Raw genomic sequence first — 57,671 nt, forward strand, 5'->3', positions numbered from 1 at the left:
CCTAAGGAAAGCAATGCGCAAGCATGGCCGGCCCAAATCGATTATCACAGACAGGCTGCGTTCATATGGGGCGGCATTGAAAGAACTGGGGATTGTGGACAGTCAGGAAACCGGGCGCTGGTTGAACAATCGCGCCGAGAATTCGCTTTTGCCCTTCCGACGACGAGAACGGGCGATGCTTCGCTTCAGGCGCATGCGAAGTTTGCAGAAATTCGCTGCCGTCCATGCGTCATTCTATAACTCGTTCAATTCGGAACGTAGCCTCACGTCAAGATCGAATTTCAAGCTGAACCGCGCCGCCGCCCTGGCCGAATGGCGGGGTCTTTGTGTGGAATAAGGGGCAGCAACGCTGTCCATACGTAGACGAGTTCGAATTGGTCTGGCAGCACCAACGCGACTGAACGTACTGGAGAAATAACCATGGCAAGTCTCGTAACTCGCATTGGCGTTCATGTACTCGCCCTGTTCTTGTGGCTCTCATCGCCAGCTGCGGCACAGGCCCCCATTGCCGGCAATTATGGCATTGGTGCCGGCTTGGGCCAGACCTCCGCCATTCTTCCGCCGCCGGGAACGCGCGTGATCGAAAATGGGTGGATTGCCTACAGTATCGACAGGTTCGTTGACGATGAAGGTAAGGACATAGGGGCTCCGGGTGGTGACGTGCACGCTGCGCGCCTAGCGTTTCGCTACGTCTTCCCAGGGATCGAAATTCTGGGCGCGGATTATTCCGCCGGCCTTGTCTTGAGTTATCGGGATCAGGTCCTGCGACCGGCCCCCGGATCCGGAACCGCCTACCAGCAAGGTGATTCCGTCATCACTCCAATCGCGCTTGGGTGGCACATGGGCGCCTGGCACACGCAAGTCTCGTATTCGATCTGGGTCCCCACCGGCAAGTTCGAAGACGGCGGCCAGACCAACACTGGCAAGGGGCTCTGGAGCCAGATGTTCTACGTCGGGACGACCTGGCGGCAGGAAGCCGACCTGCCCTGGGCGGCAACCTTGCAGGCCCGGTACGAGACTTTCGGCGAGCAGAAGGACACGGACATTCGGCCCGGCGATGTCTTTTCGCTCGAAGCCGCTGTTGGAAAGGAAGTGGTCCCTGGTTTGAGCCTTGGGGTTCTGGCGGCGACGTCTTTCCAGGTGTCGCAGCAATCCGGCACTCCGGGCGGAAACCCCGAAAAGTACCGGATCAACGTCGCCGGCGGCGAGATCGTCTGGAAACCCAGCTCCCTCCCCGGAGCGCAGGTTGCCCTGCGAGTGGGCAAGGACTTTGACAATCGCAACACCACCGAAGGTGTGGCGAGCCTGTTGTCTCTGGCCTACGCTTTCTGACCCCAACGATCCGTTCCGTGCCCTGCGGTCCAAGACGCATCGGGAGCCACTCGCGACCCTATAGCATCGCACCCAACATGCCGATGATGGTTGCAGACGACAGGATGACAACGATGACTGCAAGCGTCTCCCGCCGCCTCGCGCGCTCAATCAGTTCAGCTGGCGACTCGTGATGCTCTTGCCCGCTTAATTCTTCACTGTGATTGATCATCGAACGTCCATTCCCGGGTATGTTGCTGCCTGGGGAATGAGGTGATGCTGAGAGTGCTCAGGCGGGATGTTCAAAACAGTTCGTTACGGTTTCGAACCGATACTCATTCTGGTGAATCGCCGTGATGCACAAGTCGCCTGGAGCGGTTCACTGCGTGAACCCAGCATGGTCGCACGGATGCATGAGCCAACAGGTACCCTCGACATACAAGACCAGAAATTGGCTCGCCTAGGTCGCCAATATATCCCATGACCATTCAAGTTTTTTTTGGGGGGGGGGCCATGGCAAGACAGAAAACTTTGAGTAAGGTGAACTTGCCAACAGGGGAGAATCGAGATGAAGTTGATTATGGCCAGTGTCCTGGCACTAAGCGCGAGCGTTGCTCATGCCCAGGATGCCGCAGATCTGGTTTTGAAGAACGCTTTCGTCCTGACAATGGACAAGGAAAATCCCGAGGCTCAAGCCGTTGCCGTGCGGGGCAATCAGATCGTGTATGTCGGCGACGTGAACGGCGTGGAAAGCTTTACCGGCGAGAACACCGAAGTTCTTGACCTGACCGGCAAGATGGTGCTCCCCGGCTATGTCAGCGCCCACGACCATGTTCTTGGCTCCGCGTGGTCGACACTAGGCGTCGATCTGAATGCGGCAAAAGACAAAGAAGAAACACTGCAGATGCTGCGGGACTACGTGGCGGAAAACCCGGATCTGCCGATCGTTGTCGGCCAAGGATACAATGCAACCCTTATGGGGGGGGCGCCGACTGCCGCCGAGTTGGATGAAATCATCCCCGACAAGATCGCGATTATCATCGACTTCACCATTCACGACGCTTGGCTGAACACCAAGGCGCTCGAAGCCGGAAACATCACCAAAGATACGCCGGACCCGGTGCCGGGGGTTACTTACTGGATCAGGGATGACGACGGGAACCCATTGGGCGTCGGCAAGGAAGGATCGTGGTTTCCTGTCTATACGAAGGTCGCTTGGGATCCCGAGCGAATGATCGAGGAAAGCCGCGAAAAACTTCAGCCGCAAGTGGTCGCAGGCGGCACAACAACAGCACTGATTCCTGGTGTTGTCACTCCGAATTTCACAAACGCACCTGGCATGTTCGATGATTTGGAGATTTCCATGAAGGTGCTTGAAAAAGCGCTCGCCGACGGTGATTTGCCAGTGCGAACGTTTGTTCAACCGGCCTACAAGGACGCGACAGCCGATCCGGTTGAATTTGCGGCGCGGGCACGTGCAATGGCCGACAAGTACAACGGTGACTTGTTTCGCGTACATGGCATCAAGTTACACCCCGAAGGGACATGGAGTGCCGGCGCGGTTCTGATGCTGGAGCCGTTCGAGGGAACAGACAATATAGGCATCTCGGCGGTGAAACCGGATCAGATGAAAGAGGTCGTCAAGGCAGCAAACGACCAAGGTCTAGATGTTTTTGCCCATGTTGAAGGGTCGGGCACTGTGCGTGGGATGATTGACGCGATCCTTGCGTCGCGCGACTCCGGCAACGCGGACGAGCGCAATGCGCTGCATCACTATCAGATCGTTCATCCTGATGACCAGCAACGCATGATCGACAACAGCATTCCGGTAAACATCACTCCGATTTTTTCGGTGGATTGGGCTGGGCAGGATCAGGACTTTCTCAGCATGTTGGGTGACACGCGGACGAACGAGCGTGTTTCTCAATACAGGCCACTGGCCGATGCCGGGGTCAGCGTCAGCCTTGCAGGAGATTACCCATCCGCGCCGATGTCGACCAACAGTATGCTCTATCAGATCTATACTGCGGTTACGTTCAAGAACCCCCTGGACCCCGCGAACTCTAAGAAGTTCCCAAATGGTGCTGCCCCGCTGGATCTGATGCAGGCGATTGAGGCCGTAACAATCAATCCTGCTTGGCAATTGAGAATGGAAGACAAGCTGGGCTCCCTAGAGGTGGGGAAATTGGCCGATATTGTGATTCTGGACCGAAATATTTTGGAGTTGGATAATCCCGAAGAACTGCTGACGACCAAGGTTCAGGCAACGATCATGGATGGCCAATTCCGTCATCGTGACGGACTGTGAGTGGGCTGCCAGAGGCAATGTCAGAGCAACTTGGCTTGCGACGGGGTAGGGCTGAGTAGCGTCCCGGCATGACGAAACGCGACCCGTTCAAGTTTTTCTGAACCTCACCTGAGATCATCCGTCTCGGGGTCATGATGTATGTGCGCTTCCAGCTGTCGCTGCGCGACGTGGAGGATCTTCTGCACGAACGCGGCGTCGACATCAACCACGAGGCCGTGCGATTTTGGTGGCATAGGTTCGGGCCGGTGTTCGCTTCGGAGATCCGGCGGAAACGCGCTGAGCGATTGCGGTCAGGGCCGCAATTGCGATGGCACCTGGACGAAATGTTTGTGAGGCACTGTCAAAGAAAACCGGCTTGAGGCGGGTAGATCGGTTTTGTAGCGTCGCGACATGACCAGAAGATCGCCGTTTCGCTATTTCAAAACCAGTCAGGAAATCATCCGCTTGGCTGTAATGCTGTATGTCCGTTTCCCACTTTCGCTTCGCAATGTGGAGGATCTTCTGCATGAGCGGGGTGTCGATGTGAGCCACGAAGCGGTTCGATATTGGTGGCATCGATTTGGTCCGATGTTCGCTTCTGAAATCCGAAAGCGGCGCATTTCCGGCATGAAGTCGAGCCAGTGGCGTTGGCATCTGGATGAGATGTTCGTGAAGATCAATGGCGAACGGCACTACCTTTGGCGGGCTGTCGATCACGAAGGTGAGGTGCTTGAAAGCTTTGTCACAAAGGCCCGCGACAAGAAAGCTGCATTGAAATTCCTAAGGAAAGCAATGCGCAAGCATGGCCGGCCCAAATCGATTATCACAGACAGGCTGCGTTCATATGGGGCGGCATTGAAAGAACTGGGGATTGTGGACAGTCAGGAAACCGGGCGCTGGTTGAACAATCGCGCCGAGAATTCGCTTTTGCCCTTCCGACGACGAGAACGGGCGATGCTTCGCTTCAGGCGCATGCGAAGTTTGCAGAAATTCGCTGCCGTCCATGCGTCATTCTATAACTCGTTCAATTCGGAACGTAGCCTCACGTCAAGATCGAATTTCAAGCTGAACCGCGCCGCCGCCCTGGCCGAATGGCGGGGTCTTTGTGTGGAATAAGGGGCAGCAACGCTGTCCATACGTAGACGAGTTCGAATTGGTCTGGCAGCACCGCCACTTGCCCTCGCGAAAGCGTTCTCCCGACTCGGCTGCGGCCGGATTTTTCCCTTGTTTTCGAGCGTTATGCGGGACGGGCTGAGCACTAGCAGTAGCGCCAGGTGGCCCGAAAGCGGTCTCTAAGGGGCGATTTTCTCCGGACCTCATGACTTCGCCGTTTTGGTGATTAGCTTGCAAGGCGCTGAAAAACCACGTCTTTGCGACGTAACTGGCCAAACACTTCGAGGCTACGATCCCTTCGTGTTCCGCCAGTTCGGCGATGGTCGCGAACTTCCCTGATTCCAGCATGCGCTTCCAGCGGAACGCACGGGCCAGCGCCTTGACGAGGGTGCTGTCTGTCCGTCGCGGTTGCGTTGCACCCTCGGGTAACTGCATCTCTTTGCGCCCGCCACGCTTCACGATCCTGAATGGGACGTGGAGTGTAATCGTCTCGGGGGTCGGAGCCCCGCAGGTCATGCGGTCGCCTCGATGCCGCCAGCCAGCATTTCGCAGGCCAGATCGCCGAGACCGTCGACGCGTATGGCATCTCGGCCGGACAGATGCTCAGGCGCACGTCTCAATCACTTTCAAGTCAGGCACTCTGGGTCAAAGCGGACTTATCCCCTTGATGCGCCAAAGTGCACAAGGGCAGCCGATCATTTTGATCTCACCCGAATTCCCTGAAGAAGCTGCGTCTAAGCTGCTGGCAGCTGACATTCGAATGGTATTGCTTTCTGACTTCCTGGATGATCTGGAAACTGATGAGCCGTGTATTTTGGCCGAGCACCGTCGCGACGGGCCAGAACTCGTCATCTATCACGACAGCGGCAAGGTCGAATGGCGAGGCAGATCGATTGTTTTCACCCATCAGACGTTCCCGGCGTTCTTGCGCATGGTCAAGCGGTTGAAGACAAACGATCCGATAGCACCCGGACCGGTGGTTGAAGATACGACCGGTCGGGCCGCGTCAGACCTGGTGCGCGAAATGAGAGCAAAAGTGACCAGCGCCGGGTTCTCCGACAACGAGGCCAAGTCTTTCATCAAGACCCACCATGCTCGTGGATACTCAGTCACTGTGCCTCTGGACAAAATCGCCTTTGAATAGCCAGAGGCAGCCATTTCACATCTGTCGTTTTTGTTGAGCCTCGTTGTAGGGTCAGACAAAGCAAAGATTTCAATCAGGTGTTGTGATGGAAGCCCGTACCAAGAGTGTTGAAGACTGGTTCTCGATGATCCGCGAGGGTTTGCTGACGCTCCCGCGGTTTCAGCGGTTTGAAGCGTGGCGGCCAAACCAGATCGAAGGCGTCCTGGAAAACATGCTGCGGGTGCCTTTGCTGCCGATTGGGGCGTTGCTGATCCTCGAAGTCGGCGACAAAGAGTTGTTCCATTCACGGCCGATTTCGGGGGCGCCCGAGCCTAAGGGCATGCCTCAGATGAATCTGCTCGACGGGCAACAGCGGATGACCGCGGTCTGGCGATCCCTCACGGACGACTACGACGAATTCACAGTCTTCGTCTCGCTGGAGAACGATGAGCAGCCAGAAATAGAAATCGTGAAGCGCTATCTGAACAAGAGCGGAAAGCGCATGCCGCTTTGGGCGGACAATCCTCCGGAATGCCTTGAGCGTCATTTGTTCCCTGTATCGATCTTGTGCCCCGGGTCGAAAGGGGAGCAGGCCATGGACGAATGGACAGAACGTGCGGAGACGTCCAAGTCCACCGACAAGGCCATTATGCGCTTGCGGCAGCGCATGGCGTCCTATCCCATTCCATTTCTGTCCTTGCCCGTGACAACGGAGCAGGAAACCGCCCTCGACGTCTTCATCAAAATGAACACCTCCGCTTCCCCGTTGAAGGATTTCGACATTGTTGTCGCTCAGCTGGAAGGCGCGGTGGGAGACTCGTTGCACGACATGATCGGCGAGCTTCATGAAGAAGTCCCGGCCGCAGGTGACTATGGCAAAATCGAGGATACGGCGCTGGCAATCGGCGCATTGCTCAATGGCAAACCGCCGCTGAAGCGGACTTATCTGGATCCAGAATTTGGGAGCGAGTTGGCGGCAGTCTGGGACCAAGTGGTTCTGGGTATGAAGCGTGGGGTGGCGTTCCTGCGCGACGAGGCAATCTTCAATGAAAAGCTCCTGCCAACCGAAGTCATTGTCTATCTGACGTCTGCCCTATGGGCCAATGTCCCGATTGACGGTGTGGATCAGGAAGGGCGCGCACGCACATTGATCCGCAAGGCAATCTGGCGGGCCAGTTTCACTGACAGGTACCTCAAAACAGCGACCACGCGAGCTTTTGCAGACTACAAGGCGATCCTCGCCGAGATTACAGATCCTACAACAGATGCGCAGGCAGACCTTTTCGATGAGGCACAGAACCCCTTGCCGCAACCTGCAGAGCTCATTCGGGGCGGCTGGCCGAGCCGGAAAGATCGTCTTGGGCGGGCAATCATGGCCGTATCACTTTATGGCGGCGGGTATGACTTTGCAGATGGTGCAAAGGCGACTGCTGAGAATGTACGCTTCCGCGAGTATCATCACGTCTATCCACGCGCTCTTCTGCAGGACAATTTTCCAGACCATGAAGTCAATTCGGCGCTGAATTGTTCCCTGATATCCTGGAAGACAAACCGGAAAATCGCGGCAAAGACACCAAAACAGTATCTCGAAGAACGGGCTCAGGATGCAAATGCCACCGAAGATCAGGTACGGCATCGATTGGAAAGCCACCTCGTCCCCTACGACGATTTGGTGTCGGGAGACTTCAAGAGCTTCGTCGAAGCGCGGGCCGAGCGGGTCCATGCTGCGATGGTGAAACTGGCAGACGGCTCGTTGCCTTGACCTGTTCGTTCTGACCTCAACCGAAGTGAAGGTTTCCCAGAACCTCCCATAAACTTCCCAGACCGTTCCCACCAATCGAAGCCCGGCAATCGGCACTCTCGGAGCATCAGAAACGATGACCGAGGCACACCGATATGCAAGTCGAGCTTGAACCGAAACACGTCCACATCATCACCTCAGAGGCCGCAGCGATGGCGCGGCACTTGCAACGCAAACTGGGCTTGCCCGTTTGTGAGCAGGAAGACTTGGCCCAGGATCTGCTGGTCGATCTCTTGCGTCGCTTGCCCGCCTATGATCCGGCCAAAGGCAGCCTGGGTGCATTTTCAGGCCTGATCCTCCGGAATCAAGCGTCACGCATCGCAATGAAAATCGTGCGGGAACGCCGTGCGGCAGGTGGCTTTACAGTTTCCCTTGATGCGCCGGTCGCGGAGGACGATCCCCGCCCTTTGGTTGAGGCTATTTCTGACACTCAGGGTCTCGCTGCTTGGCACGGCCAACACCTGTCGCAAGCCGAGAAGCAACAAGGCCGTATCTCGCTCGAGACTGCACTGGCGCAGTTGCCTCCTCCAAACATAACAGGCACGGCTTCCGTGTCAGTGGCGGGAAGCTACTTGCATGCTCATAGACCGCCAGCTAACTATTTGGTAAAAGCGGCTTTTGGTCTTTCGGATCCTTCGCGAGCGCCCAATGCAGCCAGCAAAGACATTTGAAGAGCGCAGATCTCGACGGGCAGCCTATTGTGAACACAAAAACCGGTACAAATAGATCTCTACGAATAGAGGACTTGGGGCCCGAAGTTGATCGCCTTCGATTGGACGAGCTTCGGCAGGCTTGGGGGTACGCGGCTGATGATCCCTTACTTGCCATTGGAAAATTAAAGGGCCGAGAAATATCGAATGGCAAGAAGATCTTTTTCCTTGAGCATCTAGAACACCCTCGTTCCGCAACTGGCTTTGTGTATCCTGAAGATGTCTCTGGCCGTCCAGCGAGCGCTTTCGTGCCGCCTCCCGAGGTCTCCCGGCTTGAACTAGATGTAAGTGGCGCGAAAGAAGAGATTTGGGCTATTGCAGAGCTCGAGCTTTCCTCAAATCGCGAGCGCGAAAAGCATAAAAATCCCCACAAGTGCGACGTTAGAAGAGGTTCGCTTCGGTTGCTTCGGAAGCTTCCGGAAGACTGGGTTCCGGCTATCATCGGTGATGAGAGCCCTCGGCTTATTAGCGCCGCCGCAATGTCCGTGATTGAAGCCGAGATCAAAACTGAAAGAGAAAAACTTCAAGAAGAACTTGGAGTGCTTCAAAATGAGACCGCCGAAGCCGGTGGAGCTCTTAACGGGCTCCGACACGCGGTCGCGGGCGAAGAGCGGAAGCTCATGACGTTACAAGCAAAAAGTGAAAGAGAGATTGCCTTGATGGAAACGCGCGTCCGCCGCCTCAACGATCTCCTCGACCAGAAGGGACGTCGACTTGTTGCTCTTGGCCTAATTGACGAAGATGACCTAGCCGTGCTTTTGCCTTCTTCCGGAAAGCATTCCGAACAACCAGGACACAGCTTCCAGTCCGATTTCGGCGGCGATTTCGAACGATTGGCGCCCTTCATTCAGGCGAGGCTGTATGCACGCGGAATGTTGTTTAGCCAAGCACAGCTTCGCGACGTGCTTGCTTTAGTAAGAACGCACGATCTTTTTGTGCTTGCCGGTGACTCTGGGTCAGGAAAAACAAGCCTCATTAAAGCGACGGTGGAGTCGCTGGGCGGCCGCTGCACTATCGTCCCGGTCAAGCCGAACTGGACGGGTCCGGAAGACTTGCTCGGCTACTTTAATCCGATTGAACGCAGCTACCAGTCGACGCCGTTCCTAAAGGCTCTACAGCTTGCTGCAAGTGAGCCGCACATTCTGCACTTTATTGTTCTGGATGAGATGAACCTTGCGCGAGTAGAGCATTATTTCGCCGATTTTCTCAGCCTTCTTGAGAACCGAGAAACTGTTCCGGACATCACGCTCTACACCTCTGACGAGGAACGGCATACCGTCGTTTCCCACGGCCTGTTCCTTGCAATTGAAGAGGAAGTCCGGAAGCGTGTCGGCCTCCCCGAAACTGCCACGCTCGAAGATCTACTCAAAAATGAAGAAGCAAATCGTCTTCTGCACCGCCTCGGTGGCTTCGAGGATGCGGAGTCGATTTTAGAGCATCATGCGCGTTTGCGGCGAGCGATGGCTGCGCAGATTCGTACACCAACCTCCCTTGCAATGCCGCCAAACGTACGAATTGTTGGCGCAATAAACATTGACGAGACAACCTATTTTTTATCTCCGAAGGTGTTGGACCGGATCCACGTGGTTCGTTTTCGCAACCCGGTTCTCCAAGACTGGTCAGCGATTGACGCCGAAGTGGAAGAGTCCGACCTTGATCTCGCGCTTCCCTTGTACCTTCCTCCGAGTGAAATTGGGTCCAGAACCGATTATCCGCGCTTTGATCCAAGCGATCCTAATACCGAATTTCTTGTGAGGTTGGCCCGGGAATACCTAGATCCGCTGGGAATCGAGTTCGGGTTCAGGGCTATACGTCAAAGCTTGCATTACATAGACCGCGCAAGAGATGTTGGTGTGGAGCCGCCAGAGGCGCTCAACAACGTTTTACTGCATAAGGTTCTCCCAAAGCTCGTGGTAGACACTACCCGCCAGGGACCAAGTGGGACGAAACGGGCAGAGCTTCTGTCTGATCTGCGCGACGCCGTTGCGGAAGCGATGACAGAACTCGATCTTTCCTCCGTTCCCGAGAGTTGCGTTGTTGAACTCGATCGAGTGATCGCCGGCGTTGACGGTAATAATGGGATCGCTAACTACTGGTTGCGCTGATGCCTTTGGTCGAGCTTCGATACCTGGACGTTCGATGGAAGGCGTCAGGAACCGCAAAATCAGTCACAGTTGCACCGCGATCCATCCCGATCGAGATTGAACTCGACGGAACAATGCGTGCCGAGACAGAGATCTTTCATGATCTCTATCCGGTGCTAGGGATGCGATTGGATGACGCATTAGCTGAGCACACACCCGTATTCGTCACCGCAGGTGAAGATAATGTTAGAATGCAGCCTGTTTCAGACTCTGAGGGGCACACATGGTGGGTGGAAGCTGGTCCTTGGCACGAGCGCAGCAAGAGGCATCTATGCGAACTACACCGGACAATCGGTAAGTTCGAAATCCAGGTTGGAGATCAAAGACTCATCCTTAACAACGTCGCTGCAGGTCTTGGCAGAGTCGAACTAGAGGATTTCTTAAGAGATTTTCAAAATGACCTTTACTGGCTTTTACTTGGCTTTGGTTCTGGTAAAGCAGTTTTGGGTGGCCGACCTGTTCCTGGCGGAAGCAAGGGGGAGATCGGACACGACCAACGACCACATGGCGCTGATTTATTGCTCGCTGATGCGCTTGAGCGGTTTTCTGAAGCTGTCGAAAGAGTTCTGCATCGACCTTCGCACGACCTCCATGAGGTTCATGGTCTGCAGGTTCTCGCCAAGCTGAGACCGAACCAGATGTCGTTCCGGCAGTATGTCCGGAATCCTTCAGTAAACAGGCTTCAGGGCCGTCAGGCAGAAGTCACGGTCGATATCGCCGAAAACCGCTATATTCGGCACATGGTTCAAGTGGCGGCAAAGCTTTCCGAGAAGTTGGCGCTTGCAACAACACGGCAGGTGCAGGCCCTTGAAGAGAGAGCAGCGAGCGAAATTGAGCGTTGTAAAGAGTATCGGGCGACACAGTATCGAATGGTTGAGAGTAGCGTGTTCGACCGGCAACTCGCAGAGGCGCAGGAAACCTTAGAGAGGATCAGAGGCCTGTCCGAATGGACTTCTGAGCAATTTCCTGCCGATGCAAGACACATAGAAATCTCGATAGGAAAACAATTTGGAGAAGGGGGTAACACTTTCTTTTGCAACAAGCCTGACGGGAAGCCGACAAAAGATCCTTCCCGTGGCATAAAGTATTGGGTCATCAAGTTGCCCGACGCTTTAGCGTCCGCAGTTACCGCCGCTCGCCCATTGCGACCCACCTATGAGATTGATGCCATCATGAGCGTGCAGGCGATTGGTCCAGAGGATCAAGGCCGCTTGCTCGAACTTCACCAAGTAATTGCTGTGGAGCCGCGATCCGAGGCAATTGGAAGAAAACTGCGAAAGAGGGCGCGCCTTGCAGCAAGTGACTGGCTTGCACCGCTCTCGCGTGAAGAGCGCCTTGAACTTCAGCAGGAGGCGCGGACTGCTGAGTTGCGGGCGAACACCTATTCGGAGCGTGCTGCTGCCGGAAATTCGGCGGCCTCTGCATTGGATCGCTCTTGGAAACGACTTAGCCGCCAAAATCGAGACTGGGGCAGAATGGGGGTTCGGTCGGATCCACAGATGCCCTTTGGAATGCGTTTTAGTCAGACACCAGTGTACTCTGCATGCCTTGCTGCGTTTCGAAAGGTTAGCGAACTAGCGGATCGGGCGGGTTTCGGCGAAGATACCTTAGATGCTGTTGATAGGATTGGAATCCTCCATGCGAGCGCACTCTACGAACATTGGTGTCTGATCAAAATCTTACTGGTGTTGATTGAAGAGTTTCGCTTTGTGCCTCAGGCTGGGTGGCAGGAGTTGCTTATTCGGGGCGTAACAGGCAATCGGGAAACAATATCCATTGAGTTGGCGCATGAATCGTTTGATCTCTGCGCCAAGCTCGATATTCAGCCAGTCCTACCTAATGGGCGAACTCCAGACTTCAGACTGCGCTTCAAGCGGGACGCTTGGTTTAGTAGAAGCCTCGACAGAACCTCTATCTTTTCGCGCGCAAGCGCGCCCTCAGACTGGGACGGTCAGACTGCGTTGGTCATGGACGCTAAGTTTCGAAATTCTTGGAAGGTTGGTGAGCTCGGAGATGTGCTCCTGACCTTGGTTGAGGCCAAACGCTACGGTGGCGATCGCGATCGCGTATTTGTTCTTCAGCCGGCGGGTCGAACAGTGGAATCGCCTAACAGTCCGTTGGATTGGGGGAAGGACTGTGATTACGGCCAAACGGCGAACGTAGACCACATGAGGGGACATGTCCGACTTGCGCCTGGTGCGCAAGCAAGTCGGTCAACGAACAACTTGAAGCGCTTGATTGCGCTTCATTTGCAGGCATATTTTCCCGCGCCTGGAAGCACGCCGACAGAGCTTTCGGATACAGACTACAGCATATGTGTTCGTTGCGGAACTAAGCATATTGCTGAAAAAACTCAATGGCTTAAGACCAAGTCTGGCTACACGTACTGGGCGATGAGCTGCCCGTCGTGCGAAATGGTTTCTACACGTACCCATTGCTATGATTGCAGGACAACGCTGTTCAAGAACGGATACCAGCTGACGTATCATCAGACTTTGGCCGATCAGATCACGAATGTGTTTTGCCCGTCTTGTGGAGCGTTCTTCGAGGAAGAGCATAGCCATCAAGTTCAAACAGTATGAAAATGGAGAAGGTTCGACGTCAGTCCCGTTCCCTCCGCCACTTGCACGTTGCAAACCCGAAAACAGGTCCCTCGCGGGGCCTTTTTCTTTATGTGCCAAAGGGGTTTGCAGGGACCATCCGCCCTTCGGAGACTGGCCAGCTGCGCGAGATCGGTCTCCGAACGCCCACCGTCTCTTTCCACCCGCCCTGCGCTCTCCGCGAGACGGATTCAAAACCCCCATATATCTCAATGGACTGATCGGAGCGCGCTGCGCCCGTGTTTCGCTGGTTCCGGCTTGTCTCAAGGCAGATGGCGACGCGACACGGGCGGCGTGGTCTTTGGTATGTCTTGGGAGCTTTGCGCGAAGTTCCTGGGGAGTAGTAGAGATCGAAAAGATCAGGGGGCAACCGGCGTGGAGGGGGCTCGCGCGGGATCAGGGCAGACTATCGGGTGAGACTTCACCAGGTTCTAGGGAGATCACCAGCCTTCGCCGTGGATCTGTTTCCTCGGCATTCCCCTGAAGCCATGCAAGGATGTGCTGCGAGTCCTCTACCGAAACCGTTGCATCGCGGGAGATGCGGAACCCTGCCATGCGTTCAAGATCGCGCGGTCCCAGCATCGATCTTTCCAAGTACGTCCGGATCGAAAAGACCGGCATGGGATCTGGAAAGAATGACTTGGCCGCAGCATTCACCCGAACAGGCGTTCATCCGTATGACCTGCGACTGCCCTAGTCCACGTATCCCGACCGCTTACTGTGCTACTCATGGACAACAGTGATAGGAAAGCAATTACACAGACTTTCTGTGCCGGTTGATTTCTAGCCGACACTCCACGAGATTCGGTTTCCGTTGATCTCGACGGTCTTGCTTGTGCCGGAGAGATCGAGCTTTGAACCTAGAAGATACCATCATCATTGAATTCCAAATGCGGTAAATCATTGGCTCAACGTATGACCGACTCTCTTTCCGACTACATCTCCAGAGATCTTCGAAAAGTCGATGGCTGGTTGACGGCTTTTGACGCCCGGCTAATCGTGGAGATACTGAATTGGCAATTGGCCAACGGAGTCGTCGGGTGTCTGGGCGAAATTGGGGTTCACCATGGCAAGCTTCTGATTTTGCTTCAATTGGCTGCTCGGGCCGATGAATCCGTGTTCGGCGTGGACCTCTTCGAGAACCAGTCAGAGAATGTCGACCGATCCGGGCGCGGAGACCGAGATGCGCTGATGCGCAACGCCGACCGCTTCGGGTCGGGGTCCGAAGCTCTCGTCATCATGAAGCGCAACTCTCTGAAGCTAGAATGGCCCGAGATCGAAAAAGCTACGCAGTCGGACTGCAGATTTTTCAGTGTGGATGGTGGCCACACGACAGAAATAACAAAGAATGACCTGATGATCGCCGATCAGAGCCTGGCAAGCGAGGGCGTGATTTGCCTCGATGACTATTTCAACAAGTCGTTCCCGGAAGTGTCGATCGGTCTCTGCCAGTTCATGAGCGACGCAAATCTGGCTCCGTTCGGGATATCGGAAAACAAGGTCTTTCTGTGCCGCCCGGAGTTGCAGAAGGCATATTCCGATTGCCTGCGAGGGGCCGTTCGCGAAGCCGAGCACGCCTCGGATGTGGATTTTTTCGGGTATGCAACACCGGTTCTGCAGAAGCCGAGAGTGGCCTACGAACGCATCAAGACGTCCAGGCTTGCGCGACAGCTTCAAGACACGGAACTCGGTGAGTCGCTCAAGCCATTGGTGAGGAGATTGTTTGCACGGTCCTGAGGCGTGTGAACCCTGTGGACACTGGTGATATCAGTGCGAACCAGTGTTGGATCCAAGAAGCTCTTTTTTGTCACCAGTTTTGTAACAAAATCAATTAACTGGATGCGTTTGCCCTTCCGTTGGTGGAGCGGCCGAAGCAATGGGACTCCCGGGTGACGGCGCGGATCAAGGCAGCCTTCGTGGTCAAAGCGGGCGAATCTCGCCGGCGCAGCCAGATGGCGTTATGCTTGGGCTGTCGGCACTGTAGAAAAGTGACCCGTCTTACCACCGCCATTTCTGATCCGCCGAAATGATACGGCGGACACACAGGCTATTGCAATGAAACCCTGTTTGCATCCGGCAGAAACCGCTTCTCTAGATTTGGCATTTATCAAATTTTAGCGAATAATACGACACATCGAAATTCACAGAACGTTGCTATAAACCGGCATGTATCTTTTTGATTTCGATTTTGATGGCGGAAGTCGTTTGGACGCGCTGAAGGCTCTTCAGCGCTACTATCCCGATTACTCAGGCAAAAGGCGGGCGCTGAAAGCGCTGAATGCCATCAACCAACTCAGCATAAGGGTCCCGGCCGGCAGCATCCCAAAGATTGCCCGGATCACGCCCTTGATTCCGCGGGCTGAGGCCACGGGCACCCGTGCCTATCTTCTTCACAAGGTGTATCAAAATGACCGCGCCTACATTTTCGATCAGGATCGGGAGGGCCAAACCGTCGACGTTATCAAAGTCGCGTTGAGCGCTGGCGCGGCGGCGGGCCTGAAGCGAGAGGCCGAAACGCTCAGAACATTGTACGGGCGAACCGAATTCACCATTCCGGAAGTGAAGGCGTATAGAATCTGGGAAGACGGTTGCCTCATTCGGATGAGCGCAGTTTCATCCGACCAGGTCGCTCACGACAAACGCAGGCCATTGCCGGAAGCGGTGTTTGACGCTGTTGCGATACTTCGTGTTTCGAATGCGCCAAGATCGCTCCAGGCTTGCCAGATTGATGGCTGGCAGGAAGCGCGTCGTCGCATCCGCACAACCTCTATTGAGCGTGTCGCAATGGATATCCGTTGTGAGGATGAGTTTGAAGTTTCTGCGGCGCACCGGGATCTCGGTTCGGAAAATGTCTTCAGCCGCCCTGACGCTCGGGGAGTAGCGGATTTCACCCTTATCGATTGGGAGTTCTTTTCAGATACTGCGCCGGCCATGACGGATCGCGTCAGCCAATGGCTCGGCTGCCGTCATCGGGACATCAAGGGCTGGCGCGGACCGGACAGGAATGCGCTTGCAGAAGAGTTCCTTGCCGATTTTCATAACACTCCGGGTGGTCAGACGGCCGCCATTCTCGCACTGCTCCACCTTGCTGAACTGGGTATCGATCTGGCTTGTTACCTTACCGGAGAGAAAAAATAATCGTCTGCGACAACATAGTTTTCGAGCTGCAATCTGTCGGCGGCGTTTCGAAATACTGGTCGGAAACGATTAAGCGCCTAGACAATTCCCTTGATGCTCTGAGCTTTCTCGAAGGCCCCTGTGTAGAGCAGAATATCTTTCGTGCCGAATTGAGTTTGCGGAGTCCGGTTTTCCCAGATCGGGGTTGGTTGTTGCGGCGGAGACTTTTTTCTTCTCGAGTTCAAGCTGATGTTTTTCATTCCAGCTACTACCGTATCTCTCATCAAACTAAGGCCAATATTGTAACTATTCACGACTTCATGAACGAACTCTTCCCGACTGGACCGCGTGATGTTCTTTTGGCGAGATTGAAGCGGCGGGCCTGTCGAAATGCCAAGATGATCGTGGCTGTATCGGAAAGAACCAGGCAGGACCTTCTGAAGCATTATCCGTTTGTCGATCCTGGACGGGTCAAGGTGATATATAATGGCGTTGACGGTTCCTTTTATCCAGATCCCCGCAAGCACCCGTTTGGCATTGACGGGAGGTCATTAACGCCGCGGGGTTATTTTCTGTATGTCGGTGGTCGCGGATACTGCAAAAATTTCCCTCTCGTACTCAGGTTTCTGGCGGAATCTCGTCGGCAGGGCCTAGAATTGCCGTTGATCACAGTGGGCGGTGGACCGCTTACCGAAAGCGAATGGACCTTTGCGCGGGAGTTGGGGATACAGGAAAGCGCAATCCATCAGTACTATCACCTTCCCACTTCCGAACTGCGTGTTCTGTATTCCAACTGCATGGCGTTGTTGATCCCGTCGATCTACGAGGGCTTTGGCTTGCCTGCCGCGGAAGGTGCGAGATGCGGTGCGCTTGTCCTTTCGGCCCGCGGATCCGCGCTGGACGAAATTGTCGGCGAAACGGAATTTGCCTTTGATCTTCGCCGCGAGGAGGAGGCGTCTCGTCTCCTGTCGCTTGGTCTGGAATCTCAATACGGTGAGTCGGAACGCGTACGCATGCAAGAGCGCTCGAACAAATTCAATTGGGATTCGTCGTCCGAAAGATTGATTGAAGTCTACAATGAGATCTGAGGGACATAACAAAGGTGAACGTTTACCTATCACGGTCGTCATACTGACCAAAAACGAAGAGAAAACTGTTTGTGATGCTATCGCGTCCGTGCTGGATGACTTCGCTGAGGTCGTCGTGCTTGATAGCTTTAGCACGGACCGAACGGAGGAATGTGCGCGGTCGGCGGGCGCCAATGTGGTCAAGAATGAGTTCAAAGGCTATGCCAGCCAACGCAACTTCGCGCTACGTGAAATGCCGAGGGCGACGGATTGGGTATTCTTCCTGGACGCCGATGAAAGAATATCGAAAGAGCTTACTGCTGAACTCAGACGTGATTTCCTGCGGCTCTCGGAAACGTGCCGTTTGTTGTACGTGCGCCGCAAGGACATGTTCGAGGGCCGGTGGATCAAGCGCAGTTCAGGATATCCGACATGGTTCGGGCGACTCTGCCACGCACCATCTGTGACGGTCCGACGGGAAATCAACGAAGAGTTTCATTGCCAGGGAGCAACCGAGCGCTTGAAGGAACATCTGCTCCACTTTCCGTTCCAGCGGGGCCTCAGTCATTGGCTCGAAAGGCACAATTCTTATTCCTCCCTCGAAGCGGCCACCAAGGTAGAGGGCGAGAAAGCTGACGTCCGGCTACTTTTCACCGGCGACCCCGGATTGCGTCGCAGAGGCCTGAAGCAAATCTACATGCGCTTGCCGTTCCGGCCACTTGTAGGGTTTCTGTATCTCTATGTCTTCAAAGGCGGCTTTCTGGATGGGCGTCCGGGCTTACGATACGCTTTGCTCAGAGCGTTCTACGAACTGATGATCTCAATAAAGCTCGACGAGATACGCGCGGCCAAAATTCGTGATGTTTCCATCAAAAAGGATCGTCGCTGATGGCCTGGGCAAAGTATATTGTCGTGATCGGACCGGACGGCAGCGGAAAGACGAGTGTGGCCGACATGTTGGCCCAGTCCCTGAGAGACGAGGGGCGACATGTAGCCCGGAAAAACTTCTCTTTCGGCTTCATGCCCCCGGTTTCGGCGCTCTTGGGGCGTCGCAAGCTGAAAGAATTTCGCGAAGGCGAACCCAACTCGGGCATGGTGAAACCTTTGGGGCGCGCGCACGCCATGTTTCTGGCGTGCTGGTACGGCATTGATCACCTTCTGGGGTATCTTGGCCCACAATGCTGGCGGAAGAATGCAGTCGTAGTTTTTGCACGCTCGTATCACGATTTTCTGTATCAACGCGCGTACCTGAAACTGCCACCAGTGCTGCCTCGTTTCTTCCTCGCACTGGGGCCCAAGCCCGATCTTGTCGCGACCCCTATGCGCGACCCGCAATCCATTCATGATCAAAAGCCGGAACTAACGGCCACTGAGATCACTGAGCAATACGAACGGATTTTGCAGCGGTTTCAACGATACAGCTATTTCGCGGCAATTGATGCGTCCGAGGGCACTGAAGCGACTGTGAAAAGCATCCGTCAAAGAGCTCACCTGTGAAGCTTCAGGAAGCAGCCCTGTCGATCGTCGAACAGATGTTTGCCTCGGCCTTCACATTCTTTGCCATCGTGTTTGCAGCCCGATTGCTGGCGTCTGACTCCCTGTCGCTCTATACGGCGTATTTCAGCCTCAACCAGTCCTTTTCCTTTTTCCTGATGGGGATGGTGCTGTTTCCGATCGCGTCATCGAGCGGCTCTGATGCGGGTCGCCAACTGGGGACATCGGTCGTTCTGCTCGGTTTCTTGTTGGTGTGCTTCGCGCTTGTCGCTCCAATGGCCATGCGCATGTTTGAAAGCTTCGAGGGGCGCATAAACTTTCAGACCACGGCTCTGGCCGTTATTTTCTTCATCTCGCAATGTTTTTTCGAAAGCGCGCGCTGGCTCACTATTCGGCTTCACGGCGCAAGGGTGACGCTCACAGGGACGATTGCGCGTTTTGTTTTGTTTTTCGGCACACTCTTTCTATTGGGTTCCGGGCGGCTTGATGGGCCCGTGTTCACCCTTGCGCAGGTTGCTGCCAACTTTTTCGCCGTGTCGATTTATGCATTCGTTTTGTGGCCGTCGCTTTGCAAGATCGAACTTTGTTTGCCGGGCAGATATTATTCGTTTCACTTCGCAACTCTTGGCAATTCCAGCGCCAACTTTGCTACAAACTTCGCAGCGGTAGTACTCATTGACCGTGCATGGGGCGCTGGCGGACTGGCAGCCTTTCAGGCAATGCGCTCAGTGACCAATCCGGTCGGGTTGCTCAGCCAGGTGATCGACAATCACATCAGCGCCAAACTCTCACAAACCGGTCGCAACTTTAACTTTGGTGCAAGCCATGTCGGCTTTGCTGCCACGGCAGTGCTTCTGGCCACAATGGTGGCAACGCTGATCGGTCCTTGGGCGACAGAACTGATACTGGGTGAAGACTTCGTGCCATGGTGGCCCCTCTTTCCCACGATGCTTTTTGCCTCGCTCGCACATGCGGCGACGCGGCCGGTTCTCGGCCGTTGGCGGATAGCGGGCAATGTGTGGGCTCTGAATGTCTATTCCTTGTTGGTATTGTTCGGCGTCCTGCCCATGATGCTGATGCTTGGAGCGATAGGGGAAACGCGCATTCTTGTTCTTGTTTTTGCAGCGCAGCCCTTCGTTTGCTTTGTCGTGCTGTATTTCAACAGCCGGTTTGGCTCTTTCAAGGACGAGTGAACAGTGGCCGCTTCCATTCCCACCGCATCTGATGCGCTGATTGCCGCACTAAAGGCATTGAACGCCGCAAACCTCCCCTTCGTTGTGCTGCGAAACCATGAAGGGCTTCCCCACCATTGGAGCAACGACGTAGACATTCTGGTTGAACCAGTCGCGTTGGAGGAAGCGCACAAGACAGTTCTTGATGCCGTTCAGAAAAACTCAGCCAACCGTCCTATAGACGTAATGCGGCGCCTGAACTTTCGCGCAACCCGGCTTTCCTGCGCTGATCGCGTCCTTCAGGTCGACCTTTACTCGCTGCTCAGCAAGGCTTGGGTGACTTACGCCGATACCATGCGAATACTGGAGGCGCGCCAATCTGCGAATTCGCTTTTCGCTGTACCGGAGCCGACGCATGAAGCTTTGCTGATCGCCGCAAAGGAACTGTTCTCGTACAGGGAAATCCGAAAGCGCTATCATGCACAACTGGCCGGGTTTGATGCTGCGAAAGCCGAAGCTGCCGCAGAATCTGTTTTCGGTCCGTATGTCAGTTCAAGCGGGCTGAGCCTCCTTATCGAAGCGTTGAAAGATCCGACAGTTAGGGGCTACCCGGGCTTGCGATTAGGGCGGCAAATGGACGTGGTCTCAGCTGTCCGTTGGGCCGCGTTGCGCAGGAATGGTTGGATCGCTCAAGCTTCGATCAAAGGCACGGTGCGCAGTTAGACCCGCGGATTATTAATCCTCGGCTGAGTGTTTTGATGGGGAAGCGGGGCGGGTGGTGCTGTGAAGGAGGTCCAATTAAACATTCATCTGGAATTTGCCTCCGACACCGATGCCATGTCTTATAGATGAACCTTTGCAACTTCACAGTGAAAGCGCGAATTGCTTCGTTTGGTTTCAGCCACGTTCTGTGTTTTCTATCCGCTACTGATTGTTTCAGTAAATAGTCCGCTTTTATCTGATGCTTTCATTTCTGCAAACCAAGCATTCAGGCACATTCTGGTATGGTCGATGGCAGTTTGCGCCGTGGTCGAACGTCGCGCAACCCTGTCCAACCGGCGCATCGCCGCTTGCGTAAAAATTTCCGCGCTGGCGTCGGTGATAGCCGTCTTGCTTTGGGTTGGGAAAACCGGGCTCGGTGCGCAAAAGTCGATAGCAAGCCTCTACAACGCATTTGAACCCGTTGTTGTGATCCTGTGCGCGTCGGGTCTTTCCCTGACGATGGTTCGGCGCTCGCATGCGGCTTTGTTCGTAAGATCGCTGGTTGTTTGGCTGCTCGTCTTTGCGGCCATACACGTCATGAGCGGCTTTGATCTTAACACCAGCGTGTACGGGCGCCTCCGTTGGACATTTGGGTTCGTTCATCCTGGAAAAGTGGCGCAATTGGTCATGTTGGTGGTGCTATTTCATGTATTTAGTGAGGGGCGCGATAAATCTTTGCGGAGTTCTGCATATTTGTTTTTTGTAATGATCTCTGCTGGCTTGGCTGTCTTTATGACAAGTACCCGTGCAATGTTTGTGGTTTACTTCATCACGCTTGTGTATCTGATTAGTGAGGGCGTAAGGTCAGATCAAAAAGCCCCTCTGGCATGGGCTTGGGGGGCGGGACTTGTTGGCGTTGCCGCATATCTTTTTGTTGGTATTGACGAGGCATCGCGTCATTTTCTCCTAAGTGGAAGGATTGCGTGGCTGCTTCAAAGTGTCGATCTGAATTTCGGGGGGAGGGGGCTGGCGCCATTTTTTTTGGGTGTTTTTGACGACCCGGTCGGCAACTTGAGCAATGTTTCTAGTTATTCAGGAAGCGATATCATTTCATTTAGGGTTGATAGTGGTTATTTGGAAGTTGTTACAAGTAGTGGATTTTTGGTTCTGGCGCTACTTTCCGTAGTACTTTTGATTATGGTGCAAGCGTCAACGAAGCGAGATCTGAGAAGTGCAGCCCTTGTAGCCATTCTTGGATTTTTTCTGGCCGGAGAATCTGGATTCTTCGCCGTCGGGAATTCGTTTGGCCTAATGGTCGTCACTCTGGCGATGGTGGCAATGCGATCACCCAGGCATCGATTCTAGCAACAGTCAGGGTCTGATTGCGCCGATAGTCGTGACGGCATTGCGGGTTCAGATTCTACTTGGAAACATGTCGATTGAGACCTGCCTGTGAAAAAGCGTCGGACCACACACTGAGTTTGATTGGTTGGGCTTCGACTACGGGCTCCAAGTCCCTACTGTCGTATGCCAGCGCTTTTCCGTCCATGAGTGGCCGCGCCTTGTCCCGGACGAGACCGCATTGATCGAGGAGAATATGGTGCTGATGGTGGAACCGGGGAGCTATGTCCCGGGCCTCGGTGGTATCCGCACCGAGTTCATTCTGCGGGTCACCAGATCAGGAGCGGAGGCGCTGGCGACCTTCTAGTGCCTGTCCTGCGTGGTGGAACCGGCTGGCAAGCGGGTTTTGTCGGTTCTGCGGGCCGGACCGGTCCCGCTAGACCGCGCCCCAGACAACCATGCCCCCCCAGACAACCAACCCGACGCCGGCGGCTTTCGCAACCCGGTCGCCCAACGGCGTCAGTTTCTCCACCGCCACGAAAAGCGCGAGGCCGACGATCCAGTAGAGGTTCATGATCCCGCCCGCGAACAGGAGCGCCATAAGCGCCGAGCAGCAGCCGAGGCAGTAGGCGCCATGGTGCAGCCCCATGTGAAAGGCGCCGCCGATCCCGTCGCGTCGGTGCTCGGACAGGAACCTTGCCGGCGACTGGCATTGCCGCAGGCAGGACGCTTTCAGCGGCAGGAACTGGTAAATGCCGGCTGCGATCAGGAGCAATCCGCCGGGCCAGGTGTCGATCAGGACCATCATGGTGGCGGAGACACGGCCGGTCGCCTCCAGCCCCCATTGCGCGGCGGTGGCGAGCACGCTGAACATGGCCCATATCGCAAGATAGCCTGCGAGGAATGCCGTGGACCGGCCCGCGACCCGACCTGGACCGGCATGGCGCAGAAGCGCAACATGGAGCAGGACGGTCGGCGCGACGCTCGGGACCATCATGGCCGCCATCATGACCCACCACATCAGGAAGACGAGGACCGCGTAGCCCGTGCTCCACGCGCCCGCCGCTTGCGGTCCCGGCATGTCGCGCATGTCGCGCATCGCGGTCATTTCGAGAGCTGACATGCGCATGCCCACGCCGTAGACCGTGTAGAGGCCGGCGAGCAGAACAAGCGTGCCGAGCAGGGCCGCGACGAGCCGCCGGTCGCGCCGCAAGAGCCGCTCGGCTACGTCCTGTCCCGTCACCGGCGGTGATACGCTCCGGTCAAGCGGCTTCGAGGACGCCGGCATTGTTCATGTGGATCTCGACCAGATGGGCGTGGCTGTCCGTGTTGCCCGTCAGCGATATCTCGCCTTGGGTCGTCGTCGTGCCTTTCGCCACTTCGGCAATCCGGTATTCGAACCCGTGGGGGAGGTCGATCCGTGCCCGATGCTCGGCGCCCGTGACCGGGTTGACGAGCGGTCCGGCGGTCGTCTCGAAAATGTCGCCGGCCTTCACATGGCCCTTGCGGGCGGCAATATCGACATCGACCGCAACAGGGCGGTAGAGCGTGTCGAGTTTCGTTGGGGACATGGCGGCATAGACCCACCAGAAGGTGGCCATCTCCTCTGTGTCCCCTCCGGTAAAAATGCTCTGGAGCGCGGCGCGCTGCGCCTTGCTGGCCTTCTCGTCGATGATGATCTGCATCGTGCCATTGCCCTCATGCACCGCACCGGGCCACTTGTAGAGCACGGCCGACGTGATGCCGGACAGATCGACATCGCCATAGTGCCCCTTGCTGATGACGAAGCCGACCGCCGCTTCGCATGTGCCTTTGGTCGGAAGCGACATGAACTGGCACGGGCACCCCGTGTCACAGTTGCAGTTCGCCAACTCGTAGCCATGAATTTCCCAAGGTGTCATCTCGCATCCCCCACAGTGCAAATGATCAGAGGATGATACCACATATTCGTCAAAATATGCGGTGATGTATGCGTCCGTATTTTCAGTTGCCGGTCAGTATCTTGACGCTACATGCTGTAAATGCAGGTCAGAATACTTGTCGTTTTAAGTTGGACGAGGCGCCGCGATTGTGAGGTTGCCGAAACCGAGCCTATTCCTTTACTCGCAAATGCACGCGAAGTCCGGGGCGCAGATAGCCTTCGGGGTTCGGAAACTCGACGATCACCGATCCTTCGCCGGTCTCGAGATTCATGTCGAAACCGACTGACACCGCATAACCGAGTTCCGAATAGGCGCCGCCGTTCGGGCCGATCATCTCGAACTCCAGCTTGCGGGCCTCCTCCAGCGTGTAGCCGCCTTCCTGAATGCGCCGGACAACCTCCTCGGGGCGGATCGGGATGCGCACATGGATCGGGTCGAGTTGCACGATATTGGCAATCGCGCCGGACAGGGCGGCGCTGTAATTCCCGCCGACAACGACCTTGGGCGCGGAAATGAGCCCGTCCGCAGGTGCATAGATGGAGTGGCGCTGCAATTCCTCCCTCGCGATGGCAAGCTCTGCCTCGGCGACCTTGAGGTCGAGCTCGAACACCTCGACATTGAACTCCGCATCCCCCAGCGCGGCTATCGACACGGCCTCCCGCCGTTCCAGCTCCTGCTGGCGCTCCAGATCCGACCGGCCCTCCGTAAGAATGGCCTCGGCGCGGGCGAGCTTGACTTCAGCCAACTGGACCTCGAGCGCGGCGGCGGAAGCATCCATTTCGACGAGCAGGTCGCCTTCCGACACAAACTCCCCTTCTGAAAAGTGGAGCGCCGAAATGTGGCCATCGACAGATGTCGTGACTTCCCAGGCATTGGCGGCGAAAGTCACGCCGGGGAGAAGGCGCTGGAGTTCTTGTGCATTGGCGGATGTCACCATGAGAGTGGCAAAAGCGACTGGAATCAGCGACCCCAAAATCTTGAACAGGCGCCTCATTGTGTGACCTCCGTCGTTGAATGTCCCCGTGCAAACTATCATGGCGCGTGATGATTGTCTTGCTCGGCACTCTCTGTTCGTTTGCAGGTATTCGATGGATTCAGGGTCTGAGTGAAGCTGTTGTTATTGCGCGATGATCTGCTGCGCGTTGTGTCAGGCCTCAACTGGTTTGGGTCGCCAAATTTGGCTGTGGCTAAGGGCATTTTAGTGCAGGACTTTGGTGTGAAAATTCAAAATACTTGAGTTGAGAGTCTTTTTAGAGTGAATTGAACGCCTATAGAAGTAGCTTAACCGGTGCTAAATTGAAGTTTGTATTCAACTTGTTTGTCATTCTGGGCATCAGTGCGCTGATCTTCGGAGGCATAGAGCTGACGGTCCGTCTGTTTTTCCCCCAGACCGTTTCGACGACGTATATCGAGGGCGGTCCGATGGCCGTCCCTGACCCGACCCTGGGCTACCTGAACAGACCAAATACCGTCGCGAGAGTTGCCGCGCCTGAATATGATGCTGAGTATCGGGTGGACGCCGATGGCTTCAGATATGGCGCGGAAGGTGGTCAGTCTTTCGCCACAAACAACGCAAGAACCGTTCTGCTTATCGGCGACTCCTTCACGTTTGGCGCGGCAAATCACTATAAGGACACATGGGCTGCAAGGCTGGCTGAAGCCGCCGATGCGGCAGGCCAGCCGGTAAATCTCGTGAATGCGGGTGTGCCGGGGTACAGTACGACGCAACAGGCTCTTTATCTGGAAAGGCTCTTTGACGACCATCAGCCCGAAACCGTGATACTGATGTTCTTGCCGAACGACCTGTTTGCAAACGAGCCAATTCGGACGGTCGACGGTTTGGAGGTGGCGGAACGGGATGCAAGTTCCGTCACCGGCGGACGTGCGAAGAAGAAGTCGTCTCTGCAGTCTCTGACGCTGTTGAAGCGTCTTCTAATGAATTTCGACGGGACGTATGTCGGTCTCTACCTCATGACGCCTCGACGACAGTTCTTCGAGGTTCCGCAATCCGACCTGATGACCCGCAAACTCGAAACGACGAAAGATGTTATCGCGCGAATGGCCGATTTCACTCGGTCGCATGGGGCGGAGTTGCTCGTGATCTCGGTTCCGCAACTGGCGCAGGTCCTTGTCGCCGCGTCCGGTGCACCTGACCCTTCTATTGATGTGCACCTCATCGATCGCTTGCTGGGTGACTTTGCCGACACGCAGGGGGTCCGCTGGGTTTCCACGTTGGGTCCCCTGACAGAGGCATATCTGAGGGATGGGCGTGATCTCTACTTCCGATTCGACGGGCATCTCAATGCGCGCGGGAACGCGTTGATGGCGCAGTTGGTTCAGGACGCGCTCTTGTCCGAATTACGCATCCGGTCGGTTTCGTCCGATTGAACGAAATCAGGTGAATCGGCTCCCATAATCCTTGCTGCGTAAGAGCAGAGGCGACTCCCATATCGTTATTGAACTTGTCGGCTCTTGCAGCCCCTGCCAGAAGTCGGTTTCGCACGGCAAAAAAATTGACAAGTCATATTTGTCTGATAAATAGGATGATACGAAACAAGGGGTCTTCATGGCTGAAACGGTATCACTTACGGCGCGGAGCGGGCTGAGCTGGCAGATAGCCAGCGCCATCGGCACGCGGATCGTCAACGGCGAATATGCGCCTGGCGACGTGCTGCCGACCGAGAGTGATCTGGGCGAGGCCTACAATGTCGGGCGCTCCGCCGTGCGCGAGGCGATCAAGATGCTCGCCTCCAAGGGGTTAGTAGATGCCCGCCCGCGGCGTGGCACGATCGTGTGCGAACGCAACGCCTGGAGCTTTCTCGACGCGGACCTTCTGAGCTGGCTTGAGGGCTCGGCGCCCGATCAGGAATTCCTGCTGGAGCTGGTCGACATGCGCATGGCCATCGAGACCGAGGCCGCGGCGCTCGCGGCCGGTCGGTCGGTGGCGCAAGAGGTCAAGGAAATCCGCGCGGCCTACGAGAAGATGGTCGCCGCCGAGATCGGGCAAGCCGACCCGATCGCGGCCGATCTCGAATTTCACAAGGCGATCGTGTCAGCGAGCGGCAACCGGTTCATGCGGCCGCTGGTGGCAATCGTCTCGACCGCACTGCGGTTCAGCTTCCGCTACACAAACGCGCTTGCGGGCGCGCATGTGGGCGATCTCGAAGAACATGAACGTATCCTTCTCGCGATCGAAGCCGGGGACGCCGAAGGCGCCCGCGCCGCGGTCCGCTCGCTGCTGCAAAGCGTGCGCGACGCGGTCGAGCGCGGGGGACAAAAGAATTCCGACGGACTTGAACAGACATAGGAGGCTTCGGAATCCGCCAGCCCGAGGAGGGACCAAGGCGGTAGAGAAACGGGACCGATGAGCGGCCCGTCAACTTGGGAGGACAGAATGAATATCTCACTCAAGGCTGCAGCATGCGCTGCGGTCATCGGCGGAGCCGTGCTCGGCGCCATCTCGCCCGCCATTGCCGACGACCATTCCGACCAGCGCTACGTGATGGTCGTGCCGATCGCCGGCCACCCGTTCTGGGTGCCGATCCGTCAGGGTGCACAGGATGCAGCCGACCAGCTCGGCGTCGAGTTCGAGTTCACCGGTCCGGTGGAATTCGATGCCATCGCCCAGCAGAACCAGATGGAACAGATCGCGCTGACCCAGCCGACCGCCTTCCTGACCGGTGCCTTCGATCCGTCCATGTCCGATGTGATCGACCGGGTGACCGACATGGGTGTGCCGGTCGCGACCTTCGACAGCGACGCGCCTGAATCCAAGCGCATCACCTTCGTCGGGCCGGACCACTACAATGTGGGCTACCAGTACGGCAAGAAGATCGTCGAGCTGATCTCGGCGGAAGGCAAGGACGAGGGGCAGATTGGCCTACTGACGGCAATCAACCAGACCAATCTGCAAGTTCGCATCCAGGGCCTGAAAGACTATCTGGCTGCCAACGCCCCCAGTTTCGAGGTTGTTGCGGTCGAAGACAACCAGGGAGATGACCAGGTCACTGCAGAGCGCACCAAAACGATGCTGCTCGGCAACCCCGACATTGACGGGATCGTGGTCATCAACGCGACCGGCACCGGTGTGGCCACCGCGCTGACCGAACTCGACATGAAGGGCAAGGTGCAGGTTGTCACCTCCGACGTGTTCGATCCGATCCTCTGCGGCATCATGGATGGTGCGATCCAGACCACGAGCGCGGTGAACACCTATCTCGAAGGCTACATGTCGCTGCTGCTGGCCTACCAGTATGTGAACGGCAATGTCGACAAGGTGCCGGGTGCCGATGTGGGCGTCTCCAAACTGCCGCCGGTCATCGATCCGGGCCTGTTCTTCATCACTGAAGAGAATGCCGAAGTCTTCCTGACCGGAAGCTGTTCCTAACCGTTGCCCGGCCGCCGCGGATACGCGGCGGCCGGTATCCAACCTGGAGTGAATGAAATGACCGCAACACAAGTGGAACGGCCCAGCCTGGGGCGCCGCGAAGGGATCGAGTGGAAACGGATCCTGCTGACGCGCGAGATGATCGTCTTCGTGATGATCCTGCTGCTCGGGATCGCCTCCACGATGATCTCGCCCTATTTCCTGACCGCCGCAAATATCAAGAATGTCGTCATCGGCATGTCGGTCGAGATGGTTGTGGCCATCGGGCTGACCCTTGTCCTGATCTCCGGCGGGATCGACCTGTCGGTGGCCTCCGTCGTCGCGCTGTCCGCTGTGGTGGTCGCGCTGGTGTTCGATGCAGGCGGATCGGTGCCGCTCGCCCTGTTCGCAGGCATCATGTCGGGCGTCATCGTGGGCGCCGTCAACGGCGCGCTGATCGCCTATGTGAACCTCAATCCGCTTATCACGACGCTCGGCACGATGACGATCTTCCGCTCGGCGGTCTACATCCTGTCCGGCGGCTATGCCATGTCCTCGATCCCGGCATCCTTCAAGGAGATCGCCAACGGGACCTGGGTACTTGGCCTGCCCAATCTCGTCGTGCTGACCGTGCTTCTGGTGCTGGTGTTCCACGTGCTCGTGGCGAACAATGTCTGGTTCCGGAAATTTTCCTTCCTCGGCGGCTCGGAAATGGCGGCCGTACGGGCGGGGATCAACACGCGCCGGCTGAAGATGCTCGGCTACATCATCTGTTCGGTTCTGGCGGCGGTCGCCGGGATCATCGTCGTGGCGCGCCTCGGCTCGTCCTTCCCCAACACCGCTCAGGGGATGGAACTGCGTGTCATCACCGCCGTCATCGTCGGCGGCTGTTCGATCTATGGCGGCAAGGGCACGATCATCGGTGCCGCGCTCGGCGTCCTGTTCCTGGCGCTCGTCAACAACATCCTCGTCCTCAATTCGGTGTCGGTCTACTGGCAGGGGGTGGCCTCGGGCTGCGTCCTCATTCTCGCCATCCTCTCGGACGCAATCATCAACCGGGGGAAACGCTCATGAGCCGGCAAGCTTTGGTGGAAATGACCGGGATCGAAAAACGGTTCGGTCCGGTCGAGGTGCTCAAGGGCGTCGATTTCGAACTCTATGAGAACGAGGTTCTGGCCCTTCTGGGGGACAATGGCGCGGGCAAGTCCACGCTCATCAAGGTCCTCTCGGGCTACTACCAGCCCGACGCGGGCGAGATCTCGGTCGGCGGCGAGGACCGGAAGTTCGGCACGCCGCAGGACGCACGCGAAGCGGGGATCGAGACGATCTATCAGGATCTCGCGCTTTTCGACAATCTGGACGTGGCGGCCAATGTCTATGCCGGCAAGGAGATCGTCGGTGGCGGCTGGCGGAAGCTCCTCGGCTTCGTCGATCACAAGACCATGCGTGAAACCGCGGCCGACGCCGTGTCGAAAATGGCGATCAACATCCCGCGGATCGACGTGGAGGTGAGTGCCTTCTCCGGCGGTCAGCGTCAATGTGTGGCGCTTGCGAAGTCGATCATGTGGGGCCGCAAGGTCGTCATCATGGACGAACCGACAGCCGCGCTTGGCGTCCGCGAGACGGGCAAGGTGCTCGACCTCATCCGCACCCTCAAGAGCCACAATCTGAGCGTCATCGTCATCATGCACAATATCGAGCATGTCATGGAAGTGGCCGAACGCGCGATCGTCATGCGCTCGGGCACGCGGCGGGGCACGGTGGACCTGAAGGGCCCCGACGACCGCGAAAGCCACGACAAGATCGTCCAGATGCTGATGTGACGTCCGGGCAGGGAAGAAAGCAAAGCACATGAACAGCTACGACCTGAAAGGCCAGCGCGCCATCGTCACCGGTGGCGGGCGTGGAATGGGCCTCGGCATCGCGGACCTTTTCCTCAAGAGCGGCGCCTCCGTGTCGCTCTGGGACATCAGCGCCGACACGCTGGCGGACGCGGCGGCCACGCTTGACGCGGGCGACCGTGTGGACACGCAGGTGGTCGATGTCTCCGACCTGGCCTCGGTGGAGGCCGCGACGGCCGCCGTACGCGACCGGTTCGGCGGCATCGACATCCTTGTGAATGCCGCCGGAATTGCCGGAGGCAACATGCCGCTCGACAGCTACGACGTGGACCTGTGGAACAAGACCCAGGCGATCAATGTCAACGGCACGTTCCACACCTGCCGCGCTGTCGTGCCGGTGATGAAAGAGGGGGATTACGGCCGTATCGTCAATGTCTCCTCCATGGCAGGCAAAGACGGCAACCCGAACGCGAGCGCCTACTCCGTCTCCAAGGCGGCAGTGATTGCACTGACCAAGTCGCTTGGCAAGGAACTGGCGACGACCGGCATCCGCGCAAATGTCATCACACCGGCCGTGATCGAGACCCCGATGGTGGCCGCGGTCACGCCTGAACAACTCGAATATATGCTGGCAAAAATCCCGATGGGGCGCATGGGCACCGTCGCGGAGATTGCCAACCTCACCGCATGGCTCTGCAGCCGCGACTGTTCCTATTCGACCGGCGCCGTCTTCGACATTTCCGGCGGCCGGGCCACCTATTGAAGGATTTCAGCAATGAAACTCGTACGTTTTGGTGATGCCGGTGCCGAGAAACCGGGCCTGATCGACGCCGCCGGCGACCTGCGCGACCTGTCTGCGGAAATTGACGACGTAACAGGTGCCGTGCTCGGCCCCGATATGCTCGACCGCCTCAGGGCCATCGACACGGACGCGCTCCCGTTTGTGCCGGGTCAGCCCCGCATCGGCCCCTGCGTGGGCGATATCGGGCGCATCATTTGCATCGGACTCAACTATTCCGACCATGCTGCCGAAAGCGGCATGGCCGAACCTGACGAACCGGTCATCTTCATAAAAGGGTGTGCGGCAACGGGGCCGAACGACACAGTCACCATCCCGCTCGGGGCGACCAAGCCCGACTGGGAAGTGGAACTGGCGGTCGTCATCGGCAGCCGGACCCAGCATGTCTCCGAAGACGACTCGCTCGACCATGTGGCCGGATATGCGGTCGCCAATGATGTCAGCGAACGGGCTTTCCAGCATGAAATGGGCGGCCAGTGGACCAAGGGCAAAAGCTGCGAGGGGTTCGCGCCTCTCGGCCCGTGGCTCGTCACCGCGGACGAGGTCGGCGATCCGCAAAAGCTCGGCATCTGGCTGGAGGTGAACGGCCACCGCTATCAGGACGGATCGACCGCCGACCAGATTTTCGGCGTCCGCACGGTGGTGAGCTACCTGTCGCGCTTCATGGTGCTCAATCCCGGCGACGTCATCTTGACCGGCACGCCCGCAGGCGTCGGCGCCGGCATCCAGCCCGAACCGGTCTGGCTGAAGCCCGGCGATACGGTGCGGCTCGGCATCGACAAGCTGGGCGTGCAGGAACAGCGCTACGTGGCCTTTGAAGCCGCCCAGTCCGTGGCTGCACAATGAGCGGCCGCAAGCTCCGGTCGAGCCAATGGTTTGGCAATGTCGACAAGCTCGGCTTCACCGCCCGTGGCTGGATGAAGAACCAGGGCCTCCCCGACGACCAGTTTGACGGTCGGCCGGTGATCGGCATTTGCAACACCTGGTCGCAACTCACGCCCTGCAATGCGCATCTGCGCGAACTGGCCGAGAAGGTCGCCCGTGGCGTGCATGAAGCCGGCGGCTTCCCGGTCGAGTTCCCGGTGATGAGCCTTGGCGAGACGCTGATGCGCCCCAACGCGATGATGTTCCGCAACCTCGCCGCGATGGATGTGGAGGAAACGATCCGCGCCAATCCGATCGACGGTGTGGTTCTGCTCGCGGGCTGCGACAAGACCACACCGGCCACGGTGATGGGGGCCGCCAGCTGCGACGTGCCGACGATCGTCGTCTCCGGCGGACCGATGCTGAACGGGCGCCATCGTGGCCGGCAGATCGGATCGGGCACCGACGTGTGGCGCCTGTCCGACGAGTTGAACACCGGCAAGATCACCAAGGCCGAGTTCATCGAGGCGGAAAGCTGCATGAACCGCTCCGCCGGGTCCTGCATGACGATGGGCACGGCGTCCACCATGGCATCGATGGTCGAGGCGTTGGGTCTGGCCCTGCCGACAAACGCGGCCATCCCCGCCGTGGACAGCCGGCGCAAAACGCTTGCGCAGATGGCCGGCCGGCGGATCGTCGACATGGTGACCGAAGACCTGCGTATCTCCAAGATCCTGACGAAAACCGCGTTCGAGAACGCGATCCGTGTCAACGGCGCGATCGGCGGGTCGACCAACGCGGTGCTCCACCTGATCGCCATCGCCGGCCGGATCGGCGTGGACCTGACGCTGGAGGATTGGGACCGGCTCGGGCGCGACATGCCCTGCCTCGTCAACCTCAAGCCGTCGGGCGATTTCCTGATGGAAGATTTCTATTATGCCGGCGGACTGCCTGCGGTGATGAAGGAGATCGACAGCCATCTCGACGGCGCGGCCATCACCGTGACCGGCAAGCCCTTGTCCGATGGATATGCGGATGCGGAATGTTTCGACCGCGACGTGATCCGGACCCTCGACGCGCCCTTCAAATCCCTTGGCGGTATCGCCGTGCTCAAGGGCAATCTGGCGCCGAAAGGCGCGGTGCTCAAACCGTCTGCGGCGAGCCCGAAGCTGATGCAGCATCGCGGTCGTGCCGTCGTTTTCGAGACCTATGACGACTACAAGCGGCTGATCGACGACGAGAGTTTCGACATGTCGCCCGATGATATCATGGTGACGAAAATGTGCGGGCCGCGCGGCTATCCGGGCTTTCCCGAGGTCGGGAACATGGCTCTGCCCCGACGGTTTCTCAAAGCCGGTATCACGGACATGATCCGCATTTCGGACGCCCGCATGTCGGGCACCGCCTACGGCACGACGATCCTCCATGTCGCGCCGGAGGCCGCCGCGGGCGGGCCGCTCGCAATCGTGCGCACCGGTGACATGATCGAGATCGACGTGCCGAACCGGCGACTCCATCTCGACCTGCCGGAGGAGGAGATCGCCCGCCGTCTGGAACTGTTCGAGACGCCGCCGCTGTACCTCGACAGCGGCTATTCCCGGCTCTACCAGGAGTCGGTCCTGCAGGCCGACAAGGGCGCGGATTTCGACTTCCTTGTCGGGTGCCGCGGCACGCCGCCGCCGAAAGACCCGTTCTGATGCCGGCGAACTACCCGGACCTTGAGGGACGGACCGTTTTCATCACCGGCGGTGCGGCAGGTATCGGTGCGGCGATGGTGCGGGGATTTGCAGGGCAGGGCGCGCGCGTGGCCTTCGTCGATATAGACGAGGCCGCGGGCACGGCTCTGGCGGAGGAGACCGGCGCAGCCTTCACGCCGTGCGATATCCGCGACGTTGACCGGCTCGAGGAGATCATCGCCGCGACCGGCGCGCGGTTCGGACCGGTGCGTGTGCTCGTCAACAACGCTGCCAACGACCAGCGCCACGACGTGGAGGAGGTCACGCCCGACTACTGGCGCGAGCGTCTGTCGATCAACCTCGACCATGTGTTCTTCGCGGCCCGTGCCGCGCGGCGGCAGATGGGCCCGGAGGGCGGCGGGGCGATCATCAATTACGGCTCCACCAACTGGCTGGTGGGTGGCACGGGCATGATCGCCTACCAGGCGGCCAAGTCTGCCATCCACGGGATCACGAAGGGGCTCTGCAACGAATTCGGTCCGGACAATATCCGGGTCAACTGCATCCTGCCGGGCTGGGTGATGACCGAGCGCCAGCTGGCGCTCTGGATGGATGAGGACGGCGCCCGATGGCTCAGTGAGCGGCAGGCCCTGCCGGGGCGGATCTCGCCCGAGAACGTGGCCGACATGGCGCTGTTTCTCGCCTCCGACGCCGCCGCCATGTGTTCGGGCCAGTTCTTCACCGTGGACGGAGGCATGATCTGATGGCGGTGCGGACCGGCGACTATGTCATACATGACGACCGGTTCTGCGACCTCATCCTCGGTCCCCATGTGGCCGTGGAACAGCTTTGGGACGGCGGCCGCTGGACCGAGGGACCGGTCTGGTTCGGTGATGCGGGGCATCTCCTGTGGTCCGACATCCCCAACAACCGGATCATGCGCTGGACCGAAGATGGCGTCTCGACCTTTCGTGCGCCATCCGGTTTCGCCAATGGCCATACACGCGACCTGCAGGGGCGGCTGGTCAGCTGCGAACACGGGCCGCGGCGCGTGACACGGACCGAGTTCGACGGAACGGTGACCGTTCTGGCAGACAGCTTTGCGGGCAAGCGGCTCAATTCACCCAATGACGTGGTCGTCGCGGCGGACGGCGCGGTCTGGTTTACCGATCCCGACTACGGGATCCTGACCGATTTCGAGGGCCACGCGGCTGCCCGCGAGCAGTCGGGGTGCTTCCTCTTCCGTCTGGACTTGGAAAGCGGCGATCTTGCGGTGATGGCCGATGATTTCGCGAAACCCAACGGGCTCGCATTCTCGCCCGACGGGCAGCGGCTCTATGTGGCCGATACCGGCCGGAGCCACGATCCCGAAGGGCCGGGCCATATCCGCGCATTCGATGTCGGGCCGGACGGGCTCCTGTCGGGCGGCAAGGTGTTCGCAGCCCCGGATCGCGGGCTGGCGGACGGGTTCCGCTGCGATCTTCACGGCAATCTCTGGTCGAGCGCGGGCGACGGCGTGCACTGTTTCGCGCCAGACGGCACCTGTCTGGGGCGCATCCTGATCCCGCAAGTTGTGTCGAACTGCACCTTCGGCGGACCGGCGCGCAACCGGCTTTTCATCACCGCAACCACTGGCCTTTATGCCGTGTTCCTCAACACGCGCGGGGCCGGAGCACACTGAACGGACGGGGGCAGCAATGAGCGACAAGAGACCACAGGATGCCCGCGGAACTGTCCGGCGCGACGCGGATGTGATCATTGTCGGGGCGGGCGCCGCCGGTGTCGCGGCCGCTGTCACCGCCGCGCGGCAAGGGCTCCGGACGGTGCTGCTTGAACGTTACGGTTTTTGCGGGGGTGGCGCGGTTGCGGGCCTGTCGGGCACCGTCTGTGGTATCTATGAAGCTACCGATGATGCGGGCGCTCCGCCGCGCAAGGCCGTTTTCGGCTTCCTTGACACATTCATCGCGGAGATGGAGGCTCGCGGCGGGCTCGGGCCGCCGGTGCGCTATGGCAAGACCTTCACCCGTGTCCATGACCAACTCATCTGGCGTGAGGCCGCAGACGCGCTCCTTGAATCCGCAGGCGTAGAGATATTCTTCCACACGACCGTGGCGGCGGTGACCCTCGACGGCGACCGGGTTCTGGGCGTGACCGCTCATACCAAGGAAGGCACGTTCGACTTCCGCGCGCCCGTCACGATCGACGCAAGCGGCGATGCGGATGTGACCGCCATGGCCGGGTTTCCGAACTTCATCGGTGACGAGGGCCGCGTCCAGAACCCGACAATGATCTTCCGTCTGCTCGGCGTGGATGTGGACCGCTTTCTTGCCCGCTACGGGTCGGACACGATCATGCCGCCCGATGTCACCGAGATGATCCAGACCGCCAATGCAGGCAACGAATACCGTCTTCCGCGCTCGAAGATCTGGATGTTCACCACGACGCGGCCGGGCGAGTTGCTGGCCAACTGCACGCGGATCGTGGGTCGTGACGGGCGCGAACTGAACCCGCTTTTTGCCGCTGACTTCACCGAAGCCGAGGTCGAGGGCCGCCGCCAGATGCGCGAGTATGCCCGCTTTTTCCGCGACCATATCGAGGGCTGCGAGGACAGTTTCGTCAATGACACGGGCGTGCAGGTCGGCGTGCGCCAGACCCGCCAGATCGACGGTGTGTACCGGCTGCGAAATGCGGATGTGACCGGCGGTGCCAAATTTGCCGACGGGATCGCCCGTTCGCCCTGGCCGATCGAACTGCATGCCGGTGCGAAACCCAAGGTCCACTGGCTCCTCAACGATGTCTACGAGGTGCCGTACCGGTGTTTCGTGCCTGCGCGCGGCGAGGGGCTTATTGCGGCCGGACGCTGCCTGAGCGCCGAGCATGAGGCCGTCGCCTCGGCCCGTGTCACGGCCCAATGCTTTTCCTATGGCCATGCGATCGGCCATGCGGCAGCGATCTGCGTCAAGGAGGGCCTGCAGCCCCGTGACGTGGACGGCGCGCGTATCCGGCGCATCCTCAACGATGAAGGAGCGAGGTTGGATGGTTGAACGTCAGTTGCGCAGCAATTTCGAACCGGGCACCACGCGCTGGGCCGTGCGGCGCGCGCAGTGGCTTGCCATGGGCCTCAGCGAGGAGGACCTCCTGAAGCCGAAAATCGCGGTGGTGAACAGTTCCTCGAAACTCTCGGTCTGTTTCCAGCATCTCGACGGCGTCTCCGAGACGGTGCAGGCCGCGATCCGAGACGCGGGCGGTGTGCCGTTCGAGATCCGCACCGTCGCGCCGTCCGATTTCATTACCTCTGCCGGACGTCAGGGGCGCTATCTGATGCCGACCCGTGATCTGTTGGTGAACGATGTCGAGGTGCAGGTCGAAGGCGCGGAACTTGACGGGATGATCCTGCTATCTTCCTGTGACAAGACCACGCCCGCGCACTTGATGGCTGCCGGCCGGCTGGACATTCCCGCGCTCATCCTGACCTGCGGCTACCAGTTGGGTGGCGACTGCGCCGGCCGCCATGTGGATATCGAGACGCTCTACAATTCCGTCGGCGCGCTGAAGGCCGGGCAGATCGATCTGGCCGACCTGAAGGCCATGTCCTGTCAGGCCATCACGGGGCCGGGGGTCTGTGCGGGGCTTGCCACCGCCAATTCGATGCATGTCACAGCCGAGGCGCTCGGCATGACGGTGCCCGGAAATGCGCCGATCCGCGCCGGCTCCGACAGGCTCGCGGACTATGCGCGCAAGGCCGGCACCCGGATCGTGCAGATGGTCGATGAGGGGCTGACCGCGCGCAAGGTCCTGACGCCCGCCGCGTTCCACAATGCGGTGACGGTCGCCATCGCGCTGGGCTGCTCGGTCAATGTCGTGCGGCACCTGATTGCCAGCGCCATCGAGGCCGAGGCGGATTTCGACGTGCTTGCCGCCTTCGACAGGCTGGGGCGGGACCTGCCGCAGATCACGCAGGTCCGGCCCAACGGGCCGACGCGGATCGAGGAACTGGACGCCGCAGGCGGGTGCCGTGGCGCGATGGTCCAGCTCCGCGACCGGCTCGATCTGGCGGCGATGACCGCGTCGGGGCAGCGGCTCGGAGATGTGCTCGACGCCGCGCCTGCGCCTGATGCAACTGTGATCCGGCCGCTGGCCGATCCCTTCCGGCCCGATCCGGGGCTTCTGGTGCTGAAGGGCAGCCTCGCCCCTGACGGGGCGATCGTGAAGCTATCCGCCGTTCCGGGGGCCGTGCGCCGGTTCAGCGGTCCGGCCCGTGTGTTCGAGGATGAGAGCGAGGCCATCGCAGGACTTGGCGACGGCTCGATTTCCAAGGGCGATGTGATCGTCCTGCGGATGCTCGGCCCGAAAGGCGGACCGGGAACCGTTTTCGCCGCCAGCTTCATGGCTGCACTCGTGGGCGCCGGTCTCGGCGCGGATGTGGCCGTGGTGACGGATGGTGAATTGTCGGGCCTCAACAGCGGGATAACGGTCGGCCAGGTCATGCCGGAGGCGGCCGAGGGCGGGCCGCTTGCCGTCGTTCGAGACGGCGATACGATCACCATCGACATGGAGGCGCGGTCCCTCGATCTGGGTCTTGAAGCGCCCGCGCTTTCTGACCGGCTGGCGGCGCTCGACCTCGAATTGTCCGAAGAACGTCCGGGCTGGCTGCGCTTCTATCGCGACCTGGTGCAGCCGCTCTCGAAGGGCGCGGTACTCGGGACCCGCTAGCGCAGGTCCGTTCTCCCCGCGGGTACCGGTGCCCCGCTCCCTGAGGCCAGGGAGCGGGGCACAATTTTACGGCACTGCGGGAATCGCAGCAGAAAGATTCGTCTTCTCGCCATCGCGGCCTTCGGGATCGGGGAAGGGGTGCAATCTTCGGTTGTCCTGATCGGTGCCTGACCGCGGTCGTCAGAGGTTTCAACGGGCTGTGATTCAAGGCTTGCTTCACTCGCAACGGACTTCAGTCTGCAACCCATCCGTGCGTGCAGGAACTTGTTGACAGGAGGGTTGCGCCTCGGTTTATGTTCACGTTAACATTTAAATGTTCACGGGAACAATTGAGGGTCGGATGTCGAATCGAATTGACAAGGTGATTGCGCGGCGGGTCTGGGACAGTCGCGGGAACCCGACCGTCGAGGTGGAAGTGCAGACCACAGGCGGCCGTGTAGGGCGCGCCATCGCGCCTGCGGGCGCCTCGCGCGGGACGCGGGAAGCCATAGACATGCGGGACGGCGGCAAGGCGCTTGGCGGGCTCGATGTCGGGCAGGCCGTTGCCAATGTCGCGGAGCGCATCGCACCCGCGCTGAGCGGCCTCGATGCAACGGACCAGAAAGCCGCAGACGACGCCATTCTTGCGCTCGATCCGAGCGCCCTGAAGGACAGGCTTGGCGGCAATGCGACTGTCGCGGCATCGCTGGCTGTGGCCCATGCGGGCGCGGCCGCCAAGGGCGAACCGCTCTGGCAGCATCTGGCCGACCTGTCGGGCGCGACGCCGAGCATCCCCCTGCCGGAAATCCAGATCTTCGGCGGCGGTGCCCATGCGGGGCGGCGCGTCGACATTCAGGATTTCATGGTGATGGTGCCCGGCGCCTCGACCTTCGGGGAGGCGCTCGAGATCACGTCGGAGGTCTACCGCGCCGCGGGCAGCCTGATGGAGCGTAAGGGCCGGTTGGCCGGCGTTGCGGACGAGGGCGGCTGGTGGCCGGTGTTCGATCACAACGAAGAGGCGCTCGAAACGCTGGTGAAGGCGATCGAACTGGCCGGGGAGACGCCGGGCGACCGCGTTGTCATCTCGCTCGATATCGCGGCATCGGAATTCGGCAAGGATGGCCGTTACCGGCTGGCGCTGGAGGACCGCGAACTGGGGCGGGACGAGATGATCCGCCTGCTCGGTGACTGGCTCGACGCCTATCCGATCGCCTCGATCGAGGATCCACTGGCCGAGGATGATCCCGACGGGATGCGGGCCTTCACCGCGGCCTATGGCGACCGGGTCCAGATCATCGGTGACGATTATCTGGTGACCAACAGCGCATTGGTGCGCGACGCGGCCACGGATCGCGCCTGCAACGCGGTGCTGATCAAGGTCAATCAGGTCGGCACGCTGAGCGAGGCGCTCGACTGCCTGACAACCGCGTCCGATCGCGGGTTCGGCACCATCGTCTCGGCCCGTTCGGGCGAGACCGAGGATGTCTCGATCAGCCATATGGCGGTGGGCTTCGGCGCCCGTCAGCTCAAGGTCGGGTCCTTCACCCGCTCCGAGCGGATGGCGAAATGGAATGAATGTCTCCGCATCGGTGATGCGATCGGGCAGGACCGGTTTGTCGCTGGCGCACCGCTGGCCGACACCGCCTGGGCCCGCACTTACAAGGGAGCAGCCTGACTATGAAACTGATGCGTTTCGGTGACCGCTACGGAAAGAAACGGCTTGTCGTCGAGGATGAGAGCGGCACGCTGCGCGATGCCACGGGGCTCGTGGGCGACCTGAACCCCGACACGCTGGGCGCGGGCGCGCTCGCCACGCTGAAAACCGCCGACCTGTCGGTTCTTCCGGCTTTCGATCCGGCCGGGCAGCGGGTCGCGCCGCCGGTCGCGCAGCCGCGCAACATCTGGTGCGTCGGTCTGAACTATTCCGACCATGCGGCCGAAGCCGGCATGGACATTCCCGAGGAACCGATCCTCTTCAACAAGTCCTCCGCCACCTATTGCGGCCCGATGGACGATATCCTGCACGCGCCGGACATGACCAAACTCGACTGGGAGGTCGAACTGGGCATCGTGATCGGCAAACCGACCCTTGGCATCTCCAAGGCCGAGGCGATGGACCATGTTGCCGGTTTCACGCTTGTCAATGACGTGTCCGAACGGGCCTGGCAGCTGGAACGCGGCGGCCAGTGGGTGAAGGGCAAGAGCTACCCTAATTTTTGTCCCACCGGCCCGTGGCTGGTCACGGCCGACGCGATCGGCGACGTGCAGGCGCTCGACATGTGGCTCGACGTGAACGGCCAGCGGATGCAGACCGGTTCGACCTCGAAGATGATCTTCGATGTGGCCACCATCGTCAGCTACATGAGCACCTTCTGTCAGCTGGAGCCGGGCGACCTGATCTGCACCGGCACGCCGCCGGGCGTGGGCGCGGGCATGACCCCGCCGGTCTGGCTGACCCCGGGTGACCGCGTGACGCTCGGCATCGAGGGGCTGGGCGAACAGGCGCAGTCCGTCGTCGCCGTCGGAGCCGCCGCATGAACCGCTACGACCTGTCCGGCAAGGTGGCCGTCGTGACCGGCGGCTGCAACGGGATCGGCGCCGCCGTGGCCGACCGGATGGTCGAAAGCGGCGCGCGGGTCGCGATCTGGGACATGGATGTGTCGGCACCCGAGGCGCGGATCACTGCGTTGAAGGCCGAGGATATCCGCCTGTTCGCGACCGATGTGTCCGACCTCGACAGCGTGTCCAAGGCCATGTCCGCAACCGAGGACGCTTTCGGTCAGGTCGACATTCTGGTGAACAGCGCCGGCATTGCCGGGCCGACCGCGACCGTGGTCGACTATCCGGCAGATGCGTGGCGCCAGGTTCAGACCGTCAATCTCGACGGGACGTTCCATTGCTGCAAATCTGTCGTCCCCGGAATGGTGGCGCGCGACTATGGGCGGATTGTCAACGTCGCCTCCATCGCGGGCAAGGAAGGCAACCCCAATGCCAGCGCCTATTCGGCGTCGAAGGCGGCGGTGATCGCGCTGACCAAGTCGCTCGGCAAGGAACTCGCGAAGAGCGATATCGCCGTCAACTGCATTACGCCGGCGACGGCGCAGACCCGCATCCTCGAACAGGTGAGCGCGGAATTCATCGACTATATGCGCGGCAAGATCCCGCGCGAACGGTTCGTCACCGTGGAGGAGATCGCGAACATGGTCCTCTGGATGGCTTCGGCGGAGAACAGCTTCACCACCGGCGCCGTGTTCGACCTGTCAGGCGGGAGGGCCACATATTGACCGGCGCAACAAGTAAAGTGGTCGAGGGCCGGCTGGCCGGTCAGGTGGCTTGCGTCACCGCGGCCGGACAGGGCATCGGCCGGGCGATTGCAGAACGGCTCGCCGCCGAGGGCGCGACCGTTCATGCGTCCGACCTTGACGGAACCCTGCTCGACGGGCTCGACGCCGCCAGCTGCTCGGCGGTCGATGCGACCGATGCAGGCGCGGTCGGGCGCTGGCTGGACGGGATCGGCACCGTTGATTGCGTCGCCCACGCGGTCGGCTTCGTGCATCACGGCACGGTCGAGGGCACGAGCGATGCGGACTGGCGCAAGAGCCAGAGCATCTGCCTCGACAGTGCCTTTCACGTCACCCGCGCCGCGGTGCCGCTGATGAAAGCGCGCGGCGGTTCGGTGACGCTGGTTGCGTCGCTGGCCTCCTCGATCAAGGGCTATCCGTTCCGCGCGGCCTACGGTGCGGCCAAGGGCGGCGTGATCGGGCTGATGAAAGCCTGTGCCGCCGATTACCTGCAGGACGGCATCCGGTTCAACGCGATCTGTCCCGGCGTCGTCGACACACCGTCGCTGCGCGCGCGGATCGCGGCGCTGGCGGAAGAACTGGGCGGGCTCGATGCGGCCGAAGCCTGGTTTCTGGAGCGCCAGCCGGCCGGCCGGTTCGCGCGGCCGGAGGAAATTGCCGGCACCTGCGCCTGGCTTGCATCTGCGGATGCAGGCTTCGTGACGGGCCAGACAATCAACGTGGACGGGGGCATATCGATCTGAACCGCCCGGCGGTCCACGCAACAAGAACCATAAACATCGAGAGTCCAACGGAGGAGACCAACATGACACTCAAGATGAAAACCCTGATTGCCGGCGCATCCGGCATCGCAATGGCCACGCTCGCCACCGGTGCGCAGGCCGAGCCGAAAACCAACATGATGCACCAGTGGGCGCAGGGCTCGGAAGCGGCCGCCATCGCCAAACTGGGCGAGATGTTCGAAGCCGCGGGCGGCACCTGGGAGCAGACCGCCATTTCCGGTCATACGTCGAACACGCTGGCCAAGCTGCGCTCCGACGTCGTGTCGGGCAACGCCCCGGCGGCCGTGCAGCTGAAAGGCCCCGAGATCGCCGAATGGAACGCCACCGGTGCCACTGCGAACCTCGACGAAGTTGCCGCCGCTGAGGGCTGGGACGATGTTGTCGCACCCGAACTTGTCTCGGTCATGAAGCCGACCGGCAACTGGGTGGCCGCACCGATGAACATCCACCGCGTGAACTGGCTCTACAGCTCGCCGAAGATCCTCGGTGAACTGGGTCTCGACGTGCCCAAGACCTGGGACGAGTTCAACGCAGCCTGCGACAAGATCGTCGCCGCCGGCCACACCTGCATCGCACACGGTGCCGCCGACTGGTCCGACAGCACGACCTTCGACAGCATCGTCTACGGTATGGATATCGACCTCTACCGCGCGGCCTTCCAGGAAGCGGATGTGGACGCAATGCGCAGCCAGGGCATGATCGACGCGTTCGCGCAGCTCCGCAAAATGGTTGGCTACATGGATGACGGCATCAACGGCCGGTCCTGGGAGCAGTCGATGACCATGACCATGACCGGTGAGGCCGCCTTCTTCCTGATGGGCGACTGGACCGTGGCATCGGCCAACCTGGCCGGTTTCGTCGAGGGCGAGGACTATTACTGCCACCAGACGCCGGTCAACTGGGATGGCGACGGGTTCATCCTGAATGCCGACTCGGTCGTCTTCTTCAACCAGAAGGACGAAGATTACATCGAGGGCCAGAAACTGCTGGCGCAGATCATCATGTCGCCGGAATTCCAGGTGACCTTCAACGTGGCCAAGGGCTCGATCCCGTCGCGCACCGATGTGGACCTGTCCGAGGGCGGTTTCACCCAGTGCCAGCAGAAGGGTCTGGAAGACCTGAAAGCAAGTGTCGAGCAGGGCACGCTGGTGCGCTCGATGGCCCACAACATGACCGTGCTGCAGAAATATCGCGGCGCGATGATGGAAGTGATCACCGAATTCGTGGCGGATGACTCGATCACCCCCGAAGAGGCGGCCAACCAGCTCGCAGACGCTGTCGAGCTGCAGGGCTGAGCCTCGGCTCCGCCCTCGGGCCCGCGCCGGTTCCCTAGGCCGGCGCGGGTCCAGTTTGCGACCCGAATAGAGAGTGCATGATGGCTGATCCATCCAACGCAACCCGACCGCGCTTGTCCGCGATCCTGTCCGGCTGGACACCGCAGCTGGTCCTAGTGCCCACCCTTGTTGCGGCCCTGGTCTATGTGGTGATCTTCTCGCTCTGGACCATCTGGATCTCGGTTTCCAAATCCACGCTCCTGCCCAACATGGCCTATGGGGGCTTTGGCGAGTATGCGGCGCTCTGGCAGAGCAAGCGCTGGATCGTGTCCTACCAGAACCTCTTCCTGTTCGGCACGCTCTACGTCGTCGGCTCGCTTGTCACCGGCACGCTTCTGGCGATCCTGATCGACCAGCGGGTGCGGTTCGAGAGCGTCTGGCGCACCATCTTCCTCTACCCGCTCGCCATTTCCTTCATCGTCACCGGGACCGTCTGGCGCTGGATTTTCCACCCGCAGACGGGAGTCGAGAAAGCGCTCCATGATATCGGCTGGCTGAGCGCCCAGTTCGACTGGATCACGGACCGCGACATGGCGCTCTATGTCGTGATCTTCACCGGCATATGGCACAGTTCCGGATTTGCAATGGCGCTGATCCTTGCGGGCCTGCGGTCGGTCGATGCGGACCTGATCAAGGCCGCGCAGATCGACGGGGCCTCGATGCCGCGCACCTACCGCAAGGTGGTGCTGCCGACGATCTGGCCGATTTTCGTCGCCGTGACGGTCGTCCTGCTGCAATTCGCGATCAAGACCTATGACCTTGTGGTTGCGCTTACCCAAGGGGGGCCGGGGGTTGCCACCACCGTGCCGGCCATCGTCGTCTATGACTTGATGTTCCAGCGTGGCCAGATCGCGCAAGGGGCCGCGGCAGCGGTGATGATCCTTGTCGCACTGGCGCTCGTGCTCGTGCCCTATGCCATCTGGTCGGGCATTCGCGCCAAACGGGAGGCCGCACATCATGGCTGACACCACCCATCAGAGTTTCGACCCGCTTGCCACCGGCAGCCGCGCCCGGCAGACCCGGTCGCGCAGCATCGTCTACCTGCTGCTCGGGCTGTTCGCGCTCCTCTACCTCTCGCCGCTGGTCATCATCTTCATGAACGCCTTCCGGCCGCTGGAGGAGATCGTCCGCGAAGGCTTCATCTCCTTGCCCAACATGCTCTCGGCGACCTACTGGGTCGAGGCGTGGAGCACATTCTGTATCGGCGGCACCTGCGAGGGCGTCTCGCGCTACTTTTCCAACACGCTCCTGATGACGGTGCCGGCCACGATCCTGTCCACCGCGATCGGGCTCGTGAACGGCTATGCCCTGTCCAAATGGCGGTTCAAGGGCGACACATGGGTCTTCGGCCTGATCACGCTCGGTGTCTTCATGCCGGCGCAGATGACGCTGCTGCCCTGGGCATTCGTGCTCGGCAAGATCGGCCTTTCGAACACGATTGCCGGACTAGTGCTGGTGCATACGGTGCAGGGGATCAGCTTCACGACGCTCTTCTGCCGCAACTATTTCCTCGCCGTGCCTGACGACCTGATCAAAGCCGCACGGATCGACGGGGCGGGGTTCTGGCGGATCTTCCGGCGCATCATGCTGCCTCTGTCCCCGCCGATCCTGATCGTCTGCGTGATCTGGCAGTTCACCGGCATCTGGAACGAGTTCCTGTTCGGCACCGTCTTCACATCCGGCAGCAACCAGCCGATCACCTCCGCCATCGTGGCCTTCTCCGGCTCCGGCACGGGCGAGCGGCACTATAATGTCGAGGCGGCATCCGTGATCTTCGCGGCCCTTCCGCCGCTCTTCATCTACGTCATCGGCGGCAAATATTTCGTCCGCGGCCTGACATCCGGCGCGGTTAAATAACGAGGCATCCCATGTCATCCCTTCTGATCCAAAACCTCAAGAAGAGCTACGGCGCCGTCGAAGTGCTCAAGGACATCAACCTGGAGGCGGAATCGGGCGAGTTCGTCGCGCTCGTCGGCCCGTCCGGCTGCGGCAAGTCCACGCTTCTGTCGATCATTGCCGGGCTGGAAAGCGTGACCTCCGGCGAGGTGCTGATCGAGGACCGTGTCGTCAACGACGATGCGCCCAAGGATCGCGACATCGCGATGGTCTTCCAGTCCTACGCGCTCTATCCGACGATGACCGTGCGCCAGAACATGACCTTCGGCATGGAGTGCCGGAACATCGACAAGGCCACACAGGCCGAGACGGTGGACCGTGTGGCCGCGCTCCTGCAGATCGAGCCGCTTCTCGACCGCAAGCCGGGCCAGCTGTCCGGCGGCCAGCGCCAGCGTGTCGCGATGGGCCGTGCACTGGTGCGCGACCCGAAGCTCTTTCTTTTCGACGAGCCGCTGTCCAACCTCGACGCGAAGCTGCGCGTGGAGATGCGCTCGGAGATCAAGAAGCTCCACCAGCGGATGGGACGCACCACGGTCTATGTGACCCATGACCAGATCGAGGCGATGACGCTCGCCACCCGGATCGCGGTCATGCACAAGGGTGTGTTGCAGCAATATGATACGCCCGACATGATCTACAACCAGCCGGCAAACATGTTCGTGGCCGGTTTCATGGGGTCGCCCAACATGAATTTCTTCAAGGCGACAATCGTGGACGGCGATGTCGGTCTGGCCGTCAGGCTCGACGGCTCGGACGGCCCCGCATTGCCGCTCGGTGCGGAGCAGGCCGCGACTGTCAGCGCCGGACAGGCGGTGGTCTTCGGAGTGCGTCCCGAACATTTCAGTCCGGCCCATGAACAGCGCGCGGAGCGCAAGGGGCGCGTGACAGTGCCGGTGCCGGTGACCGTCGATATGGACGAACCCACGGGCGCCGAGACGATCCTGATGGCACGGGTGGCCGGGCAGGATGCGATCCTTGTCTGTGAACCCGAGGAAGCGCCGAAACCGGGCGAGACGATGGATTTCGCCATCGACATGGCCAAGGCCAGCCTCTTCGACGCGGCCACCGAAAGGCGGCTCTGAATGGCTGGTCTTGCGGCGGATCTCGACGGCAAGCGGTCAATCCTGACGGGCGGCGCGACCGGCATCGGTGCGGCAATGGTCCGTGCCTTCGCCGGGCAGGGGGCCTATGTCGAGTTTCTCGATCTCAATGCGGAGGCCGGCGCGAAACTGGCGTCGGAACTCGGCGCGCGCGTCCGGTTCCACCATGTCGATCTGACCGACACGGACGCTTTGCAAGCCTGCATCGGAGAGATTGCCGGCGCGCGGGGTGTGGATATTCTCGTCAATGGCGCCGCCAACGACATGCGCCACAAATATGAGGATGTGACACCCGACAGCTGGCGGTCCACGCTGGCGGTCAATCTCGACCACCAGTTCTTCTGTGCGCAATCCGTGCTGCCGGTGATGCGGGCGCAGAAAGCCGGTGTGATCCTCAATTTCGGGTCCATTGCCTGGCGCGAGGGGCTGGCCGATGCGGTCGGCTATGTCACCGCCAAGGCGGGGATCGAAGGTCTGACGAAATCGCTGGCCCGCGAGGCCGGGTCCGATGGCGTTCGGGTGAATTGCCTGCTGCCGGGGTTCGTGCGCACCGAGCGCCAGGTGGAGAAGTGGCTGACGCCGGAACTGGAAGCGACCGTGATGGAGCGCCAGTGCCTGCCGCGCTACATCGAGCCGCAGGACATCGCCGATGTGGCGCTGTTCCTCTGCTCGGACGCGGCGCGCGCGCTGACCAATCAGACCATCGTGGTCGACGCGGGCTGGACCTGAAGCGCCTCTTCCAGCCGCGCCACCAGCGCGTCGATGCGCGTCTCGGGGCGCGCGATCAGGTCGCGCGAGATGTCGCGCACGCGGGTCCGCTCTTCTTCCGACAGATACTCCACAGGGGATTTCCCGTCGATCCGCGCCAGCATGAGTGCAGGCAGAAGTGCGGCGACCCGCGCTTCGAGCCCGTCCGCATCCTCGAATGTGACCTGTCCGCGATAGGTGGTCCAGAAGGCCCGTACATCGGCAAGCAGCGCCGCGCGCATGTCGGGCAGGTGGACGGCCTTCAGAACCAGATGGTTCAGGCAGAAGGACGGGTCGAAGCTTGCATCGCCCATCGTCGCACATTCCGCATCGAGGAAAAGCGGATCGGCACCCCGGAACAGGATGTTCTTGGGGCTGACATCACCATGCACCAGCACAAGGTCCGCCGCATAGAGCATGTCGGCAAGCGCGGTCAGCGGACCGGCCAGATCGGGATGACGCGTGGCGGTGAAGCTGAGATAGGGCTCGATCCGCAGGGCGCGGAAATCGTCCCGGTTGTCAAAGGCCGTCGCGTCGAAACCGGGTGCGGCAGAAGCCGCCTGCAGACGCACGAGCAGGTCGGCCACCCGTTCCGCGCCGCCGTCCAGACGCCCGCCGTCCAGCATGACGGATTTCCAGAGACACACATCCGGCCCGGCCACGAATTCCATCACGAAACCCTGCATCTCGGCCGACCGCCCGAGCAGGCGCGGCGCACAGGCCGGCGCGACCGACCCGGCAAATTCCAGCCAGGCATATTCGGCCGCGTTGCGGTGCACGGGTGCGGTCCAATCCTCTGCCACTTTCAGTTTGGCGAGGGCGAATTTCGCGCAATAGGTCTGCCCCTTCAGATCGAAGCGCACGATGTCGGAGGCGACGCCGCCCGTCAGCGGTTCGACCCCGCTCACCTCCGCCGCCGTGCCGATGCCAAGATCGGCGACAAGCTGTTTGCACCGCGCGTCGATGGAAAGGGTCATGGTCAGGTTCCGCTATCAATGTTCACCTGAACATTCTATATTTAGCGAATGATTGTCAAGCGCTTCAAAGGGTCTTAAACCAGAAAAACGAAGGGAGATGGCCGTGAGCAAGAGGGTAACGATCAAGTCGATCGCCGAGGAACTCGGCATTTCCCACATGACGGTCTCCCGCGCGCTGTCGGGCAACCCCAACGTGCAGAAGTCGACCGCCGATGCGGTGCGCAAACGGGCCGAGGAAATGGGCTATGTGCGCAATGCCGCGGCGCGGGCCATGCGCGGTGACGAGAGCCGGATCGTGGGGCTTCTGGTCCCCAACATCACCAACGATTTCTACGCCCGTTTCGCCAACAGTTTCGCTGAAGCCTGTGACCGCGAAGGCCTGCACCTGATCATCCATCTGACCAAGGACAACCACGAGCTGGAAGGTCAGGCCATGTTACGTCTGCGCGAGTTGCAGGCCCGGGCCGTTGTCTCGGTGCCGACGCCGCTGCCCGACGGCGCGCAGGCGGGCGCAACCACCGACATGCATCTGGTCCAGCTGATCCGTGAACGCGGCGACGGGGCGGACAGTGTGCTCGTCGATGATGCAGGCGCGATCCGGGATGCGGTGCTGCATCTGCACGGGCGCGGCCATCGCCGCATTGCCTATATCGGTGCGCCCGATACGCTGTCCTCCGGCCGTGGAAGGCTTGCGGCCTTCCGCAGCGGAATCACGGCGGCGGGACTCGAGTTCGACACCGATCTGGTGCGCACCGAGCCGCCTTCGATCGGCATGGGCGAGCGGCTGACCCGCACAATCGTGTCCCATTCGGATGCCACGGCGCTGGTCTGTGGCGGGTTCGAGATCTCCAACGGGGCGCTGAAGGCCGCGATGCAGCTCGGCACGCTCAATCGCGGGCTGGATTTCGTCGGATACGGTAACCCCGACTTCTATGCCTGGATCGGGCGCGGGCTTACGACGATCGATATTCCGGTTGTGGGTCTCGCCGATTGTGCCGTGCGGATGGTCGGTGAGGAGGGCGAGGTCCCCCTGACCGGACGACAGACATTCCCCGCGCGGCTGGTGGTCCGCGACTGACCGCGCCATTCTTTGCCTTGACGCGGGCGTCGCGTCGGGCCGAGGCTTTCCCCGAAATCAGGGAGGCGAAGAATGGAAAACCAGCAAGGCAGTCCGTTGAAAGTGGCGGTGATCGGCCTCGGGTCGATGGGCTACGGCATGGCGCAGTCCGCGCTGCGGGGCGGGCACAGGGTCTGGGGCAGCGACATCGCCCGGGACCAGGTTGACCGGTTTCGCGCAGAAGGCGGGGAAGCTGGCCCGCTGGCCGTGGCCTTGCCCGAACTTGATGTAATTGCCCTCGTGGTCCTCAATGCCGCCCAGACCGAGGATGTCCTCTTCGGCACGGACGGTGTCGCCCGGCATCTGCGCCCCGGCGCGGTCATCCTGTCCTGTGCAACGGTCGCGCCGGCCTTTGCGCGCGAGATGGCGGCGCGGTCGGCGGAGCTTGGGCTTCTCTATCTCGATGCGCCGATCTCTGGCGGCGCGGTCAAGGCCGCATCCGGCGCACTGACCATCATGGCATCGGGTCCGGAGGCGGGATTTTCTGCTGCCGGGCCGCTTCTCGACTGCCTTGCCGAGCGGGTCTTCCGGCTGGGCGATGCGGCAGGTGCGGGAAGTGCCATGAAGGCCGTGAACCAGCTTCTTGCGGGCGTCCATATCGCGGCCATGGCCGAGGCGCTCACCTTCGGCCTGTCGCAAGGCATCACGCCGGACAGGTTCCTTGACGTGATCCCGCAATGCGCCGGCACCAGCTGGATGCTTGAAAACCGCGCGCCGCATATTGTCGAGGGGGACTACACCCCCCGCAGTGCTGTCGATATTTGGCCGAAGGATCTGGGGATCGTCCGCGAGATCGCCGGGGCCAGCGGATGTCGGGTGCCGCTGGCTGACGCCGCGCTCGCGCGTTTCAGGGAAGCGTCTGCCGCGGGGCTGGGACGGGAGGATGATGCCGCCGTGGCCAAGATCTATGCCCGCGAAGCCGGGCTCGACCTTCCCGGAGACGGGTGAGCTTTACCCCGCAAGGGTCAGCCCGAGCAGGCGCTCCGCCTTGGCGGTGGAGAAGAAACTTGCCCGTCCCTCGAAAGTGCCGCGAAGCGGCACATCGGGGAAATGCGTGGCGGCCAGCTCGCGGCTCGGGCGGTCATGGACCGTGTCGCGACCCGTGATGTAGAACGCCTCATGGCCCCTGTAGGGCGCGTCGAGGACCGCCAGACAGGCTGCGGCCGCATCATCGAAGAGCGTGTAGCCCCAGAGATGTTTGGCCGCATCATCGTCGCGCGGCAGGAAATTGCCCGCCGCCCCGTCCCGCGCCGGGGTGCAATAGTGGAACCGCAAGCTGGCGATGGTGGCGTCGGGGCAGAGCCGCGCGAACGCGTCGCCCTGTTGCTCGCAGATCCATTTCGACAGGCTGTAGGCATCCTCCGCCCGTGTCGGATGATCCTCGTCGAGCGGGAAATAGTCGAACACCGGTGCGCGGCTGAAGGCCAGGCCCGTCGCATTGACGCTCGACGCCTGACAGATCCGCCGGATGCCCTGATCGAGCGCGGCATGCAGCGCATTGTAGCTGCCCGCCACATTGCCATTGTGCACGACAGGGTCGGGATGCGTGCCGGGGATCGGGATCGCCGCCAGATGGATGAGCGCGTCGTGACCGGCAAGGGCGGCGTGGAAAGCATCATAATCCGTGCAGTCGAGTTGCACCCCGTGCAGACGCGGATTGTCCGAGGCCTCCGGCGCCGTCCGGTCGATCGCGGTGACGCTGTGGCCGTCGCGAAGGGCGCGGGCGACAACCGCGCGTCCGACGCGGCCGGTGCTGCCTGTGATGGCGATTTTCATGGGGGGTGCCTGTCCTGCCTGTCGGTCGGTTGAAGCGGGCATCTCAGCCCTGATCGAGGTGGAAGCTCAGCGCCCGTCCAGCGCCGTTCACATGTCGGGTGATGACCTCAGTCGCGCTCGGCACATCATTTTTGCGGAAGGCGGCGATCAACTGGTCATGTTCGATCAGAACGTCATGGTGCCGGCCCTTGGTGAGCACCTTGCGCCGCGTCAGCGTGTTGAGAAGCTGGCGCTGGCTCAGCCATGTGCGGGCCGCGCGCCGATTGGGATGGCCAAGCGCGATCAGGCTGTGAAACTCCATGTCGAGCGCGCCGAAACCCGGCCGGTCGAGCGGAGACATTTCACGGATGCGCGCCTGAATCCGTTCCAGTTCGTCCACCTGATCGGATGTGCAGATCGCGGCAAATCCGGCGGTCAGATAGGGCTCCACGAGGCGAATCATCTCGAAGATGTTGATCACTTCCTGCCGGTCGAGCTGGGTGACGGTCGCGCCCTTGTTCTTCTCGAACGTGACCAGTCCCTCGCCTTCCATCCGGCGCAGCACCTCGCGCACCGGGTTGATGCTCGTCCCGTAGCGTTTCGCAATGGCGTGGATGCGCAACGGTGTACCGCTCTGGTACTGGCCGTCGCCGATATCCGCGAGCAGGCGGTCATACAAAGGCAAATCGTGACTAAATTCGTTGGCAGGCGCGGTCATAGGCACGGGTCCCCGTCAGTCTTCTTCTTGTCATTCTAGTCCATGCGCGGGGCCTGGCGGTTCTGTCAAACCGCCGCACCGTCCGGAAACCGCGTCACGTCGACCGGTTCGGCACCGCGTGTAGCGGCACGATCCGGCCCGTTCCACAAATATTACATAAAATTCTTGACTCGGCACCCGTCTGGAAAAATGATGTGTGAAAAAAATAACAAAGTTACCAAAGGGAGGAAAGGATGTTTGCAATAGTTGCAGCACGGCCGCGCCGTGCACTGGCTAAAATGGGGGCGCTTCTCGCATCCTCGGCCATGATCTTGAGCGGCCCGGTCGCCGCTCAATCGATTGATCCGGAGAAATGGACGCCGGACTATGTCCGCTCCATCGCGGGCAAGACGACGGTCGATACGGCAGCGGAGTGCGCCAAGGCCGTGCCGCTCGATTACGAGGGGCAGGTCGATTACTGGTATGTCGGCCCGAACGAGGCCAACCCCGAGCTCGAGCACAAGATGTATGCCGACTTCTGGGCCGCCTGGGAGGAAACCTATCCCAATATCGAGGTGAACGCGCAGAACCTCGGCTACAATGACATGCTCAACAAGCTGCGCACGGCCGCGCTCGGCAATGCCGCGCCCGACGTGGCGCGCCTGCCGATCCTCTGGGGCTCGGAGTTCGCCGCCAAGGGCCAGCTGAGCGAGCTGAAGCCCGAAGATGTGGGCTATGACAGCGCCAACTTCTGGCCGGGTGCAATGAAGTCGGTCTCGCTCAACGGCAAGACCTGGGGCATCCCGACCAACAACGAGACCATGGCCTTCATCTGGAATGCCGGCATTTTCGAGGAAGCCGGGCTCGATCCGGAAAAAGCGCCCGACACCTGGGCGGAAGTGGTCGAATATTCCAAGCAGATCAAGGAAAAGACCGGCAAGGCCGGCTATGGGCTGGTGGCGCGCGTCAACGCGGGCAACACACCGTTCCGCTTCATGCCCATGGTCTGGGGTGAAGGCGGCGGCGCGCTCGACGAGGCGTCCGAGAGCCCGACCTATCAGGATGTCTGGATCGGCAAGGAAGGCACGGTCCGCGCGGTGCAGAACTACTATGACATGTATGTTCGCGACAAATCCGTGCCGGTCTCGGCGCTGACCAACACCCAGACGGAAAACCAGGATCCGTTCCTGGCCAACCAGCTGGCCATGGTCATCGCGCATCCCAGCGAATATGCGACCATGCTCGACCGCGCCAACAAGGCCACCGGCAGCGACAAGGAAGCCGCCATGGCCGTTGTGAACAACATGCGCTACGGCAAGATCCCGGCTGGCCAGGATCGCCGCGCGGTGGTGTTCGGCGGGTCCAACGTCCACATTTTCAATCCTGACAATGTGGAAGGCGATCTCGACATGGAGGCCGCGAAGGCACTGGTCTGCTTCATGACCGGTCCGGAATGGTCCACGAAACTCGCCTGGGTCAGCTCCAACCCCGGCAACACACGTGGGTTCGAGACCGAGTGGATGAAGGAACGTCTCGACACGATCAAGTTCCTCGACGTTTCGACCTCGATGCTCCCGAGCGGCATACCCTTCCCGCCGGTCGCGGAAAGCCCCGAGATCATGAACATCATCATTCCCGAGATGCTGCAGAACGCACTGACCGAGAAGATGACCGTCGAAGAGGCCGTGGCTGACGCGGAGAAGAAGGTCAAAGCGCTGCTGGATGGCATGTGATCTTCTGAGAACTTGAACGTGGGGCTCCCGCCGGTCCGTGCCGGCGGGGGCCCAGCCACCCGAACCAACAATCAACAAAAGACCGATCCGGGCGCGAGAAGGGGCGGACATGAGCAAGACCCACCGCAGCGAGCCATCGACACGCGGCTTTTTCGGCCGCATTGCCGACCACCGGCTCGATTACCTCTATATCCTGCCGGCCCTCGGCGTGATGATGCTGGTGATCGCCTACCCGATCTACTACACGGTCTACCTGTCCTTCTTCCGCACGCCGCCGAGCCTTGCGATGCAGGACAAGATCTTCAACGGGATCGACAATTACATCACCATCCTGACGGCCGAGAGCTTCCACGAGGTCACGATCAACACGATGGTCTGGACCTTCTGGTCGACCTTCATGGCGATGATCCTGGGCCTTGGCGCAGCGCTGGTGCTGAACCGCGAATTTGTGGGGCGCGGCGTCCTGCGCGGGCTGCTTCTGATCCCCTATGTCATCAGCGCGGTCGCGGCCTCCTACATCTGGCGCTGGATCTATCACAGCGATTTCGGGGTGCTCGGCGCGATCCTGCTGCAGCTTGGTCTTATCGATGACAAGTTGAACCTGCTCGACAACGTGGATCTGGTGCTGCCCTCGCTGATCGTGGTGAATGTGTGGAAGGAGTTTCCCTTCGCCATGATCATGATCCTGGCCGGCCTGCAAACGGTACCGGACCAGCTTCTGAATGCCGCGCGGGTCGACGGGGCAGGGGCTTTCGAGCGGTTCCGCCATGTCACGCTGCCGCATCTGAAAGGCGTGCTCGTCATCACGGTGCTGCTGCTCTTCGTGGCCAACCTCAACCATTTCACCATCCCGTGGATCATGACCGGCGGGGGGCCGGCCGGCGCCAGCGACATCTGGATCACCCAGATCTACCAAATCGCCTTCGGCCGCATCCGTTTCGGGATCGCCAGCGCCTATTCGGTGATCCTGTTCGGGGTGATGGTCGTGATCGGATATTTCTACGTCAAGGCGCTGACCGGCGATGACGACAGGAGGCACGGATGAACAGCCGTTTCCGTATCACCCGCTGGCATGTGATGGGCTGGATCTTCCTTGCCACGCTCCTCTTCTTCGCCGTGGCGCCGATGGTCTGGATGCTGATCACCAGCTTCAAGTCGCAGTTCGCCGCCCTGAAATACCCGCCGGAGCTCATTCCCCAGAACCCCAATCTGGAACAGTATGAGCGGCTCCTGTCACCCAAGAACGATGTCGGGCGGCAGTTCCTGCGCTACATGCTGAACTCGATCTGGGTCTCGACCGCCACCACCGTCTTCGGCGTCGCGGTGGCGGTGCCGGCGGCCTACGCGTTCGCGCGGTTCCGCTTCCCCGGCCGCAAGGCGCTCTTCTTCTCGGTCCTCTTCCGCAACATGTTCCCGGCTGTTGTCTTCCTGATGCCGCTCTTCATCATGATGCGCTGGATGGGGCTGGTGAACACCTACACCTCGCTCATCATCACCTATCTGACTTTCGGCCTGCCGTTGTCGATCTGGCTGCTGAAGGGCTTTTACGACAATATCCCGGTGGAACTGGAGCAGGCGGCGCGGATCGACGGCTGCACCCGGTTCCAGGCCTTCTACATGGTTGTCATGCCGCTTTCGGCGCCGGGGATCATCGCGACCGCGATCTATTCCTTCATCACCGCGTGGAACGAATATGTCTATGCGCTGACCTTCCTCAACGATGACGAGAAGCTGACCCTGCCCGTGGGCCTGCAACGGTTCTTTGCCGAATATGCGACCAACTGGCCGGGTCTGATGGCGGCCTCTTTCATCATGAGCGTGCCCGTCGTGGTCATGTTCCTGATCCTGCAGAAATATTTCGTGCGCGCCCTGACCGAAGGAGCGGTCAAGGCATGAGCGTTTGCGATGCGACTAACTGGACGGAGTGCTGAATGGCGCAGGTTGATTTCGTGAATGTCGACAAATCCTATGGCAGCTTCCGCGCGGTCAAGGACGTGTCCTTCACCGTGGGCGACGGGGAATTCGTGGCGCTTGTCGGCCCGTCGGGCTGCGGCAAGACGACGACCCTGAACCTGATCGCGGGACTTCTGGACCTGACCGGTGGGGAAATCCGCGTCTCGGGCAAGGTCATCAACGATCTCGACCCCAAGGATCGGGACATCGCGATGGTGTTCCAGAATTACGCGCTCTACCCCAACAAGACGGTGGCGCAAAATCTCGGCTTCCCGCTGCGCATGCGCAAGGTGGCCAAGGCCGAGATCAAGGACAAGGTCGAGGAGGCGGCGCGGCTGCTCGACATCACCCATTTGCTCGACCGCTATCCCCGTGAGCTTTCCGGCGGTCAGCAGCAGCGCGTCGCGCTGGGCCGGGCGCTCGTGCGCGACCCTCAGGTCTTCCTGATGGACGAGCCCCTGTCGAACCTCGACGCGAAGCTTCGCGTGCAGATGCGGGCGGAACTGAAACGGTTCCACCAGGATCTGAACGCAACCGTGATCTACGTCACGCACGACCAGTTGGAGGCCATGACCATGGCCGACAAGATGGCCGTGATGAGCGGCGGCGTGCTGCAGCAATATGATGCGCCTGAGCGCGTTTTCGAGGAACCGGCGAACCTCTTCGTGGCAAGTTTCGTGGGCAGCCCGGCGATGAACCTGCTACCGGCAACGCGGGTGGAGCGCGACGGCACGGTTTTCGCAACCGGGGAAGGGTGGGAGCTGACGCTTTCAGACCGCAACGGCGCGGCGGCCCGCCGGTCCGAGACGGACGCCATCATCCTCGGTGCCCGTCACAGCAGTCTTGCGCTGCACGAGACCGAGACAAGCGGCGCCATTCCCGCCCGCATCTACACGGTCGAGCCGACAGGCGACCTGACCTATGCCCATGTCGAGGTGGGGGACAAGACATTCGTCATCTCGGTTCCGCCGGACCGCCGCATTGCCGCCGACCAGCCGGTCTGGATCGGTTTCGACCAGAACAAACTGCATCTATTCGACGCCAAAACCGAACAGCGGATCGCGCAGGACTGAACTGCGCGCAACCGCCACGCCAGGGACATTTACCCATGAAAATCATCGACATGAAATGCGCGGTGATCGGCGACAATCCCGTCGTCCGCATCATCACCGACGAGGGCATCAGCGGCTATGGCGAGGGTGAGTATTTCAAGCCCTTCCTCAAACCCTATGTGCTCCATTTCAAGGATGCGATCCTGGGCGAGGACCCGACAGACGTTGAACGGGTGATGATGCGCATTCGCCGGCGCGGGGCCTTCAAGCCCTGGGGCGCGGCGATCAGCATGATCGAACATGCGCTGTGGGATATTGCCGGCAAGGCAGCCGGCGTGCCGGTCTACAAGCTGCTGGGCGGCAAGGTGCGCGACAAGGTGCGCGTCTATAACGGGGCCATCCGGACCGAGATGACCGGCACCGACCCTGACGATTACGTGGCGGCGGTGCGCGAGATGAAGGCGCTGCCGCACGGGTTTTCCTTCATCAAGATGGGCGTCGCCTTCCACAGTCCGATGAAGGACAATGTCCCAAACTTCCACTATGGCGACCCGCAGCGGCCGAACCCGTTCCACGGGTTCACCGACAGCGGGCTTCTGACCGAACGCGGCATGGCGCATCTGGTCGATTGCGTCGCCGCGATGAAGGAGGAACTGGGCGACGAGGTCGGGCTGGCGCTCGATTGCGGCCCGGGCTTCACGCCGATCGATGCGCTCAAATTCGCGCGTGCGGTGGAGCCGTTCAACCTGATGTGGCTCGAGGACATGATCACCGGCGACTATACGCCGTGGGTCAATGCCGATGTCTATCGCGATGTGACGCAGGCCACGACAACGCCGATCCACACGGGCGAGCAGATCTACCTGCGGCAGAATTTCAAGGCGCTGATCGAAGGCCACGCGGTCAATGTGGTCGGGCCCGACCCGTGCGATGTGGGCGGTCTGGCCGAGATCAAGTGGATCGCGGAATATGCCGATCTGCACGGGATCATGATGGCGCCGCACGGCACCGGAAACGGGCTTCTGGGGCTTGCCGCTCTTGTGCAGGTCTGCGCCACCATGCCCTTGAATTATATTGGTTTCGA

Annotated in this window: 52 protein-coding genes and 2 pseudogenes (1 of these 54 running past the window's edge); 47 read left to right on the forward strand and 7 right to left on the reverse strand. The window is 60.2% G+C overall.

The annotated features are described in order from the left end of the window. The 5 genes and pseudogenes from GSH16_RS06060 to GSH16_RS06075 all read left to right on the forward strand — a co-directional run. A partial coding sequence (locus tag GSH16_RS06060; protein WP_160853081.1) for a DDE-type integrase/transposase/recombinase occupies positions 1 to 337 on the forward strand: 337 nt, incomplete at its 5' end. A gap of 83 nt (positions 338 to 420) precedes the next feature. Then, the gene (locus GSH16_RS06065; RefSeq protein WP_160853083.1) at positions 421 to 1,332 is read left to right on the forward strand and encodes a SphA family protein; all 912 of its coding nucleotides are present in this window, start codon (positions 421 to 423) and stop codon (positions 1,330 to 1,332) included. Between the two features lie 547 nt (positions 1,333 to 1,879). Next, positions 1,880 to 3,619, forward strand: a complete 1,740-nt coding sequence (locus GSH16_RS06070; protein ID WP_160853085.1) for an amidohydrolase — start codon at positions 1,880 to 1,882, stop codon at positions 3,617 to 3,619. Positions 3,620 to 3,750: 131 nt separating this feature from the next. Then, positions 3,751 to 3,951 (forward strand): annotated as a pseudogene (locus GSH16_RS15870) (IS6 family transposase); the annotation flags it as partial. Between the two features lie 58 nt (positions 3,952 to 4,009). After that, positions 4,010 to 4,714 (forward strand): IS6 family transposase, encoded by a 705-nt coding sequence (locus GSH16_RS06075; protein WP_160853087.1) that lies wholly within the window; start codon positions 4,010 to 4,012, stop codon positions 4,712 to 4,714. Between the two features lie 279 nt (positions 4,715 to 4,993). Here GSH16_RS06075 and GSH16_RS15875 read toward each other — a convergent pair. Next, positions 4,994 to 5,227: pseudogene (locus GSH16_RS15875) on the reverse strand (hypothetical protein); the annotation flags it as partial. 151 nt (positions 5,228 to 5,378) lie between these two features. Here GSH16_RS15875 and GSH16_RS06080 point away from each other — a divergent pair. From GSH16_RS06080 to GSH16_RS15990, 14 genes are all read left to right on the forward strand, one after another. Beyond that, entirely contained in the window at positions 5,379 to 5,855 is a 477-nt protein-coding gene (locus GSH16_RS06080) for a hypothetical protein (protein ID WP_160853089.1), read from the forward strand. Between the two features lie 85 nt (positions 5,856 to 5,940). Beyond that, positions 5,941 to 7,596: a DUF262 domain-containing protein gene (locus tag GSH16_RS06085; protein ID WP_160853091.1), complete on the forward strand. Its 1,656-nt coding sequence runs from the start codon at positions 5,941 to 5,943 to the stop codon at positions 7,594 to 7,596. Between the two features lie 134 nt (positions 7,597 to 7,730). Further along, positions 7,731 to 8,306: a sigma factor gene (locus tag GSH16_RS06090; protein WP_160853093.1), complete on the forward strand. Its 576-nt coding sequence runs from the start codon at positions 7,731 to 7,733 to the stop codon at positions 8,304 to 8,306. A gap of 101 nt (positions 8,307 to 8,407) precedes the next feature. Continuing rightward, complete coding sequence (locus GSH16_RS06095; RefSeq protein WP_205524026.1) at positions 8,408 to 10,450, forward strand: AAA family ATPase; 2,043 nt, start codon at positions 8,408 to 8,410, stop codon at positions 10,448 to 10,450. Then, positions 10,450 to 13,071, forward strand: coding sequence for a DUF2357 domain-containing protein (locus GSH16_RS06100; protein ID WP_160853095.1), 2,622 nt, complete (start codon positions 10,450 to 10,452; stop codon positions 13,069 to 13,071). Before GSH16_RS06095 ends, GSH16_RS06100 begins: the two co-directional genes overlap by 1 nt. A 933-nt stretch (positions 13,072 to 14,004) precedes the next feature. Beyond that, on the forward strand, positions 14,005 to 14,826 hold the full coding sequence (locus GSH16_RS06105; RefSeq protein WP_160853097.1) for a class I SAM-dependent methyltransferase: 822 nt from the start codon (positions 14,005 to 14,007) through the stop codon (positions 14,824 to 14,826). A gap of 429 nt (positions 14,827 to 15,255) precedes the next feature. Continuing rightward, on the forward strand, positions 15,256 to 16,227 hold the full coding sequence (locus GSH16_RS06110; protein ID WP_160853099.1) for a hypothetical protein: 972 nt from the start codon (positions 15,256 to 15,258) through the stop codon (positions 16,225 to 16,227). Next, positions 16,200 to 17,294, forward strand: a complete 1,095-nt coding sequence (locus GSH16_RS06115; RefSeq protein ID WP_160853101.1) for a glycosyltransferase family 4 protein — start codon at positions 16,200 to 16,202, stop codon at positions 17,292 to 17,294. Before GSH16_RS06110 ends, GSH16_RS06115 begins: the two co-directional genes overlap by 28 nt. Further along, positions 17,284 to 18,162 carry a glycosyltransferase family 2 protein gene (locus tag GSH16_RS06120; RefSeq protein ID WP_160853103.1) on the forward strand — a complete coding sequence of 293 codons (879 nt, stop codon included), beginning with the start codon at positions 17,284 to 17,286 and terminating at the stop codon, positions 18,160 to 18,162. Before GSH16_RS06115 ends, GSH16_RS06120 begins: the two co-directional genes overlap by 11 nt. Continuing rightward, entirely contained in the window at positions 18,162 to 18,770 is a 609-nt protein-coding gene (locus GSH16_RS06125; protein ID WP_160853105.1) for a nucleoside/nucleotide kinase family protein, read from the forward strand. Before GSH16_RS06120 ends, GSH16_RS06125 begins: the two co-directional genes overlap by 1 nt. Next, the gene (locus GSH16_RS06130) at positions 18,767 to 19,960 is read left to right on the forward strand and encodes a hypothetical protein (protein ID WP_160853107.1); all 1,194 of its coding nucleotides are present in this window, start codon (positions 18,767 to 18,769) and stop codon (positions 19,958 to 19,960) included. Before GSH16_RS06125 ends, GSH16_RS06130 begins: the two co-directional genes overlap by 4 nt. A gap of 3 nt (positions 19,961 to 19,963) precedes the next feature. Beyond that, entirely contained in the window at positions 19,964 to 20,662 is a 699-nt protein-coding gene (locus tag GSH16_RS06135; protein ID WP_160853109.1) for a hypothetical protein, read from the forward strand. 159 nt (positions 20,663 to 20,821) lie between these two features. Then, positions 20,822 to 22,006: a hypothetical protein gene (locus GSH16_RS06140; protein ID WP_160853111.1), complete on the forward strand. Its 1,185-nt coding sequence runs from the start codon at positions 20,822 to 20,824 to the stop codon at positions 22,004 to 22,006. A 124-nt stretch (positions 22,007 to 22,130) separates the two neighbouring features. Continuing rightward, positions 22,131 to 22,349, forward strand: a complete 219-nt coding sequence (locus GSH16_RS15990; protein ID WP_160853113.1) for a M24 family metallopeptidase — start codon at positions 22,131 to 22,133, stop codon at positions 22,347 to 22,349. Between the two features lie 69 nt (positions 22,350 to 22,418). Here GSH16_RS15990 and GSH16_RS06150 read toward each other — a convergent pair whose 3' ends face one another. The 3 genes from GSH16_RS06150 to GSH16_RS06160 form a co-directional block, all read right to left on the reverse strand. Next, positions 22,419 to 23,225, reverse strand: coding sequence for a DUF2182 domain-containing protein (locus tag GSH16_RS06150; protein ID WP_328803196.1), 807 nt, complete (start codon positions 23,223 to 23,225; stop codon positions 22,419 to 22,421). 19 nt (positions 23,226 to 23,244) lie between these two features. Further along, complete coding sequence (locus GSH16_RS06155) at positions 23,245 to 23,883, reverse strand: DUF1326 domain-containing protein (protein WP_160853117.1); 639 nt, start codon at positions 23,881 to 23,883, stop codon at positions 23,245 to 23,247. A 190-nt stretch (positions 23,884 to 24,073) separates the two neighbouring features. Next, complete coding sequence (locus GSH16_RS06160) at positions 24,074 to 24,898, reverse strand: efflux RND transporter periplasmic adaptor subunit (protein ID WP_160853120.1); 825 nt, start codon at positions 24,896 to 24,898, stop codon at positions 24,074 to 24,076. 302 nt (positions 24,899 to 25,200) lie between these two features. On the opposite strand from GSH16_RS06160, the gene GSH16_RS06165 reads away from it, so the two are divergent. From GSH16_RS06165 to GSH16_RS06265, 21 genes are all read left to right on the forward strand, one after another. After that, on the forward strand, positions 25,201 to 26,292 hold the full coding sequence (locus GSH16_RS06165; RefSeq protein ID WP_160853122.1) for an SGNH/GDSL hydrolase family protein: 1,092 nt from the start codon (positions 25,201 to 25,203) through the stop codon (positions 26,290 to 26,292). A gap of 178 nt (positions 26,293 to 26,470) precedes the next feature. Continuing rightward, positions 26,471 to 27,211: a FadR/GntR family transcriptional regulator gene (locus GSH16_RS06170; protein ID WP_160853123.1), complete on the forward strand. Its 741-nt coding sequence runs from the start codon at positions 26,471 to 26,473 to the stop codon at positions 27,209 to 27,211. An 87-nt stretch (positions 27,212 to 27,298) separates the two neighbouring features. Then, the gene (locus GSH16_RS06175; protein WP_160853125.1) at positions 27,299 to 28,291 is read left to right on the forward strand and encodes a substrate-binding domain-containing protein; all 993 of its coding nucleotides are present in this window, start codon (positions 27,299 to 27,301) and stop codon (positions 28,289 to 28,291) included. A gap of 57 nt (positions 28,292 to 28,348) precedes the next feature. Continuing rightward, positions 28,349 to 29,344, forward strand: coding sequence for an ABC transporter permease (locus GSH16_RS06180; RefSeq protein ID WP_160853127.1), 996 nt, complete (start codon positions 28,349 to 28,351; stop codon positions 29,342 to 29,344). Further along, on the forward strand, positions 29,341 to 30,093 hold the full coding sequence (locus tag GSH16_RS06185; RefSeq protein WP_160853129.1) for an ATP-binding cassette domain-containing protein: 753 nt from the start codon (positions 29,341 to 29,343) through the stop codon (positions 30,091 to 30,093). Before GSH16_RS06180 ends, GSH16_RS06185 begins: the two co-directional genes overlap by 4 nt. 28 nt (positions 30,094 to 30,121) lie before the next feature. Next, a complete protein-coding gene (locus GSH16_RS06190; protein ID WP_160853131.1) occupies positions 30,122 to 30,874 on the forward strand; it encodes an SDR family NAD(P)-dependent oxidoreductase in 753 nt (250 codons plus the stop codon). A 12-nt stretch (positions 30,875 to 30,886) separates the two neighbouring features. After that, on the forward strand, positions 30,887 to 31,756 hold the full coding sequence (locus tag GSH16_RS06195; RefSeq protein WP_160853133.1) for a fumarylacetoacetate hydrolase family protein: 870 nt from the start codon (positions 30,887 to 30,889) through the stop codon (positions 31,754 to 31,756). Continuing rightward, complete coding sequence (locus tag GSH16_RS06200; RefSeq protein WP_160853135.1) at positions 31,753 to 33,471, forward strand: IlvD/Edd family dehydratase; 1,719 nt, start codon at positions 31,753 to 31,755, stop codon at positions 33,469 to 33,471. The genes GSH16_RS06195 and GSH16_RS06200 overlap by 4 nt, the downstream gene beginning before the upstream one ends. Beyond that, entirely contained in the window at positions 33,471 to 34,214 is a 744-nt protein-coding gene (locus GSH16_RS06205; protein WP_160853137.1) for an SDR family NAD(P)-dependent oxidoreductase, read from the forward strand. The genes GSH16_RS06200 and GSH16_RS06205 overlap by 1 nt, the downstream gene beginning before the upstream one ends. Next, positions 34,214 to 35,131, forward strand: a complete 918-nt coding sequence (locus GSH16_RS06210) for an SMP-30/gluconolactonase/LRE family protein (protein WP_205524027.1) — start codon at positions 34,214 to 34,216, stop codon at positions 35,129 to 35,131. Before GSH16_RS06205 ends, GSH16_RS06210 begins: the two co-directional genes overlap by 1 nt. A 16-nt stretch (positions 35,132 to 35,147) precedes the next feature. Then, positions 35,148 to 36,494: an FAD-dependent oxidoreductase gene (locus GSH16_RS06215; protein ID WP_160853139.1), complete on the forward strand. Its 1,347-nt coding sequence runs from the start codon at positions 35,148 to 35,150 to the stop codon at positions 36,492 to 36,494. Further along, a complete protein-coding gene (gene ilvD / locus GSH16_RS06220) occupies positions 36,487 to 38,163 on the forward strand; it encodes a dihydroxy-acid dehydratase (RefSeq protein WP_205524028.1) in 1,677 nt (558 codons plus the stop codon). The genes GSH16_RS06215 and ilvD overlap by 8 nt, the downstream gene beginning before the upstream one ends. 340 nt (positions 38,164 to 38,503) lie before the next feature. Beyond that, positions 38,504 to 39,817, forward strand: a complete 1,314-nt coding sequence (eno, locus tag GSH16_RS06225; RefSeq protein WP_160853141.1) for a phosphopyruvate hydratase — start codon at positions 38,504 to 38,506, stop codon at positions 39,815 to 39,817. Positions 39,818 to 39,819: 2 nt separating this feature from the next. Continuing rightward, the gene (locus GSH16_RS06230) at positions 39,820 to 40,680 is read left to right on the forward strand and encodes a fumarylacetoacetate hydrolase family protein (RefSeq protein ID WP_160853143.1); all 861 of its coding nucleotides are present in this window, start codon (positions 39,820 to 39,822) and stop codon (positions 40,678 to 40,680) included. Beyond that, the gene (locus GSH16_RS06235) at positions 40,677 to 41,426 is read left to right on the forward strand and encodes an SDR family NAD(P)-dependent oxidoreductase (RefSeq protein WP_160853145.1); all 750 of its coding nucleotides are present in this window, start codon (positions 40,677 to 40,679) and stop codon (positions 41,424 to 41,426) included. Before GSH16_RS06230 ends, GSH16_RS06235 begins: the two co-directional genes overlap by 4 nt. After that, positions 41,423 to 42,187 carry an SDR family oxidoreductase gene (locus GSH16_RS06240; protein ID WP_235913053.1) on the forward strand — a complete coding sequence of 255 codons (765 nt, stop codon included), beginning with the start codon at positions 41,423 to 41,425 and terminating at the stop codon, positions 42,185 to 42,187. The genes GSH16_RS06235 and GSH16_RS06240 overlap by 4 nt, the downstream gene beginning before the upstream one ends. A gap of 62 nt (positions 42,188 to 42,249) precedes the next feature. Beyond that, positions 42,250 to 43,521, forward strand: a complete 1,272-nt coding sequence (locus GSH16_RS06245) for an ABC transporter substrate-binding protein (protein WP_205524029.1) — start codon at positions 42,250 to 42,252, stop codon at positions 43,519 to 43,521. Positions 43,522 to 43,601: 80 nt separating this feature from the next. Next, on the forward strand, positions 43,602 to 44,525 hold the full coding sequence (locus tag GSH16_RS06250; protein ID WP_205524030.1) for a carbohydrate ABC transporter permease: 924 nt from the start codon (positions 43,602 to 43,604) through the stop codon (positions 44,523 to 44,525). Next, on the forward strand, positions 44,518 to 45,417 hold the full coding sequence (locus GSH16_RS06255; RefSeq protein ID WP_160853149.1) for a carbohydrate ABC transporter permease: 900 nt from the start codon (positions 44,518 to 44,520) through the stop codon (positions 45,415 to 45,417). The genes GSH16_RS06250 and GSH16_RS06255 overlap by 8 nt, the downstream gene beginning before the upstream one ends. An 11-nt stretch (positions 45,418 to 45,428) precedes the next feature. Next, a complete protein-coding gene (locus tag GSH16_RS06260; RefSeq protein ID WP_160853151.1) occupies positions 45,429 to 46,538 on the forward strand; it encodes an ABC transporter ATP-binding protein in 1,110 nt (369 codons plus the stop codon). After that, positions 46,539 to 47,285, forward strand: coding sequence for an SDR family NAD(P)-dependent oxidoreductase (locus GSH16_RS06265; protein WP_160853153.1), 747 nt, complete (start codon positions 46,539 to 46,541; stop codon positions 47,283 to 47,285). It begins immediately after the preceding gene. Here the strand turns inward: GSH16_RS06265 and GSH16_RS06270 are convergent. Continuing rightward, complete coding sequence (locus tag GSH16_RS06270) at positions 47,252 to 48,280, reverse strand: phosphotransferase family protein (RefSeq protein WP_160853155.1); 1,029 nt, start codon at positions 48,278 to 48,280, stop codon at positions 47,252 to 47,254. The genes GSH16_RS06265 and GSH16_RS06270 overlap by 34 nt on opposite strands. A gap of 103 nt (positions 48,281 to 48,383) precedes the next feature. Between GSH16_RS06270 and GSH16_RS06275 the strand changes: the two genes are divergently transcribed. Both GSH16_RS06275 and ltnD read left to right on the forward strand, forming a co-directional pair. Beyond that, positions 48,384 to 49,358, forward strand: a complete 975-nt coding sequence (locus GSH16_RS06275; RefSeq protein WP_160853157.1) for a LacI family DNA-binding transcriptional regulator — start codon at positions 48,384 to 48,386, stop codon at positions 49,356 to 49,358. A gap of 72 nt (positions 49,359 to 49,430) precedes the next feature. Then, on the forward strand, positions 49,431 to 50,345 hold the full coding sequence (gene ltnD / locus GSH16_RS06280; protein WP_160853159.1) for an L-threonate dehydrogenase: 915 nt from the start codon (positions 49,431 to 49,433) through the stop codon (positions 50,343 to 50,345). A gap of 3 nt (positions 50,346 to 50,348) precedes the next feature. On the opposite strand, the gene GSH16_RS06285 is transcribed toward ltnD, so the two are convergent. After that, positions 50,349 to 51,173, reverse strand: a complete 825-nt coding sequence (locus tag GSH16_RS06285) for an NAD-dependent epimerase/dehydratase family protein (protein ID WP_205524031.1) — start codon at positions 51,171 to 51,173, stop codon at positions 50,349 to 50,351. 43 nt (positions 51,174 to 51,216) lie between these two features. Next, positions 51,217 to 51,870, reverse strand: coding sequence for a GntR family transcriptional regulator (locus GSH16_RS06290; RefSeq protein ID WP_160853161.1), 654 nt, complete (start codon positions 51,868 to 51,870; stop codon positions 51,217 to 51,219). A gap of 233 nt (positions 51,871 to 52,103) precedes the next feature. On the opposite strand from GSH16_RS06290, the gene GSH16_RS06295 reads away from it, so the two are divergent. The 5 genes from GSH16_RS06295 to GSH16_RS06315 all read left to right on the forward strand — a co-directional run. Next, positions 52,104 to 53,582, forward strand: a complete 1,479-nt coding sequence (locus GSH16_RS06295; protein ID WP_205524032.1) for an extracellular solute-binding protein — start codon at positions 52,104 to 52,106, stop codon at positions 53,580 to 53,582. Positions 53,583 to 53,691: 109 nt separating this feature from the next. Then, positions 53,692 to 54,627: a carbohydrate ABC transporter permease gene (locus tag GSH16_RS06300; protein WP_160853163.1), complete on the forward strand. Its 936-nt coding sequence runs from the start codon at positions 53,692 to 53,694 to the stop codon at positions 54,625 to 54,627. Beyond that, complete coding sequence (locus GSH16_RS06305; RefSeq protein ID WP_160853165.1) at positions 54,624 to 55,478, forward strand: carbohydrate ABC transporter permease; 855 nt, start codon at positions 54,624 to 54,626, stop codon at positions 55,476 to 55,478. The genes GSH16_RS06300 and GSH16_RS06305 overlap by 4 nt, the downstream gene beginning before the upstream one ends. A 35-nt stretch (positions 55,479 to 55,513) precedes the next feature. Then, the gene (locus tag GSH16_RS06310) at positions 55,514 to 56,608 is read left to right on the forward strand and encodes an ABC transporter ATP-binding protein (protein ID WP_160853167.1); all 1,095 of its coding nucleotides are present in this window, start codon (positions 55,514 to 55,516) and stop codon (positions 56,606 to 56,608) included. A 35-nt stretch (positions 56,609 to 56,643) separates the two neighbouring features. Further along, a protein-coding gene (locus tag GSH16_RS06315; protein ID WP_160853169.1) for a mandelate racemase/muconate lactonizing enzyme family protein crosses the window boundary here: on the forward strand, positions 56,644 to 57,671 show its 5' portion. 172 nt of this gene lie beyond the right edge of the window; the window shows 1,028 of its 1,200 coding nt (coding positions 1–1,028); its start codon is at positions 56,644 to 56,646; its stop codon lies beyond the right edge, outside the window.

The sequence above is a fragment of the Oceanomicrobium pacificus genome (assembly GCF_009833495.1).
Classification (GTDB): domain Bacteria; phylum Pseudomonadota; class Alphaproteobacteria; order Rhodobacterales; family Rhodobacteraceae; genus Oceanomicrobium; species Oceanomicrobium pacificus.

Coding starts and splice junctions, on each gene's coding strand:
- GSH16_RS06065 (WP_160853083.1), top strand. CDS start 421: ATGGCAAGTCTCGTAACTCGCATTGGCGTTCATGTACTCGCCCTGTTC.
- GSH16_RS06070 (WP_160853085.1), top strand. CDS start 1,880: ATGAAGTTGATTATGGCCAGTGTCCTGGCACTAAGCGCGAGCGTTGCT.
- GSH16_RS06075 (WP_160853087.1), top strand. CDS start 4,010: ATGACCAGAAGATCGCCGTTTCGCTATTTCAAAACCAGTCAGGAAATC.
- GSH16_RS06080 (WP_160853089.1), top strand. CDS start 5,379: ATGCGCCAAAGTGCACAAGGGCAGCCGATCATTTTGATCTCACCCGAA.
- GSH16_RS06085 (WP_160853091.1), top strand. CDS start 5,941: ATGGAAGCCCGTACCAAGAGTGTTGAAGACTGGTTCTCGATGATCCGC.
- GSH16_RS06090 (WP_160853093.1), top strand. CDS start 7,731: ATGCAAGTCGAGCTTGAACCGAAACACGTCCACATCATCACCTCAGAG.
- GSH16_RS06100 (WP_160853095.1), top strand. CDS start 10,450: ATGCCTTTGGTCGAGCTTCGATACCTGGACGTTCGATGGAAGGCGTCA.
- GSH16_RS06105 (WP_160853097.1), top strand. CDS start 14,005: ATGACCGACTCTCTTTCCGACTACATCTCCAGAGATCTTCGAAAAGTC.
- GSH16_RS06110 (WP_160853099.1), top strand. CDS start 15,256: ATGTATCTTTTTGATTTCGATTTTGATGGCGGAAGTCGTTTGGACGCG.
- GSH16_RS06120 (WP_160853103.1), top strand. CDS start 17,284: ATGAGATCTGAGGGACATAACAAAGGTGAACGTTTACCTATCACGGTC.
- GSH16_RS06125 (WP_160853105.1), top strand. CDS start 18,162: ATGGCCTGGGCAAAGTATATTGTCGTGATCGGACCGGACGGCAGCGGA.
- GSH16_RS06155 (WP_160853117.1), bottom strand. CDS start 23,883: ATGACACCTTGGGAAATTCATGGCTACGAGTTGGCGAACTGCAACTGT.
- GSH16_RS06160 (WP_160853120.1), bottom strand. CDS start 24,898: ATGAGGCGCCTGTTCAAGATTTTGGGGTCGCTGATTCCAGTCGCTTTT.
- GSH16_RS06170 (WP_160853123.1), top strand. CDS start 26,471: ATGGCTGAAACGGTATCACTTACGGCGCGGAGCGGGCTGAGCTGGCAG.
- GSH16_RS06175 (WP_160853125.1), top strand. CDS start 27,299: ATGAATATCTCACTCAAGGCTGCAGCATGCGCTGCGGTCATCGGCGGA.
- GSH16_RS06180 (WP_160853127.1), top strand. CDS start 28,349: ATGACCGCAACACAAGTGGAACGGCCCAGCCTGGGGCGCCGCGAAGGG.
- GSH16_RS06185 (WP_160853129.1), top strand. CDS start 29,341: ATGAGCCGGCAAGCTTTGGTGGAAATGACCGGGATCGAAAAACGGTTC.
- GSH16_RS06190 (WP_160853131.1), top strand. CDS start 30,122: ATGAACAGCTACGACCTGAAAGGCCAGCGCGCCATCGTCACCGGTGGC.
- GSH16_RS06195 (WP_160853133.1), top strand. CDS start 30,887: ATGAAACTCGTACGTTTTGGTGATGCCGGTGCCGAGAAACCGGGCCTG.
- GSH16_RS06200 (WP_160853135.1), top strand. CDS start 31,753: ATGAGCGGCCGCAAGCTCCGGTCGAGCCAATGGTTTGGCAATGTCGAC.
- GSH16_RS06205 (WP_160853137.1), top strand. CDS start 33,471: ATGCCGGCGAACTACCCGGACCTTGAGGGACGGACCGTTTTCATCACC.
- GSH16_RS06210 (WP_205524027.1), top strand. CDS start 34,214: ATGGCGGTGCGGACCGGCGACTATGTCATACATGACGACCGGTTCTGC.
- GSH16_RS06215 (WP_160853139.1), top strand. CDS start 35,148: ATGAGCGACAAGAGACCACAGGATGCCCGCGGAACTGTCCGGCGCGAC.
- ilvD (WP_205524028.1), top strand. CDS start 36,487: ATGGTTGAACGTCAGTTGCGCAGCAATTTCGAACCGGGCACCACGCGC.
- eno (WP_160853141.1), top strand. CDS start 38,504: ATGTCGAATCGAATTGACAAGGTGATTGCGCGGCGGGTCTGGGACAGT.
- GSH16_RS06230 (WP_160853143.1), top strand. CDS start 39,820: ATGAAACTGATGCGTTTCGGTGACCGCTACGGAAAGAAACGGCTTGTC.
- GSH16_RS06235 (WP_160853145.1), top strand. CDS start 40,677: ATGAACCGCTACGACCTGTCCGGCAAGGTGGCCGTCGTGACCGGCGGC.
- GSH16_RS06245 (WP_205524029.1), top strand. CDS start 42,250: ATGACACTCAAGATGAAAACCCTGATTGCCGGCGCATCCGGCATCGCA.
- GSH16_RS06250 (WP_205524030.1), top strand. CDS start 43,602: ATGGCTGATCCATCCAACGCAACCCGACCGCGCTTGTCCGCGATCCTG.
- GSH16_RS06255 (WP_160853149.1), top strand. CDS start 44,518: ATGGCTGACACCACCCATCAGAGTTTCGACCCGCTTGCCACCGGCAGC.
- GSH16_RS06260 (WP_160853151.1), top strand. CDS start 45,429: ATGTCATCCCTTCTGATCCAAAACCTCAAGAAGAGCTACGGCGCCGTC.
- GSH16_RS06265 (WP_160853153.1), top strand. CDS start 46,539: ATGGCTGGTCTTGCGGCGGATCTCGACGGCAAGCGGTCAATCCTGACG.
- GSH16_RS06270 (WP_160853155.1), bottom strand. CDS start 48,280: ATGACCCTTTCCATCGACGCGCGGTGCAAACAGCTTGTCGCCGATCTT.
- ltnD (WP_160853159.1), top strand. CDS start 49,431: ATGGAAAACCAGCAAGGCAGTCCGTTGAAAGTGGCGGTGATCGGCCTC.
- GSH16_RS06285 (WP_205524031.1), bottom strand. CDS start 51,173: ATGAAAATCGCCATCACAGGCAGCACCGGCCGCGTCGGACGCGCGGTT.
- GSH16_RS06290 (WP_160853161.1), bottom strand. CDS start 51,870: ATGACCGCGCCTGCCAACGAATTTAGTCACGATTTGCCTTTGTATGAC.
- GSH16_RS06295 (WP_205524032.1), top strand. CDS start 52,104: ATGTTTGCAATAGTTGCAGCACGGCCGCGCCGTGCACTGGCTAAAATG.
- GSH16_RS06300 (WP_160853163.1), top strand. CDS start 53,692: ATGAGCAAGACCCACCGCAGCGAGCCATCGACACGCGGCTTTTTCGGC.
- GSH16_RS06305 (WP_160853165.1), top strand. CDS start 54,624: ATGAACAGCCGTTTCCGTATCACCCGCTGGCATGTGATGGGCTGGATC.
- GSH16_RS06310 (WP_160853167.1), top strand. CDS start 55,514: ATGGCGCAGGTTGATTTCGTGAATGTCGACAAATCCTATGGCAGCTTC.